This is a genomic window from uncultured Alistipes sp., assembly GCF_902388705.1.
GTDB lineage: Bacteria > Bacteroidota > Bacteroidia > Bacteroidales > Rikenellaceae > Alistipes.
This window is the reverse complement of record NZ_CABMQJ010000018.1, coordinates 1-41765: the sequence shown is the minus strand read 5'-3', so window position 1 is coordinate 41765 and position 41765 is coordinate 1. Positions and strand designations below refer to the sequence as shown.

The following is a 41765-nucleotide window of genomic DNA, read 5'->3' as shown; positions in this document are numbered from 1 at the left end:
CGCTATCCGCTGCCGGCCGGGGTGTGCTCCGCCGCCGCGGAGCTGCCTGCCGCCTGTTGTTCTGGGTACTGCTGTCGGCCCTCGTGCTGCCGATGACCTCCTGCCGCAGGGCGGTCGAGAAGGCGCGCCGCAACATGCGCATCGAAGCGGTCGAGAAAGTCGAACGGCAGGGGCTCTCCGGGGCCGAAGTCGTGGTGCGCGTGACGAACAATACGGGGTATAAAGTGGTGTTGAAACAGGCCAGAGTCGATGTCTTTTATGCCGGAAACCTCGTGACGAGCATCCTGCTGCGCAAACCCGTCGAGGTGCCACGCCGTACGACCGGGAGTGTTTCTTCGCTGTGGAAAATGCGGACGCCGGATCCGATGGCGCTTTACGCGCTGAAGAAAAAACTGCGGCAGGGCGAGGCGGCCCAAGTCGGTGTGTCGTTTTCGGTCGAGGGGCGCGGAGGCCCGTCGCCCGTAAAAATTTCGGAGCAGATGATGCCGTTGTCGGAATTTTTGAATATCTTTGGGCTGTCCTTGCAGGACGTAAAAAACTACCTGGAAGAGTAATGCGCAGATTGCAGACCATAATGCTCACGCTTTTCGCCGCGGCGGCCTCGGGGCCCCTGTGCGCGCAGTCGCTCGACGCTTTCAAGGAGCGCCTGGCGGCTCCCGTGGTTTCGGATGCCGCTTTCGGCATGGCCAAAGTCACGGTTACCGAGCACGGCGACGCCCGGCGCGCCGTGGAGGAGGCCTCGCGCAAAGAGCAGCGCCTCAATATCAAGGGATACCGCGTCGGTATTTTCTTCGACAACAGTCCGACGGCGCGGGACGGCGCTTTCGCGGCCAAGGCGCTCTTCGAGGAGACCTATCCGGACGTGAAGGTTTACATGGTTTACGACAGTCCCTATTATACCGTGTCGGTGGGAAACTGCCTGACCAAAGAGGAGGTTATCATGCTGATGGGCCGGATTTCGGCCACTTTCCCCAAGGCTTTCGTGAAAAACGAAACGCTCTCCATTGCCGACCTTTTGAACTGAAAAGATTCCTTTCTGAAAAATATTTCGATTTTTTTATTTGCTTTATCCGGGCGAATATATAACTTTGCGGCGTTACGGAATAACTAATTATTAAACCTTTAACGCTATGAAAAAGATTTTCTCTTTTGTCATCGTCGTAGCTGCCGTCGCAATGGTCGGCTGCTGTGGTAACACCAACAAGAAAGCCGCCGAAGGCGAGGCTGCCGCCGCTGCGACCGAGGTTTCGGCCTGCGCCGGATGCACCGAGAAGTGCGACGCCGAAAAGGCCTGCGACGCGGAGAAATCCTGCTGCGCCGAGAAGTGCGACTCGACCAAGTCCTGCTGTGCCGAGAAGGCCGGGGGCGATTGCTGCAACAAATAATTTTCGTTGGGCATGAGAGTGAGGGAGGTTCTCGAAAGAGAATTCCCTTTTTTTGTGCCCGGTTTTCGGGTCGTGCCGGTGCCTGCACAGGGTTTCGTCCTGTTTTTTTCGCTGCTGCTGTGCTGGTTGCCCCTGCCGGAGTTTCCGGGTTTGAGATTGTTAGGTTTCCTGCATAATTATCGTTATATTTGTGTAAACTTGAATCTTACGGATGTCTTCTGGACTCCTGTTTAACCTGAATTTAAAATTATGGGAAAATCTTTCGGCCTGTTCGCCATTCTGCTGCTCCTGCTGTGTGCACAATCGTGCGGCGACGATGAAAACCTGCCCGCAATAACTGTTTCCACCGAAACCCTCGACTTCCCGTCGGGAAAATCCACGCTCGAACTGGAGGTTTCCGCTACCCGGGAGTGGAAAATATGGGCCGATGCGAGCTGGTGTACGATTTTGGGCGCGGGGGTGGTCAACGAGCCCTGCAAAGGGAAGGTGCTTACGATCAAGGCGGACGAAAACAACTCCCTCAAAGAGCGGGAAACGACCGTCACGATCAGCGAAACGGGAGGGTCGGTGCGAGCCGTTACGGTGCGGCAGCGTGCCGCCGACGAACTGGCGCCCCGTTTCAAATCGTTCCGGTTCCGGGCGACCGCCAATCCCGGGAAACTGCCGGAGGATGTCGGCCTCACGATTGCCGGAACACGGCTCTCCGCCCGGACGTCGTTCGTCGTGGAGGACAAGGTGCTTGTCCCGGAGTTCGAATTCGACGGCGGGAAAGTTTATGCGGGGACGCAGGAGGTCGTCAGCGGAAAGACCGAAATGGATTTTTCGGGCCCGGTCGTGCTGACGATTCGAAATAAAAGCGGGGCGGAAAAGGAATATACCGTCGAGCTGATCTCCTTTACGGGGCTGCCGGTGGTGTATATCGACACGAAAGGCGTGCCGATCGACTCGAAAGAGGTCTATGTGCCGGCGACTATCCGTATCGTCGACAACAACGGGCAGCGCGCGAGCAGCATATTCGAGGAGACGGTCCATATCAAAGGCCGCGGAAACAGTACGTGGTTAATGCCTAAAAAGCCCTACCGGCTGAAGTTCGACAAGAAACAGTCGCTGCTGGGCGAGCCGAAAGACAAGTCGTGGGTGCTGCTGGCTAACTACATGGACGACGACTGCGGGATGCGGAATGCGACCGCTTATTCGATCGGGCATTTGAGCTGCATGGACTTTACGCCGACGGTTCATTTCGTCGAGGTGTTCCTCAACGGGCGGCACAACGGCCTCTACCAGCTGTGCGAGCATATGAAAATATCCGAAGACCGCGTGAATGTGACCGACGAGGGGTACCTGATCGAGGCGGAACAGCGTGACGACGAGGAGCAGACTGGCGACGTTTATTTCTGGGCGGAAACGGCGGAGCCCCAGGTCAGGCTCCGCTTCTGCATCAAAGATCCGGATGTGGAGAAGGGCAGCCCGGCCTACGACCGGATACGGGATTATGTCAACGAGGCGCAAAACGCCCTGTACGGCCCCGATTTCAAAGACCCGGAAAAAGGGTATGCCAAGTACCTGAATGTCGACACCTATGTGGACTGGTATGTGATCAGCGAGATTACCAAGACCAACGATGCGGCGCTTTACACGAGCTGTTACATGAATATCGCGCCCGGCGGGAAACTGAACATGGGGCCGATGTGGGACTACGACATCTGCATCGGCAATTCGAGGTGGAACGGCGACGGCAGCACCGACGGATACTGGAACCGGCACTCCCCGTGGTTCGCCCGGATGCTGGAAGACCCGGCTTTCGTGCAGAAAGTGAAAGAGCGCATCCGCTACTTCAAGGCCAACCTGCCCGCCGTGCTGGAACGGATGGACGTGAATGCGGAGTATGTCGGCCTTTCGGTCGTCGAGGATAACCGCCTTTGGGAGATGCTCGGGCCGAAAGAAACGGAGGACGGTTTGGTGCGGTCTGCTTTCCTGCAGGACGTGCAAGGGATGAAAAATTGGCTGACGGCCCGCCTCGACTGGCTCGACCAAGCCTCTTTCCGGGATTAGGCGCAGCTCCCTTTTCCGGCGGCGGAGCCTCTTTGCGGGAGCAGCTTTCCGGGACGGCGCCTGATGGAGTGCTCCGTGCGGAAAACTCCGCCGGCCCGGTTCTGTCGGACCCTGCTTCTCGGCCGGCAGGCGACGATGCGAAGCCGGAAAACGATTGCCGCCGGGTATGAAATTTGCCGGATCTTGTTTTTCGTTGCGGCGGGCGTTTGCGGCAAGTGGTAAACGAGTGCTTGTAGCGCCGGTTTGCAGACAGGCTATTCGGAAAAAACCGTATCTTTGCAGGCACCAAACATTACGACTATACGACTATGAAAGTACTGCTTATCAACGGAAGTCCCCATCGGGAGGGAAACACCTTTATCGCCCTTTCCGAAGTGGCACGCGCCCTGGAATCGGAGGGCGTGCAGGCCGAAATCGTTCATATCGGAACCAAAGCCGTGCAGGGATGCATCGCCTGCGGGAAGTGCGCGGAACTGGGACACTGTGTCTTTTCGGACGCACCCTATACGGTCGTGCGGGAGAAACTCGCCGGGGTCGACGGCCTCGTCGTCGGGTCGCCGGTCTACTATGCCGGGCCCAACGGCTCGCTGTGCGCCCTGCTCGACCGGGTGTTCTACTCCTGCGGCGAATACCTCGCCTACAAACCCGCTGCGGCCGTAGCCGTATGCCGCCGGGGCGGGGCGAGCGCAACGTTCGACCGCCTGAACAAGTATTTTACGATTTCGAATATGCCCGTCGTTTCTTCCCAGTACTGGAACAGCGTCCACGGACGGGTGCCGGGCGAGGCGCGCGAAGATGCCGAGGGGCTGCAAACGATGCGGGTGCTGGGTCGTAACATGGCGCGCCTGCTGAAAGCCGGCGTCGGCCCTGCGCTGGCTCCCGCGTCCGAAGAGCGGCTTTGGACACATTTTATCCGGTAGGGCACTGCCTCCGGACGGTTTTTTATCCCCGTTGGGGAAGAGGGCCCGGTTTTTTGCCGCGGGGCTGTATCCGATAATAAAACACCCGGTCGTGCGCTTGTCGCAGACCGGGTGTGCTTTTGTCGATTCTCCGAATCGCCCTGGCGGAGAGAAGGGGATTCGAACCCCTGAAACCCTTTAGGGGTTTACTCGCTTTCCAGGCGGGCCAGTTCAACCACTCCTGCATCTCTCCTTTCGGTTCGCAAAGGTAATAATTATTTTCAGATTTTACCAAAAATTGCCTTTTTTATCCGTCGGGAAACTGCCGCCGGCGATTATTGTTCGGGCGGTTCTTTTGCTGCGGGGGTCGTTTCCCGGAACCGGGCTTCCGCTTCGTCGATCTCCTCGCGCGTCAACGGGCGGATTTTGTCGACGTCTTCGGCCCGGAACACCTTGTGCTCCTGTTGCTGCGGTTCCGAGCGTTCCAATGCGGCGGCTATCGCCGCCATATGGCGCAGGGCGGTATAGAGACGGTAGGGGATGCTCACTCCCGTAAGGTCGTATTTGTCCTTGTCGAGATAGGTCAGGTAGGTGTCGTACTTGACGCCCAGAATGTATTTGTTGAAAAGTTTGTGGGCTTTCTTGTGACAGCGTTTTATATTTCCCGGCTCGAAAAAGAATGCGTCAAGAATCCGTGCAATCAGGATGCGCTGTTTGAAGTTTGAGGAGTTGTACATGTACGATGGTTTTGGATGGCCGGTGACATTACCGGACATGCGGTTCTGCTGTGCAGGGGCGGGCGGTGTTCGTCTCCGCAGCATGCAGCAGTCCGGGGATGTCGCGAACGGGCAGGAGCTGTCCGGGTTGTCGGGTCTTCATAGTTAATGGGGTAGTCATTACAAAGGTCAGAAAAGAAAACCGTGCCGACAACCGGAACCCCATACTTTGGGGTTTTTATTAAAGGGAATGTTGGTGAAATAGTATGCGATATTGTATCCGAATGCCTTTTTGAAAGCTTTGTTTTGTGATTTAATATGTTGATAGGCAGTTGATTGTGTGCTGTGATTAAGGATGCGGACAAAAAAAAGCCGCACATCGATTTGTGCGACCTTTCGCTGCGGGGAAAACCAGAGGATGGCATTCTCCGGTCTTTGCATATCCAATCACTTCGTTAATTACCGGCCGGCCGGATGCCGGGTCGTAAAAGGCCTGAATCCGCAATCGTGTCGGAAAGAGCCTGCCCGGTAGTGCAAAGATATGTAATATTGTGGATTATCAACTGTAACGGGGCGGTTTTGAGTGTATTATGGAATGCCGGGCAGCCGCCCGTCGGTTTAAAAGGGGTAACCGATGGCCAGGTGGAAACCGAGCCCGTCCTTGAAGCTCGGAATGTTGTAGTAGCCTTTTTTATCGGGGTTCGGGTAAGGCGTGTGGATTCCGATTCCGAGGTCGGCGCGGATAACCAGGTAGCTGATGTCGTAGCGCAGGCCGAATCCCGTTCCCAGTGCGATTTCTTTGGCAAATCCTTTCCATGTCAGCTCCGCTCCGGGGCGCTTGGGGTCGTTTTTCAGCAGCCAGATATTGCCTGCGTCGAGGAAAACGGCGCCGTTGAGCCGTCCCATGATTCCGAACCGGTATTCGACGTTGGCCTCCAGTTTGAAATCGCCGGTCTGGTCCAGGTATCCGTTACGGTCGCCGGCGGGCGGACGGTAGCTTCCGGGCCCCAGCGACCGGATGGTAAAGGCCCGGATGCTGTTGGCCCCTCCGATGTAGAACTGCTCGCTGTAAGGCATGACCGAGGAATTGCCGTAGGCATATCCTATGCCCACGAGCAGACGGGTCGCCAGCCAGTTGTTCCTGCGCCCGATGCGGTGGTAGAATTTCACTTCGCTCACGTTCTTGACGAACTGCGAGAAGAGGTTCCCGAAGAGTCGCTGCGGTTGTTTTTCCCCGAAGGCGGCCAGTATGCCCGAGAGGATATTGCCGGCCGAGGTTACGCTGTTCTGCCAGTAGAAACGGCGGTTCGCGGTCGCACCGTATGTTTTGTCGAAGGTATACGTATAGTTGATCGACGGCACGAACTGGTTGCGGAAGCTCATGGCGATAGCCGGGTTCTGGTCCATCGTCTTGTCGAACGCCTCGGTCGTATGCAGCAGTTTGTTGTAGGTGAGCCTGAATACGGTCAGCGTATGGCGGCTGTACGGCGAGGTCTGGAAGTTGTAACCCGCTGAACCGCTGAATGCGATCAGCCGGAAGAAGGCGGGGCGGTTCATCAGGTCTACGCCCAGCTGGAACGAGGTGCTGCCCGGGTATTTCAGCCGGCGCGTCATGGACGAGGGCAGCAGCAGCCTCGGGATGTTGAGGGTGGCGTTCAGCCCCAGTTCGTAGGAGTTGAGCCGCGATGAGCGCCCTCCGGAGTTTTTGTTGCCCGTCTGCCATTCGTAGGAGCCGTTCAGCTTGACGGCGAGGACTTCGCCGCCCCGGAACAGGTTGTTGTTGCTGACCTTGAACGTTATGCCCGGGCCTATGAAGCTGTTCGATTTGGAGGTTACGTCCGTTTCGAGGGCGGCTTCCAGCGGATAGTCGAACTGCGCGTCGATTACCACGTCGAGCGTGTCGGTGCCCCGCAGGGAGTCGAGCGGCGTGACGCTCAAATTGACGGAGCGGAAAATCCCCAGTTTGTTGAGGTTGGTCTGCGTCCGGGTCTGGGCATCGACAGTAAAGAGCTGTCCCGGCTCGAGCGAAAGCGCCCGGGCCAGTACTTTCGGCCGGATTTTCATCGGCTTCTGGGCCGTGACTTTCATTTCGCCCAGGCGCAGCGTATCGATGGGGCCGGGTTTGATGTTCGTCAGGTGTACCGTAATATCGCCCACCCGGTAGGGTTTGAGGGCCACTTCCGGGATGTTCTGTTTGAGGTTCAGCCGCAGGGCGACCTGCCGCCGGGCCGCGGTGGTGTCGGCGAGGTATTCCATGTATTCCGGCCGGAAGTAGTAATATCCCCGGTTGCGCAGGAGCTGGGATATGCGTTTGCGCTCGAGCGTAAGCGTGTCCAGGTTATACTGCGCTCCGGTGCGCAGCAGGGATGTCGCATACATACTGTCAATCAGGGGTTTCAGGCCTCCGCTCACATCCGGGTAGGAGATGTCCGCATAGTAATGGGGCGGTGCGATGCGGAGCGTGTAGTACACTTTCGCTTTGCGGCCGTGCTTGCGGTAGCGCAGCGAGTCGTCGGCCCGGGAGCCGAAATAGCCGTAGTTTTCGAGCACCTGCTCGGCGACTTTCGTCCGCAGCCCGGGCTGTACCCGTGAGATTAGCACGGGCTGCTTGGCCAGCCGTTTGTAGAGCCAGTATTTGAATCCCCGCTCTTTGGGCGTGTAGAGGTAGTTGTAGGCCCACAGGCCGATTGGCAGCGGGGTGCGGATATAGGGGCTGTAAAGCGGGTTGTTCGGGGCGACCGACAGCGGCTCCTTCACGGCCGACTCGGCGGCGGCGGAGAGCACGACGCCCGAATCCGGCTCGATGCGGATTTTTTTGACCCCCGTATACAGGACTTCGTCCGACCCCAGGCGGCGGGTCGTGGAGCAGGCTGCGGCGAGCAGCACGGCGCAAACGAGTATACAGCTGTTTCTAATGCGCATCGGACTCATTTCGTTTCTGTTTTTTTTCTTTCGGCCTCATCGGTTTGAACAGGTCGCCCAGCCGCGACAGCTTTTTCCGGATGACGAAGCCCACGCCTGTTTCGGTGATTTCGCCTTCGAGGATGCTTTCGTAGCCGGTGTGGCGGAACACTTTGAGGTACATGTTGTCCCGTTTGGTCAGCATGTATTCCAGCGAAATATCGTCGATGAGGTTCTCTTTCAGGTTCTGCGACGGGTCGGTGTCGGTGCTGAACTTGCCGCCGATGACGGCGCGCACGCGGTTGCTGAACAGGCTTTTGGAGAGCCGGTAGGAGTAGTCGGTGCGCTGTCCGTGCGGATCGTCTTCCCCGTAGGAGTCGATGCCGAAAGAGAGGTCGATTCCTTTGAGGTTGTTTTGCGCCCACTGGTTCAGCTCCTTCTGGATGAACGAGTTGAGCGGGTTTTCGGAGTTCACTTTCGCGGTCGTGCCCGGCCCTGTATAGGTGTTGTATATCAACAGGTTCATCGCCTGGTTGGCCCGCTGCTCGGCCGTCAGCGAATTGAGCTGGTTCTGCATCGTGAGGTCTTCGGGGGCCGAGAGGCCGAAGCTGATGGCAAGGTCGTTCAGCGTATTGCGGATGTTGATGGAGATGTCGAAATTCACCGGGCGGGAGTCCTGCCCGTCCCCGCTGACGCTGGCCCGTACGGTTTCGACGGCCGTGATGTTGAACGCCGGATCGGCGATGTTGCCGACCCACTCGACGTAGCTGTCCGGTGTGATTTTGAATATCTTCTGCGAAATTACGGGCGGGTTGTAACGCACCGTGCCGCCCGAAAGCACGTATTTCCCCGACAGGCTGACGTCGCCCAGCGGATTCATCGTGTAGGTCAGGTTGCCCCCGCCCTGCAGGTCTATCCGGTTGCTGCCGTCCGCCGAGAGGTCTACGGCCGCCCTGACGTCGCTGTTGATGTCGACATTCAGGAGCACGTCCATCCCGCCGATTCGTACCGCCGGGGCTGCTTCGGCCACCTGCTGCGAATCCATGTCCCGGAACGAAACGAACGTTACGATATTCTGCGGACGCTCCTTGACGTCCATCGGGGAGTCCTGCATGACGTAATTGATGTCCGTGCCGCCCAGCAGGGCGACGTTGCCGCGGACGACGAGCTGGTCGAGGGGCCCTTTGGCCGTGGCGTCGAAATCGAGGCTGGCTTTCCCGTAGACGGCCGTGCCCTCTTTGCGGGCCACGTTCACGAACTGGAAATCCGATGCCTGCAGCGCGATGTCGGCCCATATCCTCCCGAAGTCGGTGAGGTCGACGCTGCCGTCGATTGTCAGCGGGCTTTTGTTCGGGGCCGTAATCGCGTAGTGGTCGAACACGACCCGGCTCCTGTCGATACGTATCGTGTCGGACGAGAGGCGGAACGAAGTGCCGATCATCGGCACGCGCACGTTTGTCTGTGCGAACTGCACGCCGCCGTTCAGCTCCAGCCGGTCGGGAGCACCGCCCGCATGGAGCCGTCCGTGCAGGCTCCCGGAGAGGCGGAGCAGGTCGGCAGGCAGAAAGACATTGGCCTTTTGCAACGGAAAGCCGGGAATCGTTACCGTGAAGTCGAGCGGGCTTTCCCGCTCTTTCCGGTAATCTCCCTGTGCGGAGAGCACCTCGGCCCCGTCCAGGGCGAGCCGGAGTGCGGCGTGCTGTTCCCGGCCCTGCTGGTAAAGCACCCCGAGGCCGACGTCCCCGAAAAGCTGTTTGTCGTATGCCAGGCCTGCCACCGAAACATTGCCCCGGACGGCCAGGCTGTCCGTTGTCCGGGCCAGCGTCACGCCCGCGCCCAATATGCCGCCCACAGGCGGCGCCGAGGGCAGCAATTGCAGGATCGCACCGATGTTCAGCCCTGCGATGTCGAGCCGCACGCCGGACGAACCTTCATCTGAAACCGTATGGACGGCGAACTTCTGCTCGCCGTGGGTCAGGTCGAGGTCGGCCTGGGGCCCCTTGTCGAACCTGTAAACGAGGTAGTTGCCGGGGTTCACCGCCCAATGCTCGAACCCGAATACCGGGTCGGCCGGCGTCACGCTTGCCCGGATCAGGCTGTCGTTCCACTCGGCATCCAGGCCGAAGCGGAATCCCTGCTGTCCCGCGCGGTTCTGTTGGTAGAGGGTTACCGCAGCGGTATTTTCCACGATATGGCCGTACAGCCCGGCGACGGCGATATTGTCCAGGTTTCCGGGAGCGTTCGCTATCCGCAGGTCGTATTCCAGCCGGCTCCCTTTTTGCCGCAGGCGGGCCGTCAGGGTGTCGAGTACGATGTTTCCATAGGCCAGCCTCTCGGTGCGTATCCCAAGCGACAGGGGCAGGGAGTCGCAGTTCACGCCGTCGATATGCAAGGTGTCGAACGCGATTTTTTTGCTCTTCAAATAGCTATTCAGGATGTTGTTGCGCCCCGCCGTAACCTGCAGGCCGAAGCAGGGCAGTGCGGGTTTCAACGTCTCCATGTCCAAGTTTTGCGAGCGCACCTGCTGTGCCAGCACGCCGGCGCTCCGGGTCATGGACGCAACCAGTGAGTCGGGCGGTTCCGGGGCGGAGAACGACAGCGACAGGTCGCCCGAGGTCAGTCCGGCCCGGGTCGCAGTCCTGTCGGCGTGGAATGTCACGCTCGTCGGGCGAATGCGGTCTGTCCGGTGTCTGTTCCGGATTTCGATGCTGTCCAGTGCGATGCGGGCGGTGTAGCTGCCGGCGTCGAAGGCGGTGGCGGCAGCTTCCAGCGTAAACGAGCCGCCGATTTCTTCCGGGGTGATTCCCATACGGGCGAGGTCGAAGTTGAAGACATTGCCCGACAGGGCTGCCTGCTGTTCCCGTTCGGTCAGCAGGCCGGAGATGAGCAGCGACAACCGGAGCGCCTCGTCCCGGTCGGAAAGACGGCCGGACAGACGGTGGTTTTCGAGGCCGGCGGCCAGTTCTATTCCGCCGAAGTCGTGGCCGAGGTACTCCGCACGGTCGATTTGCAGCCGGAGGTCTGCCCGGGTTTGCGGTAAAAACGGGTCGAACCCGGCGCCCCGTGCCGTCAGTGTCATATCCAGCAGGCCCAACGAATCTGCCGGGAGAAAGCGGTTCAGCGGAAGGCTGTCGCACCGGAGCGTCGCGTCGTAGGCCTGTTTGCCGGGCTCGACCCGGCCGTTCGCGGAGAGCCGGCCGCCGTCGGCTTCCAGCGCCGTAGCGAGCGAATACACCCCTTGCCCGGCGTCTGCCGCGCCGCGCAGGAGGAGCCGTTCGGGAATCGCCACGCGCCGGCGCAGGGCCGAATCGGGCAGCAGGGCTTTCAGGAATTCCAAGTCCCTGAAATCGCCCTCGAACTGCGCCGCGGCTTCCAGTTCGTCGGGGGTGAGCACGTTTTTCGCGTTTGCGCTCACCGCGATGTCGATATGTCCGGGCGACGAGATGTCCAGCCCTGCCCGGGCGATGTCGTTCAGGGTGCCGGCCGCCGTCAGTTCCAGCCGGACGATCCGGTTGTCCAGCACTGCGGGAACCCTGTCCGGATATAAAAGTTTGATGTCTTTCGTATTCAGCCGCGCCGAGAGTTCGGCTTTCAGCGGAGCCGTCGGATTCATTTGCAGTATCCCGGCTCCGGCGGAAATGTCGGCCTGCAAACCCGAGGACGGCGTGGAGAGCGTGAACCCGGACAGCGAAATGCCGGAGGAATCCATTCGGAACCCTCCGCTCGCGTCCCGTACCGCCAATCCGCTGCGCTCGGTAAATGCCATCCGGCGAAGCTGCAATGCGATGTCGCCGCCCCGGTTATAGAGCGAATCGACGGCCAACTCCAACGACGCGAGGGCGATGGATGCCGGGTCGAATCCTGCGGCGGGCCGATGTCCCGATGTCCCGTATTCGAGGTCGTTGTCGGCCAGGACGAGGCTCGCGATCCGCACAACCCACGGCTCGGACGGCGTTGGGGCATCCGGGGCGGCCGGTTCTTTTTTTTCGGTTCCGTCCGGAGCCGTCCGGTAGGCGTATTCGCCCCGGTTCAGCAGGATGCTTTTGACGGATACCTGTCGGCTGCCGAGCGCTACCCGGCATTCATCCACCTCGCCGTCGGGCAGCCGTACGGTGAGGCCGGATACGACGGGAGCCGTCTGCATTCCGAACGCGAGGTTTCCGACCGTCAGTTTTCGGATGTCGACCTGCCACGGCAGGGCTGCGGCCGAGCTGTCCGCCTTTTCGGCAGGGGCGGCTTGCGTCAGTTTCAGGAATACATCCCCGTCCGACAGGGCGATACGGGAGATGCCGGCCGTCTTGGCGGACAGCCCGACCTTGCAGTCGTCCAGTGAAAACGAACCGACCACGGCTTTCAGCTCCATGCCCGCAACGGAATCCCTGTAATGCGCCGCGAGTTTTTCCAACCCGAAACTCCTGATTGCAACCTCTTTGCGGAGCAGGGGCCACAAGGCGGCATCCAGCCGGAGGCGTCCGCAGGAAAGGAGCGTGTCGCCCCTGTCGACCAGCAGCGTGTTGTCTACCGAAAGCCGCAGCGGGAAGGAGAGCCGGATGCGTTCGATCGACAAATCCATTCCGAGTGTCCGCGACGCGTAGCCGACGGCCTTTCCCCGGACATAGTCTTGTACGGCAGGGATGTAGAGCAGGGCGGGAACGAGCACCAGGACGATGACGATGACCAGCAGCGTGCGGAGCGTATATTTGAGTATCTTTTTCAGCATCTGTTTATAACCGATTCCTTGTTTGCCAAACGGCAGGGCTTCGGTGCGAAATCCCCGCCTGTTGCGCGGAATGTTATGCAAATTCCACGCAAGTTACTAAATACCCGACGATTGCACAAGCATAAGTTTCCCTTTAAACAGTCCCGTTTAAAGTGTTTCTCGTCTTTATTCGTTTTCACCTTTCCGGGGTGCGGGCGTCCGAACGGCCTGTTTCCGGTGGTGTGATACCGACAAATATTTAGAAATCAGCGGTTTGTCTGCCGGTGCCGTGCAGCCGCGCACGAACCGGGGAAATCGCCCGGTTTCGTTGCCGGAACCTTGCCCGGAATCAAGCCGCAGGCGACGCTTCCCGTTTCCCGTTCCGCTGGCGTGGGCGGGGTGTAACAGACGGCTGATGAAAGACGAAACAGCGAAGCCTGTACCGTATCGGTACAGGCTTCGCTTCTCTCCGGAGCGCACCCCGGACATTGGGATGACGGGTTATTCGTCGGATTGTTCGACGAAAAATTCCTGTCCGCCGTTCTCATCGTCCTTGACGACGATGCTGCCGTCGGCGTTGATGAAGAAGAAGTAGAGCTCTTCGATCACGGCATTGGCCGGAAGTCCGAAAAACTCCTTCGGGTAGAGGTACTTCTCGAAACGGGGGCCGATCAGTTCCATGCGGTTGCGCGGCCCGGCGGTCGTGATTTCGGCCAGTTGTCCGCCGTCATGTACGGCTGTGCCGCATAGGTATACTTCCCCGGCATCTTTCAGTGCGGTGCCTCTGTAGGAGAAGGTTATGCCGAAAATATCGCCGTAGCGGAATACCGAAGGCGTGGTGGTGAATACCTGGTCGTAGGTTTCGATGGGCTTGAACGCCTCGGCGAAACGCTGGTTGCTGCGTTCCAGGCCGTAGGCGTCGTAGCAGTACGAATAACCCAGTTCGCAGCTGACGGGATCGGCGCCGGTCTTCAGCCTGATCTTGACGTCGGCATGTACGTCGGCCGTCTCGACCTCCTGTCCGTCCACCTCTATCTTGTCGTCGAATATGAACGTAGTGGACGAACGCCACACGACCCACTCCATTGCCGTCTGTCCGTCGTTGCCGCCGAGGCCGATGACGTTCATGAAGGAGTCGGCCCAGGGAAGTCCGTTTTTAGGGTCTTTTGCATCGGCGGGCATCAGGGTGAGCTGTTCGTTCACGACTTCGGGCTGCTTCTGGATCGCGTTGTAGTCCTTGGTAGTCAGCCAAAGCGTGGCATTGTCGCGGAGGTTCCATGCCTTCGGGGCCAATACGGCGAACACGACCTTTCCCGAGCCGTCTTCACCCGGGGAGACCCGGAGCTGGGCCGTGACCTCGATCTCCGAGTCGGTCAGGGCACGGTTCGGTTGGATGATGCCGTCGAATTCGAGGCAGGCGACTACGAGCAGCGGCAGCGCCGCGAGCAGCGTTCCGAAAAGGATTTTATGTCTGTTGAGTCTTTTCATGGTCGGACGGTTTTAGAGGGGCTTGAATATATACTTGTAGGTCAGGAGTTTGCTGTCCAGCTGGAATTCCGTCGTGAAACCATCCTGGTCGAAAGTGGCGATGACGGTATCCGTATCCTTGAGCCGAAGCACGTTGGGGGCGGGATAGACATTGGTGTCCAGTTCGCATTCGACAGGGCCTTCGGGCAGCGGCTCGGCGAAAGGCGAGAAGGGAACGTTGCCGTTGTCGAATGTGACGGTGATTTTCAGTGGCGACACGTCCAGCGTCATGCGCAGCGAGGAAAAATAGTCCAGTTTCCCGAAGATCTCCGTACCTTTCGGGTTCTCGGGCGGACACAGCAGCACTTTGTCGAGCCGGTAGGTGACGGTGTAGGTGTCGGGGTTCTCGCCTGAAGGCGGGGTCGGATCCGGTTTTTCGACCGGGATGTACGGCAGGGTCGTCTCTTCGTCGCATGCTGAGAATGCGCATGCGACGAGCGCGGCAATAAGGATGATTGTGTATTTTTTCATAGGTTACAGGTGTTTTTGATGTGTTCGGTTGATGCGGGCATCCGAACCGGCAGGCCGGTTCTGCGTGCCTCGGGGAAGTGCTGGCATATGAGTTTTCAGGGTGTCATAGGCATAAGTGGTTTTTAGGGTTCATTTAGTTTTGTCAGTCGCTCGTCTTTGTGTGTCGCGCCCGCGGTATTCCTGGCGGGGCGAATGGTTTTCCGGTCATTTTGTTTCATTGTGCGGCCGCAGTCCGAAGACCAGCCGGTGGCGGCCGCTGCCGATCGTGGTCTTCTGCTGCTTCGGCGCGGTTTTTCGTCCGTCCAGCCGTCCTGAGCAGGCATTGGCGGGTGTGATCGCCGTGGCGGTGACGCCAGGGGGCAGGACGACGTCGATCAGGAGTTCGTCCCCGGCCAGTTCCCACCCGAGGTCTATCCGGCCGTAGGGGGTTTCCTTGGCGATCCTGCACCATTCGACCCCTTCGGGGATCTGGGGGTCGATGAATACATGCCGGTAGCCCGGGTGACGGTCATCCGGGCGCAGGCCGCCGAGTGCCTGGTAGAACCAGGTGCCGATGCCGTTGTAGCAGTTGTGTACGCGGCTGCGTTCCCCGCTCCAATATTCCCAGGTGGCGGTCGCACCCCGGTCGAGCATGTAGAGGTAGCCCGGATAACCGCGCTGTTTGAGCATGCGATAGATAAAATCGGGGGCATGCGCTTCGACAGCCCAGCGGGTGATGACAGGCACGCCGACCAGTCCGCCGCCGATATGGTCGTTCATCACCTCGTGCGTCAGCCGGAAGAGCTGCTGCCGTACGTCGTCGCGGAGCGAATCGGGCGTAGCGCCTACCAGCATCGGGTAGACCATGTCGAGTTGCGATCCGGTGGCATAGGTCTGTGTCGCCGGGTCGTAGAAGCGGGCGTGGATCGTGCGGTTGAGCGTGTCGCGCCGTGCTTCAAACGCGGCCGCCTCGTCGTCACGGCCCGTGAGGCGGGCCATCCGCGCCATCCTGGCGTAACAGTCGCTGACGAAACAGTTGTTGACCAGAGACACCGAAGCCCCGTTGCCCGCGTCGACCCCGTGCGGGGCGAGCCAGTCGCCGAGGAACCAGTCCCGGTAGGGCGTATCGGGCCAGCGGGTCAGCAGGCCGTCCTTCATGTACCGTTCGACATAGCCCATCCACTCCCGCATGGCGGGGTAGTGGCGGTCGATCAGCGTCCGGTCGCCGTAGTTGAGCCATGTCTGCCACGGGGCCATGACGAGGAACCCGCACCAATAGGGGCCTCCTCCGCCGGCTCCTGCGTTGGGGGCTACATGCGGCAGGCTGCCGCCCGGGCGCATGGCATCGTCCCAGGCCTGTACCCAGTTGCGGTAGAGCGGTGCGGTGCCGTAGAGGGTTTGCAGGATTTCGGTGGACGAGTTGCCGTCGCCGCCGTATCCGGCGCGTTCGAGGTGGGGGCAGTCGACCATGTAACCGTTGTAGGCCAGGCAGCGCAGCGTACGGGCGATCATGTCGTGGATGGCGTTCAGGTCGGCGTCCGACGAGGCGAACGTCGTTTCCGTCCGGTAGTCGGTGTGGATGGCGAGCGCCCGGAAATCTTCCCGGCGGGGCGTTTGCACCAACCCGCGCACCTCGGCGTAGCGGAAGGCGTGGTGGTTGAACTTGTTGGTGAACCGTTCCCGGCCGTCGCCGCGGGCGATGTAGGTGTCGTGTTGCCGCTGGTCGGCGAGGTTATCCCCGGCGTCCGTTTCGTCGCTGTACTCGATCTCGACGCGTGCCCCGGCCGGAAGGCCTGTGAAATCCGCTTCCAGCCAACCGGTGACGACCTTGCCGAAGTCGAGCCGCCAGACGCCGGGTGCCGCCTCGTGCAATCCGCAAGCCGTCAGCCGTTCCTGAATGCAATCGGGTTCGACCATTTGGGGCGTTGCCCGGTGGCCGGGCTTTTCGACCGTGACGACCGGTTGCCATTCGAGTGCGTCGAGGTCGGCCCGAGACATCGAGCGCGGGTTCCGCCGGGCGTCGATCTCCTCGCCGCCGAAGTCCAGGGCGTTCCACGATCCCGTGTCGCGGTAGCCGCTCAACGCTGCACGCCATGCGGTGTCCGTGCGGCAGACGGTCTGACGGCCGTTCGCGGAACGGATATCCAGTTGTGCCCGGACGAGCGGTTCGGAGTAGGGCTCGCCGGGCTGCCAGCGTCCGAACGTACCGCGCTTGTACCATCCCTGCCCGAGCCAGATCACCAGCTCGTTGTCGCCTTTGCACAAGTAAGGGCGGACGTCGTAGGCCACCCACAGCGAACGTTTGTCGAGTTGCGAGACGGCCGGGGCGAGGCAGGCGTCGCCGACTTTGCGGCCGTTGACCCAGACCTCGTGGTAGCCCAGCGAATTGACATGCAGCAGCGCATCTTCGGCGGGCGTTCGGATGTCGAACTCCCGGCGCAGGAGCACGGCCGTAGCGCCCGAGCCCGCCAGTCCGATGAACTCACCCGCAACGGACGCCGGGCCGGTCAGGCCGATGCCGAAGCGGGCGGCAGGGGAAACGACTTTCCGGCCGCCCTTCACGGTGCGGAGCGTGACGCGCCACCAGCACTGCATGCCGTCAGCCAGCGGAAGCCCCTCGTAGGGAATTCCTACGGAGTTGTCCGAGCGTACTTCGCCCGAGTCCCACAGGTCGGCGTTTCCCGAAAGCAGCCGCAGGCTGTCCGAGGCCACTTCGATTCGGTAGCTGCGCTGGGCGTCGCCCTGCCGTGCGGAGCGGAGCTGCCACCCGAAACGGGGCGTCGCCGTGTCGATGGCGAGCGGGGCGGTCAGCCCTTCGCAGGTCAGCCGCACGAGGCTGGGATTCCCGCTTCGGTTGCTCCGGGAATTGTCGGCCGGGTCGGCCGCCGGCATGCCGGTTCCGGAAAGGGGGCCGAGCAGCAGGAGTGCGTATAAGAAGATCCTTTTCATCGGTTCAAGGGGTTGGCTGGTCGTTTATTGGCGGTTGTAAGCTTCAGCCCGGACCGTATAGCGGTCGTCGGGGAGCAGCGAGCCGTCGAATTCGAGGTCGAGCTGCCGGCTCTCGCCCGGCATGAGGGTGAAATAGTTGTCATCGGCCACATAGGGCAGGATGCGTTCGCCGTCCGACTGGCGGTAGGGCTGTACGTGCACAGCGAAGGCGACCGAACGCCCGATGTTCCGGACGGTCGTGCGGATGACCTTGCGGCCTGCTTCGGTGAACAGCCGCGTGTGTACCTGCAACCTGGCCGGGGCGAGCGTGTTGAGCGCCGTGTAGTCGCCGCGGCGGGCGGCGCGCCAGTAAAAATTGTCCGAGAGCAGGCGTCCGTCGCGGTCGGTCAGCTCCAGCCGGATGAAATGCACGGGCGAGAGTTTCGGCGCCTTCGCATCGCGACGGTAGACCTCCAGTTCGTAGAGCGAGTAACCCCACTGCGTGGCGCGGCGGAGCCCGAGCATCCGGACGTAGCGGGCCTGCTGCAACGGCAGCCGGATCGTCTCCTCGCCGCCCGGGGCGTTCTGTGCTTCGTATACGTCGCGCCAGCTGCGGCCGTCGTCCGAGAGTTGCAGTTTATAGGCTGCGGCGTGGGCGTCTTCCCAGCGGAGCACGACCTCGGTGAAGGTGCGGCGTTCGCCCAGGTCGACCTCGATCCACTGGTCGTCGCTGTACTCGCTGGCCCAGCGGCTCGAGTCGTTGCCGTCGGTCAGTGCTGCGGCGCCGTCGCCGTCGGGCGAGGACGAGGAAGCCTTCACCGGCCGGTTGCGGGCAAGGTTGCCTTCCGAAAAGTTCAGGTCGAACAGATCGCGGGCCGCATTGGCCGCGAGCGAAACTTTGAGTCGCTGGGTGAACTGCGGCAACAGGCGCCCGTCGAGATCGTAAACCCGGGCCGTGGCCGTCGCTTCGATCGCGTCGCGCGTCGTGTTGATGGCCTTCACCGAGTTGTCGGCATGGCTCCACTGGATATGCACCGGTTCGCATGCCTTACGCACGCCCCAGTAGGCGCCCGTCGGGTCGAGGTAATAGTCGTAGGTCTGCCATACGAGCGACGGATAGGCCGGTTGGCTCATCCAGGTCATGATGCCCGTGGCGTCGTCCCACAGGTGGTGCTGCCAGCCTTCGTACATGGCTTTGTTGACTTCGAGGTTGAGCAACTGGGCCTTGCGGCAGAAATCCTCGATACCATTCGCTTCGCCGTAGTTTTCGGCCACGGTCTCGAAATATTTGTCCGGCGCGGCGTTGGCTGCCGATTTGCCGAAGAAATGCTTGTCCCACATGTCGTTGCGTGGCCACCACGACTCCTCGGGCATGAATTTGCGGAAACTCTCGAACGTCGTGAAGACGGCCGTGCCGATCTCGGTGCGGAAACCCCATGCCGGGCGTCCCTTGTAGCCGTAGGGTATTGGGTGGGCGGTGAAATACCAGCCGGGGTGGAAATTGGCCCACGGCCCGCTGCCCGAGAGCCCCTGCGCGTTGGATATGGACTGGTAGAGGCGGTCGCCGCCGTCGTAGTGGGCGACGTCGCCGCGCAGCCAGTCGTCGAGCGGGGCCTGCGGTACGCTTTCGTTGTCGCCGCACCAGACGGCGATCGAGGGGTGGTTGCGCAGCCGTTTGATCTTCTCCACGGCATTCTGCTGGAATGTCGCCAGGTCGTGCGGCAGGTTGGGGTGCGAGTTGAGCCAGAAGTCGTCCCACACCATGATGCCGTGGCGGTCGCAGGCATCGTAGAACTCCTCGTCGGTGGTCGAGCCGATCCAGTTGCGGATCATGTTGAAGTGCATGTGCCGGTGGAGTGCGACGCGGGTGTCGTACTCCTCGCCGCGGCAGCGGAGCAGCCATTCGCTCATGCCCCAGTTGCCGCCTTTGACATAGACCGGTTCGCCGTTGATCTTCAGCCGGAAGATGCCGTCCCGCCATTCGTAGCCGTATTCGCGGATTCCGAACGTCACCGTCCGGGCATCCGATTCGCGTCCGTCGGTGTCGAAACGCATGCGGCAGGCATATAACGCGGGATCGCCCAGGCCGTTGGGCCACCATAGCTGCGGATGCTCCACCGCCAGGCCGGGGACTTCGCGCTCCGTGAGCCGGATGGTCTTCCGTTCGCCCGCTTCGAGGCGGACGGGTTGCGAGAAGGCGATACCCCCGGGCTGTATTTCGCCCCGCAGCACGCCTTCGCAGGCTTTGTCCGAGCGGTTCTCCAAATCGGTGCGGATTTCGATCAGTGCGCGGTCGCGGTCGGGAACCTTGGTGCGGATCCACGGTTCGAGGATACGCACGTCGCCCGAGAATGCGAGGTAAACATCGTCCGTGATGCCGCTCAAAAGCCCGGGCGCATAGGGCATCCAGTCCCATCCGGCGCTCGAAATGTAGGTCGGGCTGCGGAAGTTCGGCACGGGGTAACCCACCCATTCGACTTCGACCTCGAGGCGGTTCTCCCCCGCGGGTTCCACGAGCCGGGTGATGTCGTAGGCACCCTGTTGCATGAAGCCGTCGAGGCGTCCCAGCAGGTGCCCGTTGAGGTAGACCGCGGCCTTGCGGTTGACCCCCTCGAAATGGAGCCACAGGGTGCGGCCTTCGCCGGCCGGGGGCGTACGGAAGAGTCCCGTGTAGCGGAAATCGCGGTCGTATAATTGTTTGTCCACACGGTAGGCGTTGTCGCCGTAATCGGGGTCTGCTTCGACGCCGGCCGCGACATACGATGCGAAGACGCAGCCCGGCACGATGGCCGGCACGGCGGGCAGTCCGCCGCCGTCGGCAGGCTGCACTTCCCAGCGGATATGTCCGCTGCGGCTGTCGAGCGGGATGCGTTCCTGTGCGCTGATGCCGGCGGCGAGCAGCGAAAGGCAGAATGCGAAAATTCGTTTCATCATGGCGTACGTTTTTTTCGGACGGAGAAGGGTACGCACTCCGCTCCGGCGGGGAGCGGAGTGCGTGCGGATAGCTATTCTTCCGTTCCCGTGCCGGAATCGTCGTCGGAGTCGTAAACGTGCTCCCAGTTATACACGCGGAAGAAGTAGGGACGGTAGAAATCGGCGCTGCCGACACGGTTGAAGTTATCCCAGAAATTGGCCGGGTCGCTGTTGGTCGAGAAGACCAGCTCGCCCTGGCGCGAGAGCGCCGGGTGGAGGTTGATCATGTACCAACGCTGGTGGTAGGGACTGCCGAGTTTGTCGAGCGTCGCGGGCAGCGTGAAGAGCAGCTTGCGCTCGGTGAAGGGGCCGTAGGGCTTTTCGCTGCGGAAAATGTGGATGTCGCGCCCGAAGGGGAAGGCTTCCATGCACATGTAATAGGTGCCGTCCTTCTCGAAGACCCACGGCATCGAACCCGATTCGGTGGTAATGTAGGAGCGTTCCATCTCGTCGTCGGTCGGTACGCCGGCCTGCCACTGGTATTCGCCGCTCAGGTCGCGGATGTAGTATGACCACGGGCTGCCCAGATCGAGCGTCTCGGTGCGGGCCACCAGCACGCGCGAAACCAGGTTCACCTGTTTGGTCGTATAGAGGTAGATGTGTCCCCCTTCCGTATCCTCGAACATGGTCGAACCGTATCCCAGGCCGTCGGATTTGAAGTTGTAGTCGGTCGAGAGCACTGACATGTAGCGTCCGTCGCCCGGTTCGCCTTCGAGGCTGTACTCCCGCAGGCATCCGTCGATGTTCTTCAGCGAACCGGGCTCCACGCCCGTCCAGAGCATCTGTAATACCTTTCCGTGTGCGGGGTCGTCGTACACGACGGCGTCGCCTGCCCAGTAGCAGTAGTCCTGGTCGATCTCCCCCTTCTGTATCTCGGCGTCGGAGAGCGAGGCCTTCGGATGGCGGATATGGGTGCGGGCCTGGTAGTAGCGGTCGCCCGAGGGGTTGTCCGTCTGTACGTAGTCGGCCAGCCATACCAGGTCGTCATCGGTTTCCCGCCCTGAGGCGATCGTCGCCCCTTTTTGGATCATCAGACTGTTGCGGGGGAAGCTGCAACCGCCCCGGGCGCGGGTTTCGCCGTCCACCACGCCGTAGAAACTGTCGTTGAAAGACCAGAAGACATTGCCGTCGGGCAGTGCCGTGGTGAGCACGCCGTCGCCGCCGTTCCAGCCCAGTGTACGGGTGAAGAGTGCGTCGTATTTCTTGTCCTTATAGACGAAGACACGGGGATCCTGACCCCCTTCGTCGGGCATCTGTACGAGGTTCCACGACGGGTCGATGGTGGGAGGGGCCGGCGCCGGGGAGACCTCGGGCGTCTCGTCGTAGGGGATCGCCGGATTGTCGAAGTCGTTGCACGCGGACAGGGAGCCCGTGCACAGGCCGATTATGCAGAGTGCTATGATATTTCTTTTCATGGTTCGTTGCGATAAAAGTTAGTATTGTGCGCGGGTCATCGTCTCGCGTACCTCGTGCCAGGTGTTCCCGCCGTTTTCGGAAGCCAGCTGGTAGCGGTAGTAGAGGTAGAAAGTTCCGGTCGTGGGGTCGTAGGAACATACGTCCCGCGGCGAGACGGAGACATGGATGGCGTCCTGGCTGTCGAGGTAGGGGGTTATGCTTACCTTCTGCATGGGGACGACCTCTTCCGTGAGTTCGCCTTCGACATAGACGGGGACGTTCACCCAGGATTCGGGGTCGACCGTCACGCGAAGGCTGTTGTTGCGGGTCGTGGTCATGTCGTTTGCGGCCGTGGCGCCCGGGAGTATCCGCACGGAGTGCGCGCCGACGGGCGTGACGAGCTTCGAGGAGTTGATCGCCTGGCGCCGCGTGTTCGAGCCGAAGATGTTGTCGACGATCCAGCCGGTCTGCGTGGTTCCGGTCATGGTATAGTAGGTGTCGCTCTTGGTCGTGGCGTAGTCGTTCTTGCGCAGGATCTCGAAGAGTACGAAGTTCTTCGTGGCCGAAGGCATGTAGGCCGATACGGATTCGATGCGCAGCGGGATGAAGTAGGTCTGGTCGGGGAGCAGCCCCTCGGTCTTCACGCTGATCGGAAGCAGCACCGAATTGCTGCCGGCTTTCATTTCGACGCTCATGGGGTCGATCGTATAGTATTCGGCGGGGAGCTCCATGGCGTAGTCCTCGAATTTCGTATCGAAATTGCGCCTGTTGTACTCGCCGATTGCCTCGTAGTCCAGCCCGAGCTTCACGGTGACGTTCTCGTCGAGGCCCGTGGTGCCGCTGGCGTAGATGGCCAGCTTCCCTTCGCAGCCTTCCGCGTCGTATTCGAACTCCTGCCCGAGGATGTTGTTTTCGCCGCTGACGATGAATATCTCCTTGCGATAAAGCTCTTCCTTGTAGTATTCCATTTCGCAGGAACACAGGAAGGCGGCCGCGGCGGCGAGGATCGTTATTTTGCTGAATGCTTTCATCTTCTGAATTTTTAGGAATTGACTATTTTTCCCAGCCGGGGTTCTGGTCCAGGCTCGGCACCTTGCGCAGTTCGTCGCGGTGCAGCGGCATGAACATGTATTTGGATTTGAACGTCCGCTCGCGGATCGTGCGGTACGAGATGATGGTCGGGGCGTAGAACCCTTCCCATTTCCCGGCTTCGACGTTCAGTCCCGTCAGCGGTTCGCGCTCCAGCTCCTCGAAAATGCCCCACCGGCAGATGTCGTAATAGCGGCGGTTCTCGTGAAGGAATTCGACCATGCGTTCGCGCTGGATCAGCTTGTTGAACGTCGTGGCGTCGACGAGCTCGTTTGCTTCGGCGCCCGGCAGGCCGGCGCGGTAACGCACCTGGTTGAAAGCCTCGGCCATGGCATTCTGGTCGCGCGAATAGCTCTCGCCGTTGACTTCGTGGGTCTTCGTGAGGTTGTTCAGCGCCTCGGCATAGGAGAGCAGGATCTCGGCATAGCGGATCAGCGGGAAGGTCTTCTGTACCGTGCGGGCGTTGCTGCCCGTGCGGGCGTCGCGCGGGTGGACGTACTTATAACAGGTGTATCCCGTCAGGTTGTAGATGTTGCTTACACCCGCCTGGTTCTTGCCGGCGTTGGCTCCGTTGTAGTATTCGACGATCTGGTTCTTCATCTCTTCCGAGGTGGTCGATTCCATTTTCCACAGCGTGCCCGAAAAGCCGATGCTCGCATAGAAGCGCGGTTCGCGGTTTTCATAGGCCTTGTACGTACCGCCGGGCAGGGTGTAGTTTTTCGAGAGCCTCTTGTCTGCCGTGGTTACGCAGCTCTGGTCGTAGGGACGGTCTTCGTAGGGGTATTCCGCGCTCGCGTTGCCGATGTCGCGGCCGTCGGCCATGCGGTAGGCGTCGACGATGCGTTGCGGAATGCTTACCGAGCTGTTGCCGCCCAGCTTGAGCGGGAAGATGACGTCCTGCTGGTCGGTGATGTTCTGCGTCGTACCCCAGATCAGTTCGGGGTTGGTCACGTTCGTCGTTTCACCGGTGAACATTTCCGAATAGGAGCGGTAGGGGTCGATGCCGCCCGCACCTGCCGGGAAGGGGGCAGACGGAACGTTCGAGGGCAGTGCCAGCGTGTATTCGTCGGCCGCTACCGTGTGCAGGCGATAAATGCCGAGGTCTATGACGCGTTTGGCGGCAGCGGCAGCCACGGCCCACTTGCGTTCGTCATAAGTCTGGGAGACATAGTGTACACCGTCGGATTTGCGCTTGAAATCCCCGAAGTAGCGGCGTGCGGCATTCCCGCCGTTGAAAAGCGGGCTTGCGGCCTGCAGGCGAAGACGGGCGGCCAGTGCCAGTGCGGCGCCTTTGGTCGGGCTTCCGAAGAGATCCAGCGGCTGCTCGGTCGCGAGGTTCTCCGCTGCGGCTTCCAGCTCCGAGCAGATGTAATCCACGCATTCGTCGTAGGTGCTCCGCTCCTGCTGGTAGTAGTCGGGCGTTTCGTTGGTGTTGAGAATCTGGTCGCCGACCAGGATCATGGGGCCCTGGTTCTGGAGTATCCAGTAGTAGGCGTAGGCGCGCAGGAAGCGTGCGCGGGCACGGAACTCCATCTTGTCGAAGGCGTTCATGTCGGGCACCTCGTCGATGTGGGGCAGGATGGTGTTCACCTTGCGGATGACCTTGTAGCAGTTTGGCCAGACGTTGAAGTTCCAGTCCCAGCCGCCCGTCGCCGTGTAGGTGATCTTGTCGGTGGTCAGTTCGGTCCCGGGGAAGGAGACGTCCAGGATGCCGTTGTAGAATGTCCCGCAGCTGACCGCCTCGTCCGAGCCGGTGGCGCCGGGAACGCTGCACCAGTAGTAGATGCGCCCCTCTTTCGGCAGTTGGTTCACCGCTCCGTTGAAATAGCGTTCGATGTTGTATTGGCTCTCGAAGATACGTTCTTCGGAAAAGGTGTCCTCGAAGTAGTCGTCCACGTTCAGGAAGTCGCACGAAGTGGCGAGGCCGGCGACGAGGGCGAGCAGTATGATGAATGATTTTTTCATGGTCGTTTGTGTTCTTTGGAGGGACTCGGGTTAGAAGTTCAGGTAAATCTGCAGCGAGAAGCGGCGCGGGATCGGGTAGGCATGTCCGGTCTTCATGGCCTGCTCCGGGTCGAAGATATCCACACTGTCCCATACCGCGAGGTTCTCGCACATGATCTGGAAGTCGATGGATTGCAGGCCGAGCGCCTTACGCAGCCCCGGGGTGTGCAGGTTGTAGTTCAGGCTCAACTCCTGAAGCCGCAGGTAGCGGGCGTTGCCTTTCCAGAAGGTCGAAGGCTTGGTGTTGTTGGTGTTTTTGCCGTAGGAGAGTCGCGGGAAGCGTGCGTCGGGGTTTTCGGTGGCCAGGTTGCCCGAATAGTCGGCCGCCGTCCAGCGGTTGGCGGGATCGTAGGCCAGGGCCATGACGTTGCCTTTGTATCCGCCGTTGAACGGAATGTATCCGTCGAATTTCGAGCCGTCCTTGTCTCCGTAGAGGAAGTAGTTGTTGCCCGTACCCTTGAACAGGACGTTGAGCGTCCAGTTCTTGTAACGGACTTCGGCGCCGAACCCGTACATGAACTGCGGGATTCCGGAGTAGGCGAACAGGGGTACCTGGTCGTCGTCGGTGATCACGCCGTCGCCGTTCACGTCCTTGTATTTGATGTCGCCCGGGCGCACCGTGCCGAACTGCTCGGGGCTCATGTCCACATCCTGCTGGTCTTTGAAAAGCCCCAGCGAGATGAATCCCCGCTGTACGTCGTTCGAGAAACCGGTCTTACTCAGGTAGGGATAGGGCTGCATGGCCTCTTCCCAGTTGTTGATCTTGTTTTTCGACAGGGTGAAATTGCCGCGCAGGGTGAAGTGGAAATTTTTACCGATGGGCTGGAAATATTCGAAGTTACCGTCTCCGCCCCAGCTGGTCATGCTGCCGACGTTCCCGTAGGGCATGGTGATGACACCTACGTAGTCGGGAATCTGGGCCCGCTGCTGGAAAATGCCCTCGCGGCGGTCGTGGAAGTAGTCCACCGACATCGTGAAACGGTTGTCGAAGAGGTGGAGGTCCATGCCGATGTCGAATTTCTTGGCTTTCTCCCACGCCAGGTTGTCGGCGCCCACGCGGTTCTCGGTCAGTACGCCCGAACCGCCCCACGGCGTGGTGTCACTCTTCTCCTCGATGATCGTCAGGTAGGGGAAACGCATGTTGGAGATGCGGTCGTTGCCCACCAAACCGTACGAGGCGCGTATTTTCATGAAGTTGAGCCATTTGAGCTGTTTCATGAATTCGTACTGCGTGGGAACCCAGCCCACGGCCACGGCCGGGAAGAACCCGTATTGTTTGCCGCTCTGGAAGTTCTCGGAGCCGTTCAGACCGAAATTCACGTCGAGGAAATAGGTGTCCTTGAAGCCGTAGGTGAAACGTCCCGACAGGCTCTGGTAGCGTTTGGCGATGGCATTCATCGAACTGTCGGCACCCGATTCGGTGGTGCTTTCCAGATAGTATAACAGCAGGCCGCCCACGCGGTGGTGTCCGAAGGCGCGGTCGTAGTTGGCCTTGGTTTCAAAGTAGAGTTTACGCCAGTTCCAGGCTTCGGAATTGTACTGTACCGAGGCCTCGGTGACCTGTTCCGAAAGGATCAGTTCGCCCCGCTGGTTGCGCTCGCGTGCCAGGTAGAGCGCCGGCATGGAGTAGCGGCTTTCGCCGAAGAGCGACTGGGAATCCCACGAACCGGTGGCCTCGACGCTCAGCCCCTCGGTGACCATGGACAGGTCTTGCTTGATGCCGATGTTGAAGAGCGTGCGGCTTTTGTTCTCGACGGTATTGCCCGTGTAGTTGAGCAGTACGTGGGGCGGGATGTCGCTGTCGGTGCCCGAGGCGGGCAGTTCGCCGCTCGAATAGCGCAGCGGGTACATCAGCGGCGTGGTCTTGGACTGCGAATCCCAGATCCAGTCGGTGAGCGACTGGTCGGCGCGGCTGTACTTCTTGCCCATGCTCGGACGTTTGTTCACCGACATGAAACCCATGGCACCCAGATAAATCTGCGTGGTCTTCGTGAGGTTGATGTCGATATTTGTACGGAAGTTATAGGTATCGTACCCGACGCCCTTGTTGTATTTGCTGTCGTTCATGCTCTTGTATGCCGAACTCTCCTGGGACATGCCCAGGCTGGCGAAATAGCGGGCGATACTGCCGCCGCCTTGTGCGCTGATGTATTGCGTATGCTGGAACGACGTGGGATTGAGGATTACGTCCTGCCAGTCGATATCGGGGTAGAGGTCGGGATCGAGGCCGTAGCGGATGATGTCCATTTGCGTATTGTCGTAGACAGGGCTCATGCCCGATGCCACGGCCGCCTCGTTGGCCATTTCGGCATATTGCGTGGCTCCCACGTATTTGGGCAGGCGGCGCAGTTCGGAAATGGTGTAGTTCGAGCGGAAGGTGATCTTGAGCTGCTCTTTCTTACCGCGTTTGGTCGTGACGAGCACCACGCCGTTCGCACCGCGGCTGCCGTAGACGGCTGTTGCGGCGGCATCCTTGAGTACCGAGAAGCTCTCGACGTCGGCCGGGTCGATCTGGCTCAGGTTTCCTTCCAGGCCGTCGATCAGTACGAGCGCACCGCTGTTGGCGCCGAACGTACCGATACCGCGCACCCAGAATTCGGAGATGTTCCGGCCCGGTTCGCCGCTCGACTGGATCGAGATCACGCCCGGGACGCGACCGCCGAGCGTGTTGACGATGTTCGTCGCCGGCAGTTCGAGGTCTTTGGTGTCGACCACGGCTATGGCACCCGTCACGCTGACCTTGCGCTGCGTACCCATGCCGACGACGACGACCTCTTCCATTTCGTTTCCTTCCTTGAGGGTGATCTTGACGTCGGCCGCCGAGGTGATGATCTGTTCGGCTGTTTCATAGCCCACGAACGATACGACCAGCGTATTGTAGAGTTTGGCGGTGAGTTTGAACCGTCCTTCCGAATTGGAGATGGATCCGATGCCGGGTTCGTCCTTGACATAGACCGTGGCACCGACGACGGGGATGTTGTTGGAATCGACGATCAGGCCGTTCACCTCGACCGTCGGCTGTTGCTTGTTCTGGGCGCCGGCCTGCACCGCGAAGGCGGACAGAAAGGCGCATATCAATAGAAATCGCTTCATGTCTTTTGGGGTTGTGTGGGTGGATGGACCTGCTTATTCGATGGCTACGCGGCGAATGGCATAGTTCTCGCTGTCGCCGATGTAGAGGTCGCCTTCGGAAGTGATGGCCAGCCCGATGGGTTTGTTGAATTTGGCCGAGGAGGCGGGGCCGTTCACGTAGCCGGAAGATTTCGGCGTCCCTGCGAAGGTGGAGACGTAGCCGTTCGAGAGCGCGATCTTGCGTATGCAATGGTTTTCGCTGTCGGCTACATAAATGACCTCCTCTTCCGGGTCGACGCACATCTGGCGGGGATTGTTGAACTGTGCCTCGGTCAGTGGGCCGTCCAGGTGTCCCGCCGTGTTTTTACGGCCGGCCCAGACCTCGATGGTGCCTGCCGCGAGGTCGTGCTTGTAGATACAATGGTGCCCCTGGTTGGCGAAATAGACGATGTTGGGGTCGCGCGGGTCGAAAACCAACCCCATGATGTCGCCCTGGGAGTCTATGAACCGGTTCGGGGGCGTGAGGTTTTCACCTTTGCCCGTGGCGGGATCCCAGCGGGCTACTACGCCCTCGTTGGTATAGAAATAGAATTTGTTGTCGGCGGGACACATCGTGAATGTCTGGATGGCGTTCCACACGGGGGCGAAATCACCGTTGGTGTAGAACAGGTCGCGATCCCACTTGATGTCCCCCGCGTTGGTGTTGGCATAGTCGGCGACGGGGTCGAAATAGCCGTAACCCTTGTTGCCGATGTTGGCGTGGTACCAGTAGATGTTGCCGGTGACCAGGTCGGGGCTCAGGAGAATGCCGGTGACCAGGATGCCGAAATCGTTGAGTACTTTGATATTCCCGGCCTCCTCGCTCATCATGTAGACGCGGTGCTTGCCGCCGTCGTCTATGCTGAAGCGCACGAAGAGGTTGTCGTTTTTGTCGACGGCGATCCCCGATTCGGGTTTCGATGAGAAGTACGCCCCGATCAGCGAAGTGGTGCCTTCGGGCATGGTAGTACCTTTCGTACCGCCGGCAATCGTGGAAACATTCGTTTGGATGATGTAGTCGAACAGTTCGTCGAACCGGACTTTGTTCTCTTCGTTCTCGCCGACGGAGACGGAGATGACACACTCTTCGCCCGGGAGTTTGGGCGCGAGGACGAGCATACGGTCGCCTGTGGATGAGATGACGGCTGCGCGTTTTTCGTTGAAATAGACGTTGAGGGCTTTGGCGTCGGTGCCGAAATTCTTGCCCGTGATGATGACCTGGGTCGCTATCGGCCCGGTTTTAGGATAGAACGATTCGAGTTCGATAGGGCGGTCGGGCCGATAGCCAGAATTCCCCCCCCCTCGCTTTCGCCGTCTGAACACGATAACAGCCCGATGCCTGCTGTCAGGCAGGCGAGCCACATGTGCAACCGGCATGTTCGGTAGAAGTTTTTCATAAATGTTGGTTTTATTAGGTTATATAGTTATATATAAATAAGGTTAGTGCAGGGTTTGTTTATGATGGCTCCTCCAGTCGGGATATGTCAGCGGGAATACGGCGTGTAGGCCGTCCCTGTCCGGTATGGCCGGGCAGGGGACAGAACGTATGACAGCGGCGTGGACAAACCTCACGCCGCCCCGGAAAGGGCGTATGATCTCCGTCAGGGGTTCCTCTGAAAAGTGACAGGTCGGGTTCATTCGTTTCGCAAGTTTCGTCCGGGTTTTCGGCCCGTCCGGAATTTTTAGGGAGTGCTATACAAAGCTATCTATATTGCACGAGGAATTCAAGGCCACGGAGGTGAAATGAGATGTATGTTAGTTTGATTATAAATACAACGTATTGATTATAAGTGTATTTGCTGGTGGCCTGTCTGCCGTTTTGGTAAATGGGAATTAGAGCTGCCGGTGGGCGGATACCTGCTTAATGTCCCCAGTAGCGTGTGCTCTGTGGTGGTATGTCCGAAGAAATAATTCCGGAATATCTCGGCTGTCACATACGACTCGCGTTTCTGGAGTTACCGGTTATCTCCCGGAGCCGGGAGGTGAAGTGCAGTGCAGTGGCTGGTCGTCGATTTGCTCGGCTTCTGCGGAATGCCCTTTACTGACGATAACGCGTTGCCTGTTCCGGTACCGGAGTTCGGGTACGACTTCGGGTTTTGTCGAGCAGCGAACGAACTTCCCGTCGGCAGTAGATTTTTAACTACCTGTTCTTATGCCGATCCTTGGCTGTTTTTGGCTGCATCCACGAAAAAAATCCTGCAAGTACTTGAACTTGCAGGATTCGGCGTTTTGTTGTCGCCTTGCGGCGCTTCCCTGGCGGAGAGAGAGGGATTCGAACCCCCGGTACAGTTGCCCGTACACCGCATTTCGAGTGCGGCCCGATCGACCACTCCGGCATCTCTCCAATGGCCCGCGCGAAAAACCTTTCGTTTGGGACTGCAAATATAGACATATTTTTTATTTCCCGGCATTTTCGTGTGAAAAATTTTTCTGCACGTAGGAAAAAAAGTGCTATAACCGGTCTTTTTCGTGCGTTTGACAAATAATTCCTATCTTTGTAACAAGCGGGGGAATGCAGTATCGGTGCCGCCCGCCCGTTTATATAAAAGGAAACGATACTAAAATCGGTATGGTTTTCGTTTATGAAAAAAGAACTAACGCAAACAACATGTGCGCTATGAAAAAGTTGAAAATTTTAATCGCAACCCTTATCCTGTCCGCGGGGCTGGCCGGCTGTTCGTCGGCTTACTACGCGTCGTCGGGATATTCCAACGACGATTTGTACGCCCTGCACGATAAAACAGCCATCGCCCGCAAGCAGCAGGCCAAGGCCGAAGCCGAAAAAGCCGCTGCCGAAGCCCGCAGGGCCCAGTGGGAGGCTCGCCTCGCGGAGGCGGAGGCCGCAGCAGCCGAGAACGGCTATTACACCTACAATTCGAATCCCTACGAGGATATCCTGGCCGACGACTACGAAAGTGCTTACGCCCGTCGTTTGAGGGGCTTCGAGTCGCCGACCTACAGGATGCCGTCGAGTTACTACAACTTCCGCTACGGCAGTGCGTTCACGTATGCCACGGCCTACGATCCGGCATTCTACAATATCATTATTTCCGGCGACCAGGTCTGGGTGGAGCCCAAATACATCACCTCGATGTTCGGGACGTGGGGCGGTTCGCCCTATTACGGCGGCTGGTATTTCGGCTGGAACTACTCTCCCTCGTGGTGGGGCTATCCCAGCTATGCGTGGAGTGGCTGGAACTGGGGCTTCGGTATCTCGTGGTACGACCCGTGGTGGGGCTGGGGACATCCCCACTGGGGGCCCGGATGGCGTCCGGGCTGGGGCCCGGGGTGGGGACCCGGTTGGCATGACCACCATTATACGGGATACAGGCCGCGCAGTTATTATGGATACAGCGGTCGGGGCAACAGTTACAGCGGACGTGGCAACAGTTACAACAGCGGACGCGGAACCAGCTATAACAGCGGCCGGGGCAACAGTTACAACAGCGGCCGGGGCAGCAGTTATAACAGCGGACGCGGTAACAGTTACAACAGCGGCCGGGGCAGCAGCTACAACAGCAATCGCGGCAGCAGCTATAACAGCGGCCGGGGCAGCAGTTACAACAGCGACCGGGGCAGTAGCTATAATAACAATCGCGGCAGCAGTTATAATACGGATCGCGGCAGCAGCTATAACAACAATCGCGGCAGTAGCAGCAGCTACAACAGCGGGTCGTCGTCACGCGGCAGCAGCGGATCGTCGGGACGCTCTTCGGGCGGCGGCGGACGCAGTTACGGAGGTCGTTAATTAACGAAAGATACGAATTATGAAACGGATTATAAATATTGCCGCACTCGTTGCGGCGTGTGCGGCGGTTGTGCCGCTGCAGGCCCAGATTCCGAATTATGAATTCGGCGGCGCGGTGTTCAACCACGATATCATGACGACCGGGGAATTTGCAGCATTGTCCCGTCCGCAAAATTTCGGCACTGCGCGGTCGATGGCCATGGGTGGCGCCTTCACTTCGTTGGGAGCCGATATGGTATCGATGTCCCTCAATCCGGCGGGCCTTGGTATGTACCGACATAGTGAATTCTCGTTCACGCCGATTGTTTCCATCGCTAAAGCCACGACTCCGGGAACGATGCCCGGGCAGCTTTCCGGTTCGGGGAATTCGAAATCGCGGTTTGCGTTGGCTAATATCGGTGCCGCTTTAAATGTGTTTGAAAATGCGCACGGGGCGTTGACGAGTGTGACGATTGGCTTCGGAATGAACCGCATCGCCGATTTCAATTCGCACTACTCCTATTCGTCGGATGTGCGTTACAGTCCGGGCAATGGATTGGTATACAGCATTGCGGATGCCTTTTCAGACCAGTTGCAGAAGGGCGTGAATGCTCCCGGAGGCTGGCAGCCCGTCATGCCCCAACCGGGTAAGGACGGCCCGAACGGCCCGTTGAATATCGACAATTACGGCCCTTATTTCTGGCCTGCCATCCTGGGCTACAAGGGGGCGATGATCGAGGTCGGGAACGACGGCCGGTGGGGACGTGGCTTTATCGGGGACAATGCGTCGATACAGCGTTCCATGAATGTGCTTAACACCGGGTCGATCAATGAATTCGACCTCTCCTTCGGGGCGAATTTCAACAACATCGTTTATTTGGGTGCGACATTGGGTATACAGAGCGTTTATAAACGTACGGAAATCACGTATGCCGAAGATTACGGCTATTTTAACGGTACGGACGGGTTTGCAACGGATGCCGCCGGCAATGTGCTGGGACATCAGTTGAGCTACGCCGATTTGTGGCAGCGTGTCAAGCTCGACGGCAGTGGCGTGAATTTCAAACTGGGCGTAATCGTGCGGCCTACGCCGGCCCTGCGCCTGGGAGTGGCATTCCATACACCGACTTTCTATTCGCTTGAACGCACGTACGATGCGGAGGTGGAGACGGAGGTGCTCGACAACAATGACCTCAACGCTCCGGGTGAGGTCGTGCATCCGATTGCTCCCGGTGTCCGGGACGGGGGCAGCGACAGCTGGGATTTCGTATCTCCCTCGCGCCTGATGTTCGGCGCTTCGTATACGTTCGGCAGCTTCGCCATCGTGTCGGTGGATTACGAGCGCGACTGGTACAATGGCATTCGTGTGAAGAATGTGCCGGATATGGCCGATTTCGGGCCGGGCTATTATAAGACGGAGTTTAAGAATAATTTCTGTGGTACCAATACGGTGCGCGCGGGCGTTGAAGTGAAGCCGTTGCCGATACTCGCACTGCGCTTGGGCGGGGGGTACACCTCGTCGATGCTCAAGGATGAATCTTTGGCCTATGAGATGCCGCTCAATACGGAAAGTTATTATCTTTCGGCCGGTGTGGGCGTTACGCTTTCCCGTACGGTATCGCTTGACGTGGTTTATCAGAACCAGACCGACAAGCAGAGCCGGTATTACTTGTTCTACACCCGGAGCAACGACACGGGGGATTTTGTCAGCACGACGGATCTCTATAACACGAAGTTCAAGCGCCACTACATCTCCATGACGCTCGGCTTCCGCTTCTGACGGGTTTCCTGCACAATATAAAGGTTCGTTCGTAGGGACGAACCTTTATTTTTTTATTATATTTGCAGGCTGAAACAAAAATAAAAATCAGGATATATATGGCAAAGGAACTCAAAGACCTCACGAAGTCGGACGAGAACTACTCGCAGTGGTACAACGATCTGGTCGTGAAAGCGGGACTGGCCGAAAATTCGGCCGTACGCGGATGTATGGTCATCAAACCCTACGGCTACGCCATCTGGGAGAAGATGCACGACGCTCTGGACAAGATGTTCAAGGAGACGGGACACCAGAACGCCTATTTCCCGTTGTTTATTCCCAAGTCGTTCTTCTCGAAAGAGGCGCACCATGTCGAGGGCTTTGCCAAGGAGTGCGCCGTGGTGACGCACTACCGCCTGAAAAACGACCCCGAGGGCAAGGGCGTCGTGGTCGACCCCGATGCCAAACTCGAAGAGGAGCTGATCGTGCGCCCCACCTCTGAAACCATTATCTGGAATACCTATAAGAACTGGATTCAGTCGTATCGCGATTTGCCGATTCTCTGCAACCAGTGGGCGAACGTCGTGCGCTGGGAGATGCGTACGCGCCTGTTCCTGCGTACCGCCGAGTTCCTCTGGCAGGAGGGGCATACGGCGCACGCCACGCGCGAGGAGGCCGTCGAGGAGGCTACGAAGATGATTCACGTATACCAGAAATTCGCCGAAGAGTGGATGTCGGTGCCGGTCATCGTGGGACATAAATCGCCCAACGAGCGGTTCGCCGGCGCCGAGGATACGCTGACCATCGAGGCGCTGATGCAGGACGGCAAGGCGCTGCAGAGCGGTACGTCGCACTTCCTGGGGCAGAATTTCGCCAAGGCGTTCGATGTGCAGTACGTCAACAAGGAGGGCAAACTCGAATATGTCTGGGCTACTTCGTGGGGCGTTTCGACCCGCCTGATGGGGGCGCTCATCATGGCCCATTCGGACAACAACGGCCTCGTGCTGCCTCCGAAACTCGCGCCGATTCAGGTGGTGATGATTCCGATTTACAAGGGCGACGACCAGCTGGCCGAAATTCGCGCCCGCTTCGAGTCGATTGCCGGACAGCTCAAGGAGAAGGGCATCAGCGTGAAAATCGACGATCGCGACAACGTCCGCTCGGGCTTCAAGTTCGCCGAGTACGAACTCAAGGGTGTGCCCGTGCGTCTGGCGATGGGCCCGCGCGACATGGAGAACGGCACGATTGAGCTGGTGCGCCGCGATACGCTCGAAAAGCAGACCGTTTCGCAGGAGGGGCTCGTCGGGCGTATCGAGGGCCTGATGACCGAAATCCAGGAGAATATCTTTAAGAAGGCGCTGGCTTACCGCGAGTCGATGATTACGCGGGTCGACACGTGGGAGGAGTTCAAGGAAGTGCTCGACACGAAGGGCGGCTTCATCCTCGCGCACTGGGACGGGACAGTGGAAACCGAGGTGGCGATCAAGGAGGCCACGAAGGCTACGATTCGCTGTATTCCGATTGACGCGCCCGCCGAAGAGGGCACGTGCGTCTTCTCGGGCAAGCCCTCGCACCGCCGCGTGCTCTTCGCCCGCAGCTATTGAGTTATCCGGGCGGGTGTTCCCGCCGGCAACGGGCGAATGGATGTCGGTATTCTGTTCGCCCGTTTTTTTTGCAGGCCCGGGATGCAATGCGGGCCGTGGTTTTTCGGATGTTGAATTGTAAATTACAGGAAGTATGCGATATTCGGTATTGTTGTTTGCGGTGTGGATAACCGTCGTCTGCGCACCGTGCCCGGTTTGTGCCGGGGACGGGGTTCCCGTGCAGGCGGTTGCGGAAAACCAGTGGGCCGGCAGGAAGGTTGCCTTTCTGGGCGATTCGATTACCGACGAGGCGCACGTCGGCACGACTAAAAATTATTGGCAGTACCTGCAGGAGATGCTCGGCCTGGTGCCGTTCGTGTATGGAGTCAACGGCCATCAGTGGAGCGACCTGCCGGGGCAGTGCGCCAGGCTCAAGGCCGGGTGCGGCGACGATATCGACGCCATCCTGATTTTTGCAGGTACGAACGACTATAACTCCGGGACGCCCCTGGGCGAATGGTATACGACCGAAAGCGTGCCCGTCAGGGTGTCCGGCCTCCGTACGGAAACCCGGGAGAGGCGAAGCCCGTCAATGGACGGCGGGACATTCCGCGGCCGCATCAATGCGGTGATGTCCTATCTGAAGGAGAACTTCCCGGCCGCGCAGGTGATTCTGCTGACGCCTGTGCACCGGGGATATGCCTGTTTCGGGGACAACAATATCCAGCCCGACGAGTCCTTTCCCAACCGGCTCGGGCTTTATGTGGATGCATATGTGGATGTTATCAAAGAGGCTGCGAACGTCTGGGCCGTCCCTGTCATCGACCTGAACAGCATCTGCGGACTTTATCCGAATGCCGGGGCGCATACCCGTTATTTCCATGACGGGGACACGGACCGCCTGCACCCCAATGCCGAAGGGCATTACCGAATGGCGAAGGCGTTGGCATACCGGTTGTTGTCGTATCCTGCAAATTTCAAATAGCCCATGTCTGCCGAAGCTGAAATCCGCAAACGCAAAATATACCGCGTGACCTTTATCGGGTTCGTCGTCAACCTCCTGCTTACCGGGCTGAAGTTCGTCGCGGGCATCGTGGGCCGCAGCGGGGCCATGGTGGCCGATGCGGTGCACTCCTGCTCCGACATGGCGACCGATGTGGTGGTGATTGCCTTTGCGAAGATTTCGGCCAAACCCCGGGACGACGGGCACGACTACGGCCACGGGAAATACGAGACGCTCGCCACGATTATCATCAGCCTGGCGCTGGCCGCCGTCGGCGCGGGCATCCTCCTGAACAGCGTCCGTGCCATCCGCATCGTCGTCGAGGGCGGGCTGCTGCCCCGGCCGGGCGCCGTGGCGCTGGTTGCGGCTGTCGTGTCGATTGCCGTCAAGGAGATTCTCTACCGCTATACGATTCGCGAGGGGCGCCTTGTGGATAGCCCGAGCGTGGTGGCCAATGCCTGGCACCACCGCAGCGACGCCCTTTCGTCGCTCGGCACGCTGGCCGGGATCGGTTGCGCCTATTTCCTGGGCGATAAATGGCGCATCGCCGACCCGATTGCGGCGCTGGTGGTGGCGGTCTTTATCTTCAAAATCGCATTCGACCTGATTCGCACGGGGCTCGGCGAGTTGCTCGAGCGTTCGCTGCCCGACGACGTCGAACGGGAGATCCTGCAAATCGTCACGGCGAGTTCCGAGGTGCAGGAGCCGCACAACCTGCGCACACGACGTATCGGCGCTTCGATTGCCGTCGAGGTGCACGTGCGCGTCGACGGGGGGATGAGCGTCAGCCGCTCGCACGAGCTGACCGTCGACATCGAGCGCCGCCTGCGCGCCCGTTTCGGTGCCGGTACGATGATTTCCATCCATGTGGAACCCGTCAAACCGGCCGCTGCCGGAAAAACCGTCGAAGGTGCCTGACGGCCCTATTTAATCTCCGGGAAAGCATGTCCGTTCGACCTGCCAGATCAGTCGTTTCGCCTTAACGGGGGATAACGGGTGAAATACGTTTCAGCCTGATTGTGGCACGGATTTTGTATTCATGCAAGCCGGAAAATAAATCCGGAATAATCCGGCAGAGTAGAAAGAAATTTGGTTTTTCGGAAAAAAGTATTTATCTTGCCACCGTTAAGGCTCCGGAAAAACCGGTTTTAAAAGGCCCGAACGAATAAGATCAACGACACACAATTTAAAAAAGGATTGCCTATCGGGAAAAATTCTACTCTTTAACTGTAATTAGGAGAAAAGAGTATGAACGCACAAGTATTAAGTGACCAGGTATTGCTTAATCACTACCTCTCGGGTGACCAGAGTGCCATATCCAAGCTCATAGAACGTCATAGTCGCCGCGTACGCGACTACATCAACATGATGGTAAAAGACCGTGACGTCGCCGAGGACATTTTTCAGGAAACATTCATAAAAGCCGTTCGCGTTATCGACGACGGCCGCTATACGGACAACGGGAAGTTCCTCTCGTGGGTGCTGCGCATTGCGCACAACCAGGTGATTGACTATTTCCGCGCCCAGCGGCAGAACAAGGCCGTCACCGAGGCCGAAGCGGGCTATGACGTACTCGGGTCGCTGCGTTTCGCGGAGCGGAACGTGGAGGATGCGATGGTCAGCGAGCAAATCGAGCGCGACGTGCGCGCCCTGGTCGAGTTGCTGCCGGCCGAGCAGCGCGAGGTGGTGATGATGCGCTATTTCGCCGGGTTGAGTTTCAAGGACATTGCCGAGCAGACCGACGTGAGTATCAATACCGCGCTGGGGCGCATGCGCTATGCGCTTATCAACCTGCGGCGGATGATTAAAGAAAAAAATATGGTTTTGTGCTGATCTTCGCACAATATTTCCACAGGAGCGGCGTTTTATTATCAGCAAAGCAAATAAATAAATGCCTATGGAGGATATTGACAAAAACGAAGTTTCGGACGACGGCATCTCCGATGAAGAAGATCTTCTGATGCGGGAGGTAATTCAGGGTGACGCAGAACTTTACTATCTTCACCACTACCTCTCGGAAGTTTTTCAGAATGGGGATAATTTTTAAGGGTTAATTTTTGATGGGGAAGGGCGCCGGGAGGCGCCCTTCATTTTGAAAACGCATTCGGAGGACCCTGTCGGGCCTGCTTTTTGCGGCGTTCCGGGGAAAACAGACAGCGATGACGCGAATAAGAATCAAGCGGGTTTACGAACCCGCTGCCCCCGGGGACGGATACCGGGTGCTGGTCGATAAACTGTGGCCGCGGGGCATCCGCAAGGAGGCACTCCATTACGATTTGTGGGCCAAAGAGATAACGCCTGCACCGGAGTTGCGCGCATGGTTCCATGCCGACCCCGTCGGGCGATGGAAGGAGTTTCGCCGCAAATACACCGAGGAGCTGCGCGGCTCGCAGGCCGTGCGGGAATTTGTCCGCAATATCGCCGACAAAGATACCGTCACGTTGCTGTATGCTTCGAAAAATGCCTCCGAGAACCATGCGCTGATATTGCAGGAGTACCTCGAACGCGCGACGGCGCATGCCGCGGCGGAGGTTACAAACGCCTGATTTCCGTGATGCGGGCTTCGCCCTGTCCGGGCAGCGGCTGGAATACGGTGATCTCCGCCCGGAATGTTTCGGGCTCGGGGGCGATTGTTTCGGCCATGCAGACGAAACGGTAGTTGGTGCCGGCGACGACTTGGGTGGCCACGCTTTCGGGCGTGTACCGCACGCCGACGAGCTTATCCGTTACACGGCGGAAGAGTTGCTTCTCCTGCTCCTGGAGCGGGCGCTGGCCGGTATATCCCCCGCACATCGTTGTATTCTCCGCTTTTCCCGTTTCCGCCGGCCGGGCCGTTGCGTTTGCGGCGGCGGTTTTGCCGCCCTGTGCCGCGCAGGCGGTGAGTGCCGCGGCGGCAAAGGCTGAAATCACGATGCTTTTCATGTGGACATTGTTTTGTGCGATAAAGGTAGGATAAAATCATGCCAATCGCCAATGGGTGCCGCGGGTGCAGGGTACAAAAAAAGCACCCCGCAGGGTGCTTTGGGCAAAGATGCCGTGCTTTTTTCGGTGTTGTCCGTCGCGGGCCGGAGAGTTATTTGCGGCTTATCTCCATCCTGAATTTCGGGTTTGCGGGTTCGGTATGCGAGGCCGAAACGAAATTCCACATCCGGTCGATGATTTCGGGATGCTGCGCGGCCAGATCGTGCTCTTCGCGGGGATCGTTCTTCAGGTCGTAGAGTTCGAAGCGGTCGTTGCCCTCCTTTACGCGGCGCAGCAATCCTTTCCAGTCGCCCCACCGGACGGCTACCCAGCCCTTGCTGCCGGGGAATTCCCAATAGAGGTACTCGTGCTGCGGCTGCTCGCGCCCTTCGAGCACCGGGAGAAACGAAATGCCGTCGGTAGCAGGGGCCTCGACCCCGGCCAGCTCGCAGAGCGTGGGCATGACGTCGGGGAAATACCCGACATGGTCGCTCACCCGGGGGCGCAGCCTGTCGCCCCACGCCACGATGAAAGGCATGCGGATGCCGCCTTCGCGCAGCGACGATTTGCCCCAGCCCTTGCCGCTGCGGAAAGGATGCGCGCTGTCGAACCACTCGCTCGAGGAGCAGGAGTTGGACGCCGGGCCGTTGTCGCTCGTGACGACGATGAGCGTGTTTTCCCAGATGCCGAGCCGTTTGAGTTCCGCGACCAGTCCGCCGATCTGGCGGTCGAAATGGGTAATCATCGCGGCATAGGTGGCATGGGGCCAGCGCGACGGGAAGTAACCCTTGCCTTCGATGGGTTCTTCGTCGCCGAATTTACGGACGTAATACTGCACCTCTTCGTCCGGGGCCTGCATCGGACTGTGGGGAATCGGCGTAGTCCACATCAGGAAGAAGGGACGCTCCCGGTTGGTGTTCACGAACTCCAGCACCTGGTCGTACATCACGTCGGGGCTGTAGGTGTTCTGGGTGTATTTGTCGTAACTGCGCGGATCGTAGGGATCGGCCCCTTCGTCGAGCGGCGTGCCCGGGGCGAGCAGTTCGTTGTCGAGGTAGACGCGGCGGTCGTTCTGCCACAGGAACGGCGGATAGTAGGTGTGCGCCTGCCGCTGGCAGATGCAGCCGTAGTAGGTGTCGAAACCCATCTTGTTGGGCGTGCTTTCGGTCGCGGGGCCTCCCACGCCCCATTTGCCGATCATCGCCGTGGCGTAGCCGGCCTCGCGCATCACCGAGCCCAGCGTCGGGGTGCCTGCTTCGAGCGGCGCCTGCCCTTCGAGCGTCGAGTCGCGGAGCATCGCTTCGTGGTTCCAGACGTCGCCCCGCCACTCCATTTCGTCGTTGGCGCGTATCTGGGCGTGCCCGGCATGGCGTCCCGTGAGCAGCCCGCAGCGCGCCGGCGAAGAGAGCGGGGCCGCGGAGTACATGTCCGTAAAGCGGACGCCGCATTCGCTCAAGGCGTCGATGTTCGGGGTTTCGATTTTCTGTTGTCCGTAACAGCCGAAGTCGCCGTAGCCCGCATCGTCCATCAGGATGAAAATCACATTGGGCCGTGGTGCCGGGGCTTCGCTGCATCCGGCAGCGGCCAGCGCCGGGACGGCCGCCAGCAGTGTTCGGGGAAGTGTTTTGTTCATACGGGTTGTTTTTAGTTGGGTTATTGTTTTCTTTGTGGCAAAAATAATAAAAAATAAGAAACAAAAGTATGCTGAATGGAAAATTTTCGGGCTTTGCAAGGGATTGACGACGAATTTTTCCGGGACGTTTTTCCCCGGGACAGGCGGATGCCGCCGGAACCCTCGCTGGTGCCGGGGCATGAAAAAAGCCCCCTTTTTATCAAGGAGGCTTTCCGTTGCCGGGTATTGGCCCTTACCGGTTGCCGAGGCAGCGGTGCGCCTGCCGCAGTTGGAACGAGAGCGAGCAGGCGGCGACTCCCGCGAAGAGAAGCGAAATGCCGACCCAGACGATAACGGCCGTCGTGCCGAACACGAGCGGCTGGAAGAGTATCCACAGCGAGCAGAGCAGCAGCAGGATGCCGCTGAAAACCGTCCAGCCCGAGCCGGCGATTTGCATGGCGCTCATGTCGCCGCCGAGGCCGATGGCGCTGAATCCGCGCAGCATCAGCCAGAATCCGAGAAATATCGGCAGTGTGGCGGCCGAAAGCGCGACGTTGAAGATCAGGATGACGCCCAGCACGATTTCGATGATACCTCCGGCCATCATCCAGCCGCGGCCCGTGATAAAATGTTTGTTGGCCGACGAGAGCACCACTTCGAGGATACCCGAAACCAGCATCAGCCATCCGAAAAGGAGCGACATGCCCAGATAACTCTGGGTGGGGTAGACGAATACGAGGATGCCGACGACGAACAGGGCGATGCCGATGATGAGCAGCAGCCACCAGTAACGCACGGCCTGCTTCGAGTTTTCGATCAGAGAAGAGAAATTTTCCATAGCATACGGATTTTCCCTCTTCGAGAGCAATTTGCATACCAGAATGGTGCCGCCGCCCGGCTGCGCCAATGTCCGGAGTGACAGCGGGCGGGGTGCTGTATCCTGTCGTTGCGCCGGGCGGGTTTGCCGCTGCCGGCGCGGTCGTGCTCGGCA

General features: G+C 59.5%; 28 protein-coding genes and 2 tRNA genes. 13 read left to right on the top strand and 17 right to left on the bottom strand.

Annotated elements, in window-relative coordinates; genetic code table 11:
- From QZT71_RS06680 to QZT71_RS06660, 5 genes are all read left to right on the top strand, one after another.
- The coding region (locus tag QZT71_RS06680) for a hypothetical protein (protein ID WP_295914158.1) at positions 1-554 on the top strand (554 nt) is incomplete at its 5' end.
- Entirely contained in the window at positions 554-1024 is a 471-nt protein-coding gene (locus QZT71_RS06675) for a hypothetical protein (RefSeq protein ID WP_295914156.1), read from the top strand. The genes QZT71_RS06680 and QZT71_RS06675, both read left to right, overlap by 1 nt.
- 106 nt (positions 1025-1130) lie before the next feature.
- The gene (locus QZT71_RS06670) at positions 1131-1385 is read left to right on the top strand and encodes a hypothetical protein (RefSeq protein WP_295914154.1); all 255 of its coding nucleotides are present in this window, start codon (positions 1131-1133) and stop codon (positions 1383-1385) included.
- 249 nt (positions 1386-1634) lie between these two features.
- Complete coding sequence (locus QZT71_RS06665; protein ID WP_295914152.1) at positions 1635-3437, top strand: CotH kinase family protein; 1803 nt, start codon at positions 1635-1637, stop codon at positions 3435-3437.
- Between the two features lie 308 nt (positions 3438-3745).
- A complete protein-coding gene (locus QZT71_RS06660) occupies positions 3746-4357 on the top strand; it encodes a flavodoxin family protein (protein WP_295914150.1) in 612 nt (203 codons plus the stop codon).
- 141 nt (positions 4358-4498) lie between these two features.
- Here the strand turns inward: QZT71_RS06660 and QZT71_RS06655 are convergent.
- The 14 genes from QZT71_RS06655 to QZT71_RS06590 all read right to left on the bottom strand — a co-directional run bounded on the left by QZT71_RS06655 (position 4499) and on the right by QZT71_RS06590 (position 30473).
- Positions 4499-4589 (bottom strand) — tRNA-Ser (locus QZT71_RS06655).
- Positions 4590-4671: 82 nt separating this feature from the next.
- A complete protein-coding gene (locus QZT71_RS06650) occupies positions 4672-5073 on the bottom strand; it encodes a hypothetical protein (protein WP_295914148.1) in 402 nt (133 codons plus the stop codon).
- Positions 5074-5670: 597 nt separating this feature from the next.
- Positions 5671-7983, bottom strand: coding sequence for a BamA/TamA family outer membrane protein (locus QZT71_RS06645; protein WP_295914145.1), 2313 nt, complete (start codon positions 7981-7983; stop codon positions 5671-5673).
- Positions 7964-12673: a translocation/assembly module TamB domain-containing protein gene (locus QZT71_RS06640; protein WP_295914142.1), complete on the bottom strand. Its 4710-nt coding sequence runs from the start codon at positions 12671-12673 to the stop codon at positions 7964-7966. Before QZT71_RS06640 ends, QZT71_RS06645 begins: the two co-directional genes overlap by 20 nt.
- A gap of 480 nt (positions 12674-13153) precedes the next feature.
- Entirely contained in the window at positions 13154-14140 is a 987-nt protein-coding gene (locus tag QZT71_RS06635; RefSeq protein ID WP_295914139.1) for a DUF4961 domain-containing protein, read from the bottom strand.
- A 12-nt stretch (positions 14141-14152) separates the two neighbouring features.
- Entirely contained in the window at positions 14153-14650 is a 498-nt protein-coding gene (locus tag QZT71_RS06630) for a hypothetical protein (RefSeq protein ID WP_295914136.1), read from the bottom strand.
- 204 nt (positions 14651-14854) lie between these two features.
- Complete coding sequence (locus tag QZT71_RS06625; RefSeq protein ID WP_295914134.1) at positions 14855-17578, bottom strand: family 78 glycoside hydrolase catalytic domain; 2724 nt, start codon at positions 17576-17578, stop codon at positions 14855-14857.
- Between the two features lie 24 nt (positions 17579-17602).
- A complete protein-coding gene (locus tag QZT71_RS06620) occupies positions 17603-20491 on the bottom strand; it encodes a discoidin domain-containing protein (RefSeq protein WP_295914132.1) in 2889 nt (962 codons plus the stop codon).
- 71 nt (positions 20492-20562) lie between these two features.
- Complete coding sequence (locus QZT71_RS06615) at positions 20563-21945, bottom strand: DUF5005 domain-containing protein (protein WP_295914129.1); 1383 nt, start codon at positions 21943-21945, stop codon at positions 20563-20565.
- A gap of 18 nt (positions 21946-21963) precedes the next feature.
- Entirely contained in the window at positions 21964-22956 is a 993-nt protein-coding gene (locus QZT71_RS06610; protein ID WP_295914128.1) for a DUF1735 domain-containing protein, read from the bottom strand.
- 22 nt (positions 22957-22978) lie between these two features.
- Positions 22979-24979, bottom strand: coding sequence for a RagB/SusD family nutrient uptake outer membrane protein (locus QZT71_RS06605; RefSeq protein WP_295914125.1), 2001 nt, complete (start codon positions 24977-24979; stop codon positions 22979-22981).
- Positions 24980-25009: 30 nt separating this feature from the next.
- Positions 25010-28111 carry a TonB-dependent receptor gene (locus QZT71_RS06600; RefSeq protein WP_295914123.1) on the bottom strand — a complete coding sequence of 1034 codons (3102 nt, stop codon included), beginning with the start codon at positions 28109-28111 and terminating at the stop codon, positions 25010-25012.
- A gap of 33 nt (positions 28112-28144) precedes the next feature.
- Positions 28145-29452, bottom strand: coding sequence for an IPT/TIG domain-containing protein (locus QZT71_RS06595; protein WP_295914121.1), 1308 nt, complete (start codon positions 29450-29452; stop codon positions 28145-28147).
- Positions 29453-30383: 931 nt separating this feature from the next.
- Positions 30384-30473: transfer RNA gene (locus QZT71_RS06590), tRNA-Ser, on the bottom strand.
- A gap of 273 nt (positions 30474-30746) precedes the next feature.
- Here QZT71_RS06590 and QZT71_RS06585 point away from each other — a divergent pair.
- The 8 genes from QZT71_RS06585 to QZT71_RS06550 all read left to right on the top strand — a co-directional run bounded on the left by QZT71_RS06585 (position 30747) and on the right by QZT71_RS06550 (position 38747).
- Positions 30747-31877 carry a hypothetical protein gene (locus QZT71_RS06585; RefSeq protein WP_295914120.1) on the top strand — a complete coding sequence of 377 codons (1131 nt, stop codon included), beginning with the start codon at positions 30747-30749 and terminating at the stop codon, positions 31875-31877.
- 19 nt (positions 31878-31896) lie between these two features.
- Positions 31897-33636 carry a transporter gene (locus QZT71_RS06580; RefSeq protein ID WP_295914116.1) on the top strand — a complete coding sequence of 580 codons (1740 nt, stop codon included), beginning with the start codon at positions 31897-31899 and terminating at the stop codon, positions 33634-33636.
- 98 nt (positions 33637-33734) lie between these two features.
- Positions 33735-35219, top strand: coding sequence for a proline--tRNA ligase (gene proS, locus QZT71_RS06575; RefSeq protein WP_295914114.1), 1485 nt, complete (start codon positions 33735-33737; stop codon positions 35217-35219).
- Between the two features lie 133 nt (positions 35220-35352).
- Positions 35353-36183 carry an SGNH/GDSL hydrolase family protein gene (locus QZT71_RS06570; RefSeq protein WP_295914112.1) on the top strand — a complete coding sequence of 277 codons (831 nt, stop codon included), beginning with the start codon at positions 35353-35355 and terminating at the stop codon, positions 36181-36183.
- A 3-nt stretch (positions 36184-36186) separates the two neighbouring features.
- Complete coding sequence (locus tag QZT71_RS06565; RefSeq protein ID WP_295914110.1) at positions 36187-37119, top strand: cation diffusion facilitator family transporter; 933 nt, start codon at positions 36187-36189, stop codon at positions 37117-37119.
- A gap of 330 nt (positions 37120-37449) precedes the next feature.
- Positions 37450-38034 (top strand): sigma-70 family RNA polymerase sigma factor, encoded by a 585-nt coding sequence (locus QZT71_RS06560; RefSeq protein WP_295914107.1) that lies wholly within the window; start codon positions 37450-37452, stop codon positions 38032-38034.
- Between the two features lie 64 nt (positions 38035-38098).
- A complete protein-coding gene (locus tag QZT71_RS06555; RefSeq protein WP_295914105.1) occupies positions 38099-38248 on the top strand; it encodes a hypothetical protein in 150 nt (49 codons plus the stop codon).
- 112 nt (positions 38249-38360) lie between these two features.
- The gene (locus QZT71_RS06550) at positions 38361-38747 is read left to right on the top strand and encodes a DUF488 domain-containing protein (protein WP_295914102.1); all 387 of its coding nucleotides are present in this window, start codon (positions 38361-38363) and stop codon (positions 38745-38747) included.
- Here the strand turns inward: QZT71_RS06550 and QZT71_RS06545 are convergent.
- The 3 genes from QZT71_RS06545 to QZT71_RS06535 all read right to left on the bottom strand — a co-directional run bounded on the left by QZT71_RS06545 (position 38734) and on the right by QZT71_RS06535 (position 41612).
- Positions 38734-39123 carry a hypothetical protein gene (locus tag QZT71_RS06545; protein ID WP_295914100.1) on the bottom strand — a complete coding sequence of 130 codons (390 nt, stop codon included), beginning with the start codon at positions 39121-39123 and terminating at the stop codon, positions 38734-38736. The two genes, QZT71_RS06550 and QZT71_RS06545, sit on opposite strands and share 14 nt — an antisense overlap.
- A 151-nt stretch (positions 39124-39274) precedes the next feature.
- The gene (locus tag QZT71_RS06540) at positions 39275-40795 is read right to left on the bottom strand and encodes an arylsulfatase (RefSeq protein ID WP_295914097.1); all 1521 of its coding nucleotides are present in this window, start codon (positions 40793-40795) and stop codon (positions 39275-39277) included.
- A 232-nt stretch (positions 40796-41027) separates the two neighbouring features.
- Entirely contained in the window at positions 41028-41612 is a 585-nt protein-coding gene (locus QZT71_RS06535) for an HdeD family acid-resistance protein (protein WP_295914096.1), read from the bottom strand.
- Positions 41613-41765: the final 153 nt, after the last annotated feature.

What these genes read in the sequence shown, in the direction of transcription:
- QZT71_RS06675 (WP_295914156.1), top strand. Translation starts at nt 554, where the DNA reads ATGCGCAGATTGCAGACCATAATGCTCACGCTTTTCGCCGCGGCGGCC.
- QZT71_RS06670 (WP_295914154.1), top strand. Translation starts at nt 1,131, where the DNA reads ATGAAAAAGATTTTCTCTTTTGTCATCGTCGTAGCTGCCGTCGCAATG.
- QZT71_RS06665 (WP_295914152.1), top strand. Translation starts at nt 1,635, where the DNA reads ATGGGAAAATCTTTCGGCCTGTTCGCCATTCTGCTGCTCCTGCTGTGT.
- QZT71_RS06660 (WP_295914150.1), top strand. Translation starts at nt 3,746, where the DNA reads ATGAAAGTACTGCTTATCAACGGAAGTCCCCATCGGGAGGGAAACACC.
- QZT71_RS06650 (WP_295914148.1), bottom strand. Translation starts at nt 5,073, where the DNA reads ATGTACAACTCCTCAAACTTCAAACAGCGCATCCTGATTGCACGGATT.
- QZT71_RS06645 (WP_295914145.1), bottom strand. Translation starts at nt 7,983, where the DNA reads ATGAGTCCGATGCGCATTAGAAACAGCTGTATACTCGTTTGCGCCGTG.
- QZT71_RS06640 (WP_295914142.1), bottom strand. Translation starts at nt 12,673, where the DNA reads ATGCTGAAAAAGATACTCAAATATACGCTCCGCACGCTGCTGGTCATC.
- QZT71_RS06635 (WP_295914139.1), bottom strand. Translation starts at nt 14,140, where the DNA reads ATGAAAAGACTCAACAGACATAAAATCCTTTTCGGAACGCTGCTCGCG.
- QZT71_RS06630 (WP_295914136.1), bottom strand. Translation starts at nt 14,650, where the DNA reads ATGAAAAAATACACAATCATCCTTATTGCCGCGCTCGTCGCATGCGCA.
- QZT71_RS06625 (WP_295914134.1), bottom strand. Translation starts at nt 17,578, where the DNA reads ATGAAAAGGATCTTCTTATACGCACTCCTGCTGCTCGGCCCCCTTTCC.
- QZT71_RS06620 (WP_295914132.1), bottom strand. Translation starts at nt 20,491, where the DNA reads ATGATGAAACGAATTTTCGCATTCTGCCTTTCGCTGCTCGCCGCCGGC.
- QZT71_RS06615 (WP_295914129.1), bottom strand. Translation starts at nt 21,945, where the DNA reads ATGAAAAGAAATATCATAGCACTCTGCATAATCGGCCTGTGCACGGGC.
- QZT71_RS06610 (WP_295914128.1), bottom strand. Translation starts at nt 22,956, where the DNA reads ATGAAAGCATTCAGCAAAATAACGATCCTCGCCGCCGCGGCCGCCTTC.
- QZT71_RS06605 (WP_295914125.1), bottom strand. Translation starts at nt 24,979, where the DNA reads ATGAAAAAATCATTCATCATACTGCTCGCCCTCGTCGCCGGCCTCGCC.
- QZT71_RS06600 (WP_295914123.1), bottom strand. Translation starts at nt 28,111, where the DNA reads ATGAAGCGATTTCTATTGATATGCGCCTTTCTGTCCGCCTTCGCGGTG.
- QZT71_RS06585 (WP_295914120.1), top strand. Translation starts at nt 30,747, where the DNA reads ATGAAAAAGTTGAAAATTTTAATCGCAACCCTTATCCTGTCCGCGGGG.
- QZT71_RS06580 (WP_295914116.1), top strand. Translation starts at nt 31,897, where the DNA reads ATGAAACGGATTATAAATATTGCCGCACTCGTTGCGGCGTGTGCGGCG.
- proS (WP_295914114.1), top strand. Translation starts at nt 33,735, where the DNA reads ATGGCAAAGGAACTCAAAGACCTCACGAAGTCGGACGAGAACTACTCG.
- QZT71_RS06570 (WP_295914112.1), top strand. Translation starts at nt 35,353, where the DNA reads ATGCGATATTCGGTATTGTTGTTTGCGGTGTGGATAACCGTCGTCTGC.
- QZT71_RS06565 (WP_295914110.1), top strand. Translation starts at nt 36,187, where the DNA reads ATGTCTGCCGAAGCTGAAATCCGCAAACGCAAAATATACCGCGTGACC.
- QZT71_RS06560 (WP_295914107.1), top strand. Translation starts at nt 37,450, where the DNA reads ATGAACGCACAAGTATTAAGTGACCAGGTATTGCTTAATCACTACCTC.
- QZT71_RS06555 (WP_295914105.1), top strand. Translation starts at nt 38,099, where the DNA reads ATGGAGGATATTGACAAAAACGAAGTTTCGGACGACGGCATCTCCGAT.
- QZT71_RS06550 (WP_295914102.1), top strand. Translation starts at nt 38,361, where the DNA reads ATGACGCGAATAAGAATCAAGCGGGTTTACGAACCCGCTGCCCCCGGG.
- QZT71_RS06545 (WP_295914100.1), bottom strand. Translation starts at nt 39,123, where the DNA reads ATGAAAAGCATCGTGATTTCAGCCTTTGCCGCCGCGGCACTCACCGCC.
- QZT71_RS06540 (WP_295914097.1), bottom strand. Translation starts at nt 40,795, where the DNA reads ATGAACAAAACACTTCCCCGAACACTGCTGGCGGCCGTCCCGGCGCTG.
- QZT71_RS06535 (WP_295914096.1), bottom strand. Translation starts at nt 41,612, where the DNA reads ATGGAAAATTTCTCTTCTCTGATCGAAAACTCGAAGCAGGCCGTGCGT.